Genomic DNA, 57671 nt, shown 5'->3' with positions numbered 1-57671 from the left:
TTTAAGAAATAAATCATCCCTTTCGTTATATCTTAAATTAAATTTTACTAGATTTATATTATTTGGTAATGAAGATAAAAAATCATTCGAAAAAGTGTCATCATCCTTTTCAGTTATTATTATTAGTAAATGATTTTTAGAATAAGTGTTTTTTTTAGTCCATTAACAATCCCATTTATATAAGCAACCCCATAATCGCATGAAATTAATACACTTCCAAATTCAGAATCACGAAAATATGCATCACCAAAAGGACCGGAGAGGAAAATTTCTTTCTTCGCCTTTAGTTTTTCTATTATTTTATATGATGGGGATTGTTTTTCGGTAAAGCTAATTAGAATTGATAATTCAGAGGAATCGTCTCCTTTTGGGGAGTGAGATACTACAGAAAAGAACCTTTCTGGACCATCTTTACAAGACAGTGATATGTATTGTCCAGGGATATGATTTAACGTATTTACAGATATTTTAGCAATACAACAATAAGGGCTAATATCTGTAATTACGGCGTTTGATATTTTATGTTTAACATTACTTATTTTAATAAAGCACACTTCTTAACACCTTAAAAAAATCATGTTAACATTCTAGTTAAAATTGATTTCCAAGTCAATAGCATAAAAATTTTTGGTGATGCATCCAAATACGGAAATTGATATTTGAAGAGCTAAAATTAACCGCTTCTGCAGGAATAGCCCCTGTTAAATTCCTGGCCAAGATCGCCTCAGACATCAATAAACCTGACGGGCAATTTGTAATTGTCCCTGAGCAAGTTGAACAATTTATTTTAAGTAATCAAGAAAAACTAATTGCATATTTATCACCATAACCGCCCAGTAATGTATTAAGTTCTTCTTCTATCGTCTCTTGAGTCTAGGTCATAAATCGTCGCCAGTGATATTTTGATGTGGTTCAATGATTTTGGACATCATTATAGAGGCGATATTCTCACTTCGACAATTCAACAGGTGACATAATGAAAAGAAGTTTCAGCAATTCAAAATGAAATTTAATTTCAATGGGTTTGATGTTGCACGATTGCTAAATATCACTTCAATTCAATTGCAATTTCTCATAATCGAAACACTCAATAATTACTACAGATCAGCAGACTACACATTACAGATTCAGCATGTTCCAACTGAGAATGCGAGTAGCGGTAAAAAACACTCTGAAAATCTGAGAAAAGGTGCCTTAGAAAAAGCGAGGCTGATTTTTGAGTTACAGGCAGATCCCAAAAGCCAGTTCCCTGCCCCACCGGATTTCTATATAAAGTATTTTCAGTTGGTAGCACCGCCACTTGATACATGGTTCGATATCATTCTTTTTGATGAAGCACAGGATGCTAACCTTGTGACTAAAGCGTTGCTGGATAAGTGCCAGTGCAAACGGATTTTTGTTGGTGACACCCATCAGATGATAAACCGTTGGCGTGGTGCTAATGACGCTCTGGATGCGCCTGTATCGGCGTAATAGATGTTCAAAGATTTGCCTGGGATTTACCTCGATGGATATTAGAAAAACTCTATCAACTCCTTAGCAAAAATTGACGAAAGATCACAATATGCTTGCTTTCCACACAATGATTCTGTGGGAGTAGGCTATGATAATACGGTGATATTGTTGAAAATCTGCTTATATGTAGTTTTAAATTCTGGAAAATATCCTCCAGAGAGTCAGATTTATTGAGCTTTTTTGAGGATTCAAATAAGGACTCAAATGTGGAAAAAACTCAACAAAAGAGCCGAAGAGCTTTTCTCAGCCAAACGGGTAAATTCACTACCGCTTGTGCGGCGGTTTCCTTGACCGGGGGGATCGTGCAGGCTATACCATCAACAACCACTGCCGCTAATACATCATTGATGCAGACTACCCTTATTGATAGCCATTACTATCTGAGAGATGTGCTATTGGAGGATGGGTTTGAATATAATGGCGATATTGTGATTGGCACACGTACCGCATTATATACATTGGAAATCAAAGATGGTCGGATCGCTGCAATCCATGCTGCGAGTGTGCTACTAAATACGCATTTGCCATGCTATCAAGCGCAGGGACAGCTGTTGTTGCCTACTTTCCGTGATATGCACATTCATCTAGATAAGACTTACTACGGTGGTCCGTGGCAGGCACCGTTACCCCGCCAGGGTAAAACCATTATAGATATGATCGCTCAGGAACAAACTCTGATCCCCAAACTACTGCCTACTTCACAGCAACGAGCGGAGGGTTTGATCGCTCTGTTGCAATCCAAGGGCAGTACGGTAGCCCGTAGCCATTGTAATATTGATCCGGTTAGTGGTTTGAAGAGTCTGGAGCATTTGCAGTATGCGTTAGATAATCACCGTGATGATTTCAGTTGTGAAATTGTTGCTTTTCCTCAGCACGGTTTGCTGCACTCCAAAGTGGAGGGACTGATGCGTGAGGCGATGCAAATGGGGGTACAGTATGTTGGTGGGTTGGACCCTACTAGCGTGGATGCTGCGATGGAAAAATCACTGGATACTATGTTCCAGATTGCACTCGATAATAACGCTGGTGTGGATATTCATCTGCATGAGGTAAGCCCAGCGGGTGTTGCTGCTATCAACTATATGATTGATACGGTGGAGAAGATATCTGCTTTGCGTGGTAAGGTCACAATCAGCCACGCCTTCGCCCTGACCACATTGGATGAGGAGAAACTAACAGAAACCGCTTCCCGTTTGGCGGAGCAGCAAATCACGATAGCTTCCACCGTGCCTATTGGTAGCTTGATGATGCCGTTGCCGCAACTCATGGCTAAAGGGGTATTTATTATGACGGGTACTGATAGTGTGATTGATCACTGGTCGCCGTTTGGCACGGGTGATATGTTGGAAAAGGCTAATTTTTACGCGCAGTTGTACCGTGGCTCAGATGAATTTCATCTTTCCCGCGCTATGGCTATTGCTACTGGCGGTGTGTTGCCGCTTAATGACCAGGGGCAGCGTATTTGGCCGCGGGTAGGTGATAAGGCGGAATTTGTCTTGGTGGCAGCTAGTTGCTCTGCTGAGGCCGTGGCACGTTTGCCTGCCCGTCAGGCGACGTTCCATCAGGGGCGCTTGGTGGCCGGTGCTGTAATCAGGTCTTGATCCAAAAGAAGTACAATCGGTTAATTATTCCCTTATCAATAGTTGTTTTTGGTCTTCTGCCTATGTTTCGGGAGTTTTCACATGACTGAGCGCAGGCGGAAGTGACTTAACGTTCCATATTCAGCCATTCGACAATAAAATCAGCTACCTGTTCAGGTTGATTGATATTCAATTGTGGCAAAATAGTCTCCAATTTTTCATCACTGGCAACAGCAATCACATGTTGATCAAGAAGATCGCTTAATCGGTGGTTAAGAGTGTTGCGGTATAGAACGATCTTGTTGATTGGCTCATCTTTAAAACCTTCCACTAGAATCAAATCCAGTAAATTTAGATCAAAACGGCTGGCAAGATAGTTCAAATCTACTTTCATCAAATCTGGCGTTTCTGTCATTAACGCCCAGCGTTGCTGGTTGGCAACCAGAGTTTGCTCTGCACCGGCTTTGCGCAGTTCATAACTGTCTTTGCCCGGTTTATCCACATCCACATCGTGATGGGTGTGTTTTATCAGACCAACCCGGATTTGCTGTTGACGTAATAGTGGAATCACTTGTTTGAGCAGTGTGGTTTTTCCTGTTCCGCTATAGGCTGTAATACCTAGTAGCGGAAGCGATTTGGTACTCATTTTTTGATCTCCTGTATATGCTCCCAATGTCGGCAATCTTCCGGTGTATTCAGATTAGTAAAGACGATGGGATTATCATCAAATTGAACGGCTATCGCTCTGATCTTATGCATAAACAGTATTAATTTGCGATCACCGTTAGCCAAATAATTCTCTAATTGAGAAGTCAGACTGCGGTGTAGTAAAGCGATGGTAGGGTGAGTCCGGTAGCCATCATTTACATAGGCTGCCAATGCTTGCTGTTTTCCCTGCCATAAGCGAATGACTAAATCAGTAGGGAGATCTGGTACATCACAAGGAACAAATATAACCCAATCGTAACTAGCTGATTTTAGGACTGTCAGTATGCCTGAAAGGGGGCCAGAGAAGTCTGGTGTTAAATCTGGAACAATTTGATAACCACTTTGTCTGTAAATATCCAGATTGCGGTTCGCGTTGATAATTAATTCATCTACTTGTGGAAATAGCTTATCCGCAATATGTTGGTACAGTGGTTTTTTATTTAAAAAAATTAACCCTTTATCATTGCCGCCCATACGGGTGGCGCGGCCTCCAGCAAGGATTGCGCCGCTTATTTTTGGTTGCATAATGTTCAAGTTATCAACTGAGGTAGTTTATTACCACTAATAATAACTTCTTTTCAGCTTGGTTATTTGGGTTCAACTGAGCATTTTTAAAATAAGCTCACCAGATAATTTGCTGATAAAAGGGTCATCTTTACGCTTATTGACAGAGCAATCCTTTCTCTATGTGGTCATCCCTGTTAATTTGTATAGCCGTTATTACAGATTAATCAAGAGAATAGAATGTGCTAACAAACCAGTCTGCTTTTAATTTCCGGGAATTAACACCGGATTTGATTATGGATGCATTGGTGCAGACCGGGCTGTATGTCGATTCCGGGCTGACAGAGTTAAACAGTTATGAGAACCGTGTTTATCAGTTTATAGACGAAGATCGTAAACGTTATGTTGTGAAATTTTACCGGCCACTACGTTGGGATCTGCAGCAGATTCAGGAAGAGCATGATTTTGCTTTGGCGCTACAACAAGCTGATTTACCTGTTGTGGCACCTTTGGTATTTAATAAGCAAACTTTACTGACTTTTAAAGATTTCTTTTTTGCCGTTTTTCCAAGCATCGGTGGGCGTCAGTATGAATCCGATAATCTCTTTCAATTAGAAGATGTAGGGCGTTTGCTAGGGAGAATTCATCAGATTGGCTGCCGGCAGAAATTCACTTCTCGCCCAACTATCGGGTTAAATGAGTATCTGCATCAACCACGACAGGATTTGGCTGCATGTGAGTTGGTTCCTGCGGGACAGAGAAGGCGATTTTTGGCGGTATTGGATGATTTGATAAATGCCGTAGTATCAAATTGGCGCGATGATTGGCAAATATTAAGGCTTCATGGTGACTGCCATCCGGGTAATATCTTGTGGCGTGACGAAGCTTGGTTTGTTGACCTTGATGATGCGCGTAACGGCCCAGCAATTCAGGATTTATGGATGTTGCTTCATGGCTCTCGTCAGGAACAGCTATTGCAGTTAGATACACTGCTGGAAGCCTATAGTGAATTTGCAGATTTTGATCCGAAGGAATTGCCATTGATAGAACCATTGCGTGCTATGCGAATGATCTACTATTTGGCATGGGTTACCCGACGTTGGCAGGATCCTGCTTTCCCTAAGGCATTTCCTTGGATGACAGATACCGATTTTTGGTTAAAACAGACGTCGCTTTTTTCTGAACAGATTAAGCTGTTACAGGGATCACCTTTGCAGCTTAACCCAATGTATTAATGTTTATCATGGAGATAGTTATGAAGAAGTTTTGGTTAGCTTTAGTCGGAATGGTGATGGCATTTAGCGTATCTGCTGCCAATTTTACCGAAGGAAAACAGTATGTTGAATTGAAATCGCCGGTAGCGGATCAACCGCCGGTGCTAGAATTCTTCTCTTTCTATTGTCCCCATTGTTATCAGTTTGAAGAGACTTTTAAAGTTCCTCAGACGGTGAAGCAGCATTTACCGGAAGGGACAAAACTTGTTCGTTATCATGTGGATTTTTTAGGGCCACTGGGTAAAGAATTGACTACTGCTTGGGCTGCGGCAATGGCAATGGGTGTTGAAGACAAAGTGACCCCGGTACTGTTTGAGGGTATTCAGAAAACACTGGCTATTAAGACTCCGAATGATATTCGCAATGCTTTTATCAAAGCCGGAGTGACGGCTGAGGATTATGATGCTGCCATGAGTAGTTTCGTGGTGAAATCTTTAGTTGTTAAGCAGCAAAAAGCCGCTCAGGATTTGCAACTGCGAGGTGTACCGGCAATGTTTGTTAACGGCAAGTATATGGTGAAAAATGACGGTATTGATGCCACTTCTGCTGATAACTATGCGAAATCCTACTCAGACGTTGTTAACTTCTTGTTAAACCAGAAGTAATACTTTGACATCTAAGAGGGTATCTCCCCCATCTTCGCACTTCGTGACTCGGGAGGGGGGATTCCCCTTAGTGGGCGACAGTCTGATTGCTCAGGTGCTGAATTCCTGCTTTTGCCAGTTTTCGTCACAAAATACAGGCGGAAAATATTCAGTGAAGTGATTTGGAGTCACTCATTAGGTAACATTCGGCTAATGATAGCTTTGAATGTATTCCCCTCCCTATTATCAATCAATTCAATATCTGGGTATGCTTTGATTGCACGTTTAATACCACTTCCCAAGCCTCTATATGGCAATACCTTAGAAGCAAATGAAGCCAAGATTGGGTTGCGAATATTTGAGTTCCCCATCTTGATGTTCTCAATGGTTAAATTATTGGGTAAATGGCCGGGGCTAATAATTTCAATCCGATCTGCAAAAACCAGCACTTTAACGGGGGCTGACACAAAGTAATCGCGATGAATAAGCGCATTGGAAATCAGTTCTTCTAAAACAATCCTCGGGATTTCAGGCTCGCCAAGTGAGTTAAAGCTTTGCTTATTTTGAATATGTCGGATATTTGCCAATACAAACCCCAGCACCTTTTGGAACACATCCGACAGCTTGCCATTGATATCTTGACTATCAATATAGTGCTCATCTTCAATATCCACGCCGGGGAAGGCAACAGCCTTTACGATAAAAACAGGAAGGCGAATCTGAGGCCGCGATGCAAACAACAAAGTACCACAAATATTCAATTGACCATTTTTAGCCAAATTCATATTCTCTAAAAGCTGAGAGCGAGATACACCTTGTTCCTCAACCCTCTCGCCGTATTCCCCCTCAAAAAACGAATCAAAGAACTCTTGATCGATGTCGGCTACTGACGTACCACTTACCGGTGTCTCATCTGCATGAATCAGTGCCGCCTCCTGAAACATTCGCTGCAACTCTTCGCGAGCGGTCACCCTTCGCTTATCAGAACCATTTTTCACCCAAACATAGCCCTGAGTATCCATATAAGGTTTACTGATGCCTTGCTCTATATGTACTGCAATGACTAGGCCATCGGGGAGTTGAATGTTTTCCGTAACAGGATTTATTGGGGGGCAAACATTATTTGTAGCAGCATTCGCTATGACTTGATTAATTCGACCGATATCTTCTCTCGTCAATCCAGATCGAGACCCATCGCCATTGTTAACACCAATGAGAATTAAGCCTCCAGTACCATTGGAAAACGCTACCATTTCGGCACCCAACGAAGATGCATTGTTGACGTCTGCTTTAAATTGATGACGGCTATCTTCATCACGTGCAATTATTGCTAAGAGCTCTTGGGTTTCCATGCTTCATATACCTGTTTACGTTTCTCGAAGGCTTCTGCGCCACCTTCCATAATACCGATTATACGCTGCTGAACATCCGCGCAGTCAATGCTGCCACTGACAATATCAATATGATCATCCTGATATTCACAGGCGATGACCTGCTCAGCATCGCCTAACACTGGAATGTTGGCGTTATGAGTGGCAAAGACGAACTGCGTTTTTGGCTTTAACTCACGAATGAGTTTGATAACATCGTCATAGATAGTCTGGTTATCCAAGTCGTCTTCTGGCTGATCGATGATCACAACATCATTTTCTTGTTGGCTTAGAACAAACAGTATTAATGCAGATGCGCGCTGCCCTAATGAATGATGAGCCAGAGCCTTACCATGGTATTCAATAGTGAAAACATTCGGCACCTGCCAAGTCAGCAAAGCGTCTAGATTATCTTCAAAATACTGCCAAAAGGAATCGAATGAACCACCAACCAGCAATTTCAACTTATCCTTTTCTCGCCATGCCGCACCAAAATCGCTGAACTCATCCACCACTGTTTGCAATGTAGCCTCTCGAATATGGCTGCCGCGGTACAAATCCTGAATATGCTTGAGCATGGCCGCTTTGTTATCTTTAAATTTCGGCACAATTTTTAACGGCGAATCCACTCGATTGATTTTATTCAGCACTTGCTCAATAGCGCAGTATTCTTCAAGCCAAAGGCCATTCAGTTGAACCAACTCCCGCTCAACTCCTTGATTCAACTCCGCATATTGCTGCTCACTCTTGTCCAATACAGACAGCATTTGCTCAGCCTGATCGAGCAGACTTTTAAGCTGCTTAAACTCTTGCGGACTGATTGCTTGTGCACCCGCTTGTTGAAATTCACTGGCTAACTTGCGCTCGATTTCCGCAAATTCTTCTTTCAGCGCTTGTTTTTGTTGTTGAAAGCCCGTCAACTTTTGCTGCAATTGCTGAACTGTCGCTTGGTCACTTCCAGCCACTTGCTTAATTCCATCAAAGCCAGTGAGCAACTGTTGATAGACCGCAAAAAAGTCATCAAAAAAAGGCTGATTCTGTGCTGACTTATACAGAATTTGGTTTTTCAGTTCATCTTCAAAGCTGGCAATAAAGCTATTTAGCTCAGTCAGATAATGCTGCGCCCCTTGGATCACCTGCTGCGCTTTGCGCTCATCTCGATCAAAGTCAATCTGCTTTTGCAGTTTGGCTTCTACGCCGTGTTGCTGGTAAAACCTTAACTTAAATTCAACATCCTGCTTTTTTTGCTGCCACTCTTGTTTCTGCAAGGCAGCACGGGTTAAACGTTTCATCTGACCAATAATATCTACTACGCGCTGACGACCTTGCTCTATCTTTTGGCGAACAGAAATTAAAGCTTCCCCAACCAGCTTTTCAATTAGGTCTTTTTCAAATCCAGCGCCAGTGCTTGACAAGTCTTTTTGACCAAAGTAAATGGGTTGATGTAGGACGGTTTCTCGAATCGACACACCCGGCTGTAATTGCCCGTTAGCATATACATCAGGGCGTTCACCTAATATACGGCGTATCTGGTAAGGCTGGCCTCGCCGGTCAATCGCGTCGATAGTGATCTTCCCGCCACTACATAGTAGGTGCTTTACTAAACCTTCTTTGTATTCAACGTCAGAGGACTTATCGCCAAACGGGATATTCAGGGCATAGCGAATGCCTTCCAATACGGAAGATTTGCCACTGCCACGAATGCCAATCAGAGTATTCAGTTCCGGAGATAGACAGATTTCAGTGCCACCCAAGGTACCCACACCTTCAAAACTGATTTTACGAATAAACGAATGGCGATAGTTAGGTAGCTTAGCTTGTACGCGGGATCTCTTATCCCGCAGGGCAAATTTTACAGCCTCAAAGCTGAACGCACCGAGTTTGAGATAACTGGCTTCATTTCTGGCCGACATATCGGCAAGGTTCTTGGCATCGCAACCTTCCACTTCGGCAGGATATAAGTCACCCAATGCTTGTTGGATTTTAGAGCGCTCATCTCGGGTGCGAACCTTTTGGAATGCCAAAGCTCTGCATCGAACAGAAGTATTGTCGAAAAGTTCTTTTATCCGACCCGGCGATAAACCACCCCATAAACCGTTGGGTGCTTCCACATGAGCAAAAACTAAAAAGTAGTCTTTGTGATAATCATCCAAAATTTGGATGGTTTTAAGAATATCGTGATTCGAACGTGCATTTTCCTGCTCAAAATTAGCTTTCCCGGCAAAGACCATATTGAGAAAGTCCTGAATATAGTTTTTTTGCTCCTTGTTGCTTATCCACTTATCGGAAAACACTACTAGGGTATGCACACCCGCTAGCCCATCTTTTACCGAAAGCTCGATACCGGGCAGCAGACCAATGCCGGATTTTTTGGCCTTTTTGCGCAAACTCTGAAATTCGAGCATATCGAATTTGTTATGGTTGGTAATCATACCAAGGCCAATACCGGCATCTTTTAGCGAATGTACGTATTGATTTACGTAGTCGTTATCTGCACCCGTGTATTTGAACTCTTTATCCGTACGGGTATGGAGGTGAAAATCCGTCTTGAGCCACCGGCTGCCATATTCAAAAGTGTCGTCACTCATTAATACCCCCTTCCAAAAATATTTTGTTAAAGAAGATTCGTGTCAAAACCAGCAGCTTTAAGATGAGGGATCAGATTACGCATTTTACTAAACTCCACGCCGAAGCTTGGGTGAAGACTTACACCTTCACAAAACTCCCTCGCTGTAATGTGTTTTAATTCGTCGGCATGCTTGAGCATTTGCAAATGTAACTCAACCGTAAACTGGTTTCTTGGCGCTTTGTCAAAAGCAAGCTTTATGCGTCTGTAAATCTCGTTTTCATTCATATTTAACACTACTAATGTGCTTATATAAAGGACATAAAAAAGCAAGAATTGACATTGAAATCGAACAACTTCTGGTAAGACATAAAGTAAGTTACATCACAAACGGCCTACCCACCAACTATTACACAAATGAGCATAGAAACTGAAATCATAAGATACTGTCTTTCCAGCCTCAGGTTGAGTCATCAAAACCAGGCCGATTGTAGTGGAATGATCATTCAGGACGTCAGCAGAAACGAAAACGAGAAAGCACACCGGCCATTCTGGCGGGCTTATCACTGTTGCTAAACACATTACAACTGTCGGCGGGAATCCCCCTTCCCTTGGAAGAAAAGATGACACTGAAATAGAATGACATAAGCATGTGCCGGAGTGAGAACCTTTGGCATAATGCGTGTCAGAAAGACTTTTTTGTAAGACAAACTCGGGTTATATCCACAACTCTGTGATCTATAAGGCAATATGACAGTTTAATGACTAAGATTATAAGTCATTGATTTTTTACCTGAGGTTGATAAGTTTTTTTTATCAACGATCGATACCTAAATAAAACTTGTAATATCTATACACAAAGTTATCCACAGAATTTATAGCAGGATGTGAATATCTGAATCGGGTTTCAGCAAAGAAAATTCACATAAAATTCGTTTCCTACTGCTTGCTGTGGCATCCTATTTCCTTATCACACCCGTAACAGATACAGATAATAAAGAAGATTTATGGCTCAGATAGCAGACAATCCCCTGATTTTGGTTGATGGCTCCTCATACCTTTATCGTGCTTATCATGCTTTCCCTCCGCTGACGAATAGCGCAGGAGAGCCGACCGGAGCAATGTATGGTGTATTGAATATGCTACGCAGCTTGATAATGCAGTACAAACCAAGCCATGTAGCGGTGATATTTGATGCTAAAGGCAAAACTTTTCGTGATGAGTTGTTCGCTGAGTATAAGTCTCATCGTCCTCCTATGCCGGATGATCTGCGTACTCAAATAGAACCGCTACATCAGATGGTTGAAGCTATGGGATTACCATTGCTGGTGGTGCCAGGAGTAGAAGCTGATGATGTTATCGGAACTTTGGCGTTACAGGCAGAAAAAGAGGGGCGTACGGTACTTATCAGCACTGGCGATAAAGATATGGCGCAACTGGTCACGCCAAATATCACGCTTATTAATACCATGAATAACACCATCTTGGGGCCGGAAGACGTCGTTGAAAAGTATGGTGTGCCGCCAGATCTGATTATCGATTTTCTGGCATTGATGGGAGACTCTTCTGACAATATTCCTGGCGTACCTGGGGTGGGAGAAAAAACCGCACTGGGATTACTGCAAGGGATTGGTGGCATGGATGATATCTTTGCCAATTTGGATAAAATTGCCGGGCTCAGTTTCCGTGGGGCGAAAACGCTGGCGGATAAGATGGTGCAGCATAAAGATGTCGCTTATCTCTCCTATAAACTGGCAACTATCAAAACAGATGTTGAGTTGGATAAAACCTGTGTTGCTTTGTCAGTCAAAGAGCCTGATACGGAGAAATTGCATCAGTTGTTTTCTCGTTATGAGTTCAAACGCTGGTTAAGTGATGTGGCAAACGGCGATTGGCTGGCAGAGAAAGGCAAAAAACCGGTATCCACTGGTAATGATGAATCATCTCCGACGGAAGATAAATCTGTTGCGGCCACACTCTCTTCTGATAATTATCAGACTATTCTTGATCAGCAAGGCTTTGATGAGTGGATTGAAAAGTTGAAAAAAGCGCCTGTTTTTGCTTTTGATACCGAAACTGACAGCCTTGATACTTTGACTGCTAATTTGGTGGGGGTGTCATTTGCAATTTCTGCCGGCGATGCGGCTTATCTACCTCTAGGCCATGACTATCTGGGGGCGCCTGAACAACTTGACAGAGAAGTTGTGTTGGCTGCATTAAAACCGCTACTTGAAGATAGTAACCTGTTGAAAATTGGTCAGAATATTAAGTTTGATCGTGGCGTATTGGCGCGTTACGGCATTGAACTGCAAGGCATTGCTTACGATACCATGCTGGAATCTTACGTACTAAATAGCGTTGCAGGTATGGGTCGGCATGATATGGATAGTTTGGCTGAGCGTCATCTGAATCATAAGACCACGACTTTTGAAGAGATTGCTGGTAAAGGTAAAAATCAACTCACTTTTAATCAGGTCCCGGTAGAGCAGGCCGCAATGTACGCCGCAGAAGATGCAGATGTCACTTTATTGCTGCATCAGGTTATGTGGCCGCAATTGGAGAAAGCGCCGACGCTAGAAAAGGTATTTCTGAATACAGAAATGCCACTGGTCATGGTGCTTTCCCGTATGGAACGTACAGGTGTGCTAATTGATGCAAATATTTTGGCTGAGCATTCAAAAGAGATCACCGCCCGTCTGGATGAGTTGGAAAAAGAAGCACACGAATTGGCAGGTGAGGTTTTCAATCTGGCTTCGCCAAAACAGTTACAGACGATATTGTTTGAAAAATTGCAATTGCCGGTGGTAAAGAAAACGCCAAATGGTGCGCCATCCACTAATGAAGAAGTATTGGAAGAGTTGGCAGATACCCATGCATTGCCGAAAGTGATCTTAGAGCATCGTGGGCTGGCAAAATTGAAATCCACTTACACCGATAAATTACCACAGATGGTCCATCCGCTGACCAAACGGGTGCATACTTCTTATCACCAAGCGGTAACGGCAACCGGGCGTCTCTCTTCACGTGATCCTAATTTGCAAAATATTCCTGTCCGTAATGAAGAGGGCCGCCGCATTCGTCAGGCATTTGTGGCACCTGAAAGTTACCGGATTATGGCCGCTGACTATTCTCAGATTGAGTTGCGGATTATGGCCCATTTATCTCAAGATCAAGGGTTGTTGAAAGCTTTTGCTGAGGGGCAAGACATTCACCGGGCAACGGCGGCGGAAGTCTTTGGTTTGCCACTGGAACAGGTAACCAGTGAGCAGCGCCGTAGTGCTAAGGCGATTAACTTTGGTTTGATCTATGGTATGAGTGCATTTGGTCTTTCCCGTCAGTTAGGTATTCCTCGCGGTGAAGCTCAACGCTATATGGATCTCTATTTTGAGCGCTATCCGGGGGTATTGGCGTATATGGAGCGTACTCGTAAACAAGCGGAAGAACAGGGTTACGTTGAAACGCTGGATGGCCGTCGTCTTTATCTGTCAGATATCAAATCTCGCAATGCCATGCGCCGTAAGGCAGCAGAACGTGAAGCTATTAATGCGCCAATGCAGGGAACCGCGGCGGATATCATCAAAAAAGCAATGATTGCGGTGGATGATTGGATTGTCAGTGAAGAACCGAAAGTTCGTATGATTATGCAGGTTCACGATGAGCTGGTATTTGAAGTCCATGAATCACAACTTGAATATGCAGAACAGAAAATTCGTGAATTAATGGAGAAGAGTATGGTGTTTGATGTCCCGTTGAAAGTGGATGTAGGTATCGGTGACAATTGGGATCAGGCACACTGATATGCCAGCTTAATAAGCGATGGGCTGAGTTAATACAGTTAAAAACATCAGTAACTGCGTTGGGACATGGGTTCTTCCTGATGCCAACGCAGTATGTTAAGGCTTTCCTCTTTTTGACGACCTAACATGTTAAGTGACTATAAGCCATGTGCAATGATCCATTAGTCATATTCACCATGCGCTACAAAATCTCCTCCTCCCCAGCCTACTCTCTTACCGTTTGCTCGCAAGGCTGAAAAACTACGGGATGTTGACGTCAGGCTGATAACGTCTTTTAAGTTAGCAATTTCAGGTGGAATTTTTCCTCCATTGTATATATCTCCCCAGGCGACGATGCTACGGTCTGCTCGTAGGGCTGCAAAGGCATCACTTGATGAACTTAAGCTGATGACATTCTGTACCTTAGCTGCGTCATATTCAACTCGTTCAATACTCGCTATTACTCCCCAAGTGACCACGCTACGATTTGTTCGCAGGGCTGTGAAAGCTGAGCCTGTTGTGATGAGGTCAGCGATATCGTTTAATGCAGCAATTTCTGGTGGGATTGGTGTGTCTCCCCAAGCGACAATACTACGGTTTGCTCGTAGAGCTATAAATGTGCCGGCTGAAGCAGTCAAGCGAATAATATCCTGTAGTTGGGCAATGGCAGGCGGAACCGTGCCGCTCCTGCTTGCATCTCCCCAGGCAACGACGCTGCGGTTTGCCCGTATGGCTGCGAATGCAGTACCTGTTTGACTCAGGCTAACGATATCTTGTAATTGAGCAATGGCTGGTGGAACTTGACCGCCAAACAGTGAGTATCCCCAAGCAACCACACTGCGGTTTGCCCGTAAGGCCGCGAAGGTTGAGTACATGTCGTTTTTGCCAAGCACACTGACGATGTCCTGTAGTTGGGTAATCTCGGGTGGGAGTACTCCAGCTAAACGCCCCCAAGCAACTATGCTGCGGTTTGCCCGCAGAGCCAAGAAAGCATTACCTGATGCAGTTATACTGACAATGTCCTGTAATTGGGCAACTTCTGGTGTAACTTGGCCACCATAGCGATTATCTCCCCAAGCAACTACGCTACCATTTGCTCGCAGAGCTGAGAAGGCGTTAGCCGTTGAACTCAGGCTAACAATATCCTTTAGTTGAGCAATGTCGGGAGGAAGTTGTCCACCGTTAACTGAATTTCCCCAGGCAACCACGCTGCGATCTGCTCGTAAAGCCGCGAATGCATATTGTGTTGAACTCAGGCTAACGATATCTCGTAATATAGCAATGTCAGGTGGAACTTGACCGCCAAGATGTGGAAGTCCCCAGGTAATTACACTGCCATTCTGCAATAACATAGCGGTTGCTCCAATGGTGGATACGAGGGCTATATTATTGCTGCAATAGACATTTTCTTCCCATTCTAATAGAGAGTTACTATTGTTACTTATACCTAATGAAGCATTATCATGCTGGTTCATTATTATTCTCCTGGTTAAGGTCGTATCGGATTTATTCTTATTCATAAGGCGCTTATACGAAAAACCATGCCCATTGAGAGGGAGTGTAACAGTTATTTTACTCTTACTAAGTAATATTATTAGTTAAATAAATTTTTTGTATTCACTTGTACCGATTTGTTGTTCATGTAATGCATATTAGATCCAGATCGCATAAATATGTAATTAAACTACATTTAATGTTGTCAAAATGAGCAAAACTCTTGGCTGAATCGAGATAATTTCTGAAAATAAATTACAAAAAGGCTTTTTCTAATAAATAAAATAGGGTAGAGTTATTGGCGTAGGGTACAGAGGTAAGATGTTCTATCTTTCAGACCTTTTACTTCACGTAATCGGATTTAGCTGAATATTAGCTGCCCCAGTCAATTTTGACTGGGGCATTTTTTTCATCTGAATTTAATTGGTGGGAATGAAAAAGACTGTATTAACTATGGTTTTCAACTTGAACGGCTTTCTGGCTGAACCATATATCCAGTTTTTGTTGTAGTTTATCGATACCGATTTTTTTCGGGGCTGAGAAATATTCCACTTGAATATCCCCATTCAGCGCGAGTAAGGTGTCACGAACCTTATTCAGTTGACTTTTACGGGCACCAGATGCCAGTTTGTCGGCTTTAGTCAATAACACCATAACCGGTACTTGCATTGCGACTGCCCATTGGATCATCTGCTGATCAAGATCTTTCAATGGGTGACGGATATCCATCAGTACGACCAGCCCGATCAGGCATTCACGTTTTTGTAGATATTCACCCAATGCTTTTTGCCATTTGCGTTTCATCTCTTCTGGTACTTCGGCATAGCCATAACCCGGTAAGTCAACCAGGCTAATACCTTCTTCTACTTCGAATAAATTGATGAGTTGAGTTCGGCCAGGCGTTTTACTGGTACGGGCGAGGCTTTTCTGTTTCGTCAGAGCATTCAGAGCGCTAGATTTACCTGCATTTGAGCGACCGGCAAACGCGACTTCAATGCCCATATCTTGAGGCAGATGGCGAATATCAGGTGCGCTCGTGATAAAACGGGTCATATGATAGTTGTGGTTTTTGATGGTCAAAATGATTATCTCCCTGAGAAATGCGCCGAATATATGGCAAAGAAGATTATACCGATAGCCACTGTTGGTTGACAGGATTAAAAATAATGACATATTTCTGATGGGTTGAACTAAGCTTGCTATTTTGTTACTGATGACGCTCGGTTTATGAAATAAAATCTAACCTGTTATTGAAAGGATACATTTTTCTTCAAAGCACCAGTCGATTGATAGCGTAAATGTAGGTAAATATTAAGCACGATGTTGAAGAGATTATTAGAATTAATTCAGTTTGTGTTGTTGACCTTAATAATATAGGAACCCAGAATGTTTAAACGTATTTTAGTAGCACTTGTAACTGCATGCTCTCTGAGCGCAATGGCGCCTCTGGCTTTGGCGGTGGGAGAAATCCACGTGAAGCTGACAACAACGGAGGGTAATATTGAACTGGAATTAAATAATCAGAAAGCTCCAATTACAACGAAAAACTTTATTGAATACGTCAATGAGGGTTATTACAACAATACAATCTTCCATCGGGTAATCCCTGGATTTATGGTGCAGGGTGGTGGTTTTACCAAAGATTTGCAGCAAAAAGCGACTAAAGCTGCTATTAAAAATGAGGCAGATAATGGACTGCGTAATTTACGCGGAACTATCTCTATGGCACGTACCGCTGATAAAGACAGCGCCACCAGCCAATTTTTTATTAATGTAGCGGATAATGCTTTCCTTGATCACGGTCAGCGTGACTTTGGCTATGCAGTATTTGGTAAAGTCGTAAAAGGTATGGATGTTGTAGATAAAATTTCTCAAGTCAAAACGGAAAATGTTGGTCCATATCAGAATGTACCGGTTAAACCTGTTGCCATTCTGTCTGCGGAGATTATTCTTTAATTTTTTCTATTACTTTGGCTGTGGCAGTTTCCGGTCTTCCGGTTAACTCTCATCAGATTAACAAACTGGCCTGCATTAAATGGAGGCCAGTTTCACTGTCATTCATACATCTTTTGGGTAAATTCTTTATTTACTTCGGTTCGTGGATAATATCTGTCTTTGTAACATTTCCTCTCTTTACTCTCACAATGTATGCCGTTACTTAAAGTGTAAGATGAAAAGTCGATATCTTTTCCATCACCAAACTCTTTTTTCAGGTGTTTTGCCGCTCTTTTCCCTAAATACCTTTCGGTTAATTTTAGCGATAGCCCTTTTTGATCAGAGCAATATTTTCCTTTTTTATCACAAACCATCCCTTTTTCCGGGAAGAAAATGTTAGCAGTTTTAGTAACAGCCAGCGTGGAGAAGGACAGTAAAAAAAGAGATGCTATAATCAGTTTTGTCTTCATAACAATTACCTTTACTTATTGAATATCAAAATAGAGCATATGTTTTGTAGGGTATGAGAGTAAGTTGATTAAGGAAAAAACAGCCATTGATTTTGTTGTACTATGCTACAAATATTGATGTGCTATGATAGCCGCCCCGTTGTCGCGAGGCCGTTTTATCTGGAGCCAGTTGTGCAGGATAAACAAATTGCAGGAGTGGCAGGGCAACAAATACAGCGATAAAAATGAGTAGGATAGACTCCTATGTTACTAATAATAGATAACTATGATTCTTTTACATATAACTTATATCAATATTTTTGTGAATTGGGTACAGATGTTTTAGTTAAGCGTAATGATGAACTGCAACTTGAAGATATTGAGAGATTGATGCCTACTCATCTGGTGATTTCCCCTGGCCCTTGTACCCCAAATGAAGCAGGAATTTCTCTGGCTGCGATTTCTCATTTTTCGGATAAGTTGCCGATTCTTGGTGTTTGTCTTGGACATCAGGCAATTGGGCAGGCGTTTGGTGCCAGCGTGGTAAAAGCCAGGGAAGTGATGCATGGAAAAACTTCTGCTATTCACCATAATCAGCAAGGTGTGTTCAAAGGGCTTAACCGGCCATTAACCGCGACTCGTTACCATTCATTGGTGATTGCCGCAGAGACATTACCAGCCTCATTTGAAGTCACCGCATGGAGCCAGCATAACGGCAATGTCGATGAAATTATGGGCATTCGTCATCGCACTCTACCGCTGGAAGGGGTGCAGTTCCACCCTGAAAGTATTCTCAGTGAGCAAGGTCACCAGTTGCTGAGCAACTTTCTGAGATATTAACCAGATACCGATAATTTCTTCATTTATCCATCTTTTTCATTTGCCCATCTTTGATTTTTTATGCATATTCAGTGATTATAATTTCATTTTTGAATGGCGTGTATATAGAAAACGGGTGGGAAAATGAAGGAGCATACCGCAGTAGATAGAAACGCATACGATCAAGTTATGTTGCCAATTTATTCACCAGCGCAGTTTATTCCGGTGACAGGGCAAGGTAGTCGTGTATGGGATCAGCAAGGGAAAGAGTATATTGATTTTGCGGGAGGGATTGCTGTTGTAGCTTTGGGCCATTGTCATCCTGCGTTAGTGGATGTTTTGAAGCAGCAGGGGGAGAAACTTTGGCATATCAGTAACATTTTTACCAATGAACCGGCTTTGATTTTGGCGCAGAAACTGATTGATGCGACTTTTGCTGAGCGGGTATTTTTTGCCAACTCAGGAGCAGAAGCGAATGAAGCGGCATTTAAACTGGCTCGCCACTATGCCATTACGCGTCACAGTCCCTATAAAACCAAAATTATCGCATTTCATCAGGGTTTTCATGGTCGCACCTTATTTACTGTCTCCGTGGGTGGTCAGCCAAAATATGCTGATGGTTTTGGGCCAAAACCCGCGGATATTATTCATGTGCCTTTTAATGACTTAGATGCAGTGAAGGCTGTCATAGATGACCATACTTGTGCTGTTGTATTGGAGCCTGTACAGGGAGAAGGGGGAGTCACGCCGGCAGCACCGGCATTTATTCGTGGGTTGCGTGAGCTTTGCGATAAGCATCAGGTGCTGTTGGTGTTTGATGAAGTGCAAAGTGGGATGGGACGTACCGGTAAGCTATTTTTTTATATGTATTATGATGTTACGCCGGACATCATTACCACAGCAAAAGCATTGGGAAATGGCTTCCCTATTAGCGCTATGCTGACGACAGAGAATATTGCTTCAGCGATGACGCCGGGAACTCACGGTACAACTTACGGCGGTAATCCGTTGGCTTGTGCAGTTGCAAATGCTGCTTTTGATATTATTAATACACCAACAGTTCTGGAGGGAGTTGAGAAACGTCATAATTTGATGATGAATTTTCTGAATGATATCAATCAGAAACATTCGATATTTGGTGAAATCCGAGGAAAGGGTTTGCTGATTGGTGCAGAACTCAAAGCACCATATCAAGGAAAAGCCAAAGATATTCTGCAACTGGCGGCTGAAAATGGCTTAATGTTGTTGAGTGCGGGTGGTGATGTATTGCGTTTCACGCCTTCGTTGATTATTAGTGAAGAAGAGATTGCTCAAGGAATGGAGCGGTTAGAGCAGGCAATTAACCGTTGGTGTAATTAAATATAAGAGAAATCAGCGCAGGATTATGCGCTGATTAATCAGGCGTTAACGTGTACCGTAAACAACAATAGTTTTACCGTGTGCGGAGATCAAGTTTTGATCTTCTAGCATTTTCAGAATGCGACCAACCGTTTCGCGGGAACAGCCAACAATCTGGCCAATTTCCTGACGCGTGATTTTGATTTGCATTCCGTCCGGGTGGGTCATTGCATCTGGTTGTTTCGCCAGATTCAATAAAGTTTGGGCAATCCGGCCGGTAACATCCAGGAAAGCCAGATTACCGACTTTCTCAGAAGTTGTTTGCAAACGGTTTGCCATTTGGGCAGATAAACGCATCAAAATATCCGGGTTTACCTGAATCAGTTGACGGAATTTTTTATAGGAGATTTCAGCTACTTCACAGGCGCTTTTGGCCCGTACCCAGGCTGTACGCTCTTGCCCCTCTTCAAATAATCCAAGTTCACCAATGAAATCCCCCTGATTTAAATAGGAGAGGATCATCTCTTTGCCTTCTTCATCTTTAATCAAAACCGCAACAGAGCCTTTTACGATGTAGTAAAGCGTCTCTGCTTTTTCGCCTTGATGAATAAGCGTACTTTTAGATGGATATTTATGAATATGGCAGTGTGACAAAAACCATTCAAGAGTGGGGTCTGTTTGTGGCTTGCCGAGAACCATTCGTTTCATCCTCTGTTGTTATCGCTGCCTAAATAACACGAGAATCTAAAAGTTTCTCGTCAGGCTGGCTTATAAAGACACTAGCTTAACATTAGTTTGTTGAAAAACCGACAGGTAAGGGTTTTATATAGGTTATCTGAAATTTGAACCCTAGGGTATTGATCTTAACCTATATATACCTAGCCCACTTCTGTTTTTAACACAGGAAAAGGTTTCTGTCTTGTCTTGTATTGTTTCAGCATAATAAACCGCTCATTAGATTGCTAGCTTAATACTGAAAGAGTAGGCTTGGATGCAAAGAACGACTTAAGAGGTATTTATGCAAGCGCGGGTAAAATGGGTTGAAGGATTGTCTCTTTTGGGGGAGTCATCTTCCGGTCATCAGATCATGATGGATGGTAATGCCGGCGATAAGGCACCGAGTCCAATGGAAATGGTATTAATAGCAGCCGGTGGTTGCAGTACGGTTGATGTAGTTTCTATTTTGCAGAAAGGCAGGTATGACATCAGAGATTGTGAAGTAAAATTAACTTCCCGCCGTCGTGAAGAGGTGCCACGCTTGTTTACTCATATTAATCTGCATTTTATTGTTACGGGTAAGGATTTAATAGATAAAGCGGTTGAACGTGCAGTCATGCTTTCCGCGGAAAAATATTGCTCTGTTTCGTTGATGTTGGGGAAATCAGTTGAAATTACCCACAGTTTTGAAATTAAAGAGATAGATTGAGAAATTATTTTTGATTAAAAAATAACAACAGGTAACTAATTATCTCAGTTACCTGTTTTTTTAACTGAATAATATAAGATGCAAATTTTAAGTACTGGATTTGTTAAATTGACCTCAGGCGCTGATTAACAAATCTTTTCCCCTTCCAGTAATCGCTGTACCAATGGCGTCATAATTAATTCCATTGCTAATCCCATTTTTCCACCGGGGACCACGATGGTATTAATGCTTGAAACGAATGAGCCTTGTAACATTGCTAACAAGTATGGGAAATCAATTTGAGTCAGATCACGGAAGCGGATGACAATAAAACTTTCATCCAGTGATGGAATGGCTTTGGCTGAGAATGGATTGGATGTATCAACGGTAGGGACACGTTGGAAGTTGATATGTGTTCGCGAGAATTGTGGCGTAATGTAGTTAATATAATCATCCATAGAACGCACGACGGAATCCATCACAGCTTCCTGCGAGTGTCCTCGTTCTCCGGTATCGCGGACAAGTTTCTGTATCCATTCAAGGTTGACAATCGGCACGACGCCCACGAGCAGATCAACATGACTGGCAACATTATGTTGTGGTGTGACAACGCCGCCGTGCAGACCTTCATAAAACAGCACATCAGTCTGCTTGGGTAAGGATTCCCACGGCGTAAAGGTACCGGGGAGCTGGTTGTAAGGGACGGCATCGTCATAGGTATGAAGATATTTCCGACGGCGGCCTTCACCGATTTCACCATAATCGATCATGGTTTTTTCCAGCATGCCAAAATCATTGGCTTCTGGCCCAAAATAACTGATATGCCTGCCTTGCTCTTTGGCTTTACGGATTGCGGCATCCATTTCAGGGCGGGTGTAACGGTGGAAACTATCTCCTTCTATCTGCGCGGCACTGATGTTAAGTTGCTGGAAAATCTTACGGAAAGCTAAACTGGTTGTTGTTGTTCCGGCACCGCTGGAGCCGGTAATTGCAATAATCGGATGTTTGACAGACATTCAGTAAACTCCATAATGTTAAGAATGGAACATTTCTTTTGGCACAATATTGATGCTCTCATGCAGTTCAGACCACACCAGCATAACATCTCCCCGTTTCAACTGACGGCGAATGTCAGCGACCTTCTGCTCCAGCGATTTTTCATCTTCTCCATAATCAGTGCCTTCCCGCAAGATAAAACTCTCTATCAAATTTAGCAGAGTTTCTGGTTCCAGTTGTTGCCACGGAATAATCATTGTGGTTGCTCCAGATAAGATGACAGCCAATTTGGGATGCGTTGTTCCAGCCACATTTGTGGTTTCTTCAACGAACCACTGACAAAGCCGACATGTCCACCATATTCTGTCATTTGATATTCAATATTTTTGGGTAACATTTTGAGATCAGGGACAACTTCCGGCGCCATAAAAGGATCGTCTTTAGCATGAATAATCAGCAGTGGCACAGTAATATCAGGCAGACGCGGCAGAGCACTGCACTGGCGGTAGTAGTCCGCTGCATTTTTAAAGCCGTGGATTTTTGCGGTTACAATTTCATCAAATTCTCGAATATGTTTCAATCTTTTTACCTGAGACAGATTAATGGGGAGTGAACCGGGGTAGCGTAACAATTTACGGGTGGCATTACGTTTCAGGCTATTAAGTAAATAGCGTTCATAAACCTGAGAAAATCCTTTTTCTATCCGCAGGGAACAGGCTGCCAGCATCAGAGGAGCAGAAACAATAACGGCAGCATTGATCTGAGCATCTGTTTTTTCTTCTGCCAGATAGCAGGCCAGCATATTACCGCCGACTGAATAACCTACGGCTGATGTGGGGGCATCACCGTAGGTCTGTTTTAACCAGCTTAGAAAATAACGGGCATCGCTTGTTTCGCCAGAATGATAGAGGCGTTTTTGGCGGTTTGGTTCACCACTGCATCCGCGGAAATGCATGACAACACCAAGCCAGCCTTTTTTCTGGCAGACATGAAGTAAACCGTGGGCATAAGGGCTGTGAAAACTGCCTTCCAGACCATGAAACAGGATCAGTCGTGGCTTATGTGCTGCGGTGGCGGGATCTTCACTCCACGCCAGATCAACAAAATCGTTATCCGGTAAATTAAGTCGTTGCCAATAGGGTTGCAGTTCAGGATACCGCCGCACCAGACGCGGGAGTAGTGTCTGCAAATGCGGATTACTGGCTCCGGTGAGAGGACGAAAGATATCAGTCATAATGGTTTCGAGTTAAATTGATTAGTTATCTTGTATGGTGAATAACATACTGATATTTTCTGTGAAAGGGAAACGCCATTATTCAGGATGAAAGGTAACTCTTCATGACAGCAAGCCTAATTTTTTCATTAACAGCTTTTTTGTTTATTTCTTCCATTACGCCGGGGCCAAACAACATGTTGCTGACGTCATCAGGCGCTAACTTCGGCTTTATCCGCTCTTTGGGATTGCTCTTTGGCGTTGTTCTGGGCATGCAGACGATTTTATATCTGGCTGCTTTCGGAATAGCGGCATTGCTATTGATCTATCCTGCTATTCACACGGTTATGAAAATTGCAGGTAGCCTCTATTTGCTGTGGTTGGCATGGAAAACAGCAACAGCCAGTTACCGACGTCTGGATACCAAAGATAGCGCTGTTATTAAGCCAGTGCGGTGGTATCAAGGTTGGTTATTGCAGTTTTTGAATCCGAAGGCCTGGCTGATGGGGTTGGGTGCGGTTGGCAGCTACAGTATTGCTGGTGATCATTACCTCTATTCCATCATCGTGATCAGTGTCGTGGTGATGTTTATTAATTTCTTGTGCGGCCTGGTGTGGGCGGGTTTTGGTTCGCTGATAGGGACGTTACTCCGTAGTCGCAATGCTTGGTTTCTGTTCAATATCATGATGGGCGTATTAACGGCAACTTGTGTGCCATTAATCTGGATTGGGTAATTTAACCTCAGCTTCGTTTAAAAATAGCGATATCACAATCCCGTAAATTCAAGCTCGGTTTTTTAGGTTGGAATGTATAAACAATTAAGCCAGCGACGATTTCCAATAAAAAACCGAGCTGACTGCGGTGTCTTGAATGCGCTATCTGAGAAATATTTTTGAGCTGATCCACGACCGTTTCTATCAAAAATCGCCTTCTTAACATCAGCTTATCCCAGAGAGATAACGCTTTTGCCTTCATGTTACTACGGACATGAGTGATTAACGTTATTCCTTCTGCTTCCAGTTCATCGCACAAGGCCTGTGACAAATACCCTTTATCGCCACAAACACCCTGTTAACCTTTGTACCCGCGCTTTGACGGGATGACGATCATCTTTATTTCCTGAGGTCAACTTAACCGCCAAAAGTTCACCACAATCATTAATAACCAGATGAAGTTTAAAGCCATAAAACCAGCCGGTACGGGTTTTCCCTCGCTGTGCGACGCCCTGAAATACGCGATGACGGAGAATACGGAGGTTGTGACAAACGGCAATTTTAGTTGAATCAATAAAAGCGCTCCTCTGGGTTTCAGCCTTGCGTGACGAAAGAAAAGCACAGAGAGGAATGAACTCCCTTTGCTTTAAGGTTAACATCCGGGTGTAGCTGACCAACCGGGGAAAATCGGCCTGAAGATAGTGTTTAATATGCTGAATATAAAACGTTTTAAAATCACGATAACGGCTCATGTGGAATAAAATGAGGAGCGTCATCACTTCACTGAGAGAAAGGGAAGCTTCGCGGCGACGTTTGAACAAACCATTTTCAATTAACTGTTGATGCCAGAGAGGAATAAATTTTTGGCAAAAGTCATCGACACAGCAGTAAAGTTCTTCTAAATTAAACATGCCTGAGGATCTCCACGATTTTGTTTTCTATACAAAAACTTTGATCGTGCCTCAGGCTCTTAGTTCCTTTTTTCTTTCCTTTCTTAAGCAGAGTTCAGGTTAATTAATGCTCATCAGGGGGCAGCTTTCGGATTGACTGGACTGGATGTACCTAATACTTAGGAGGGCAAGTTATGTATAGTAAGATCTGTCTATGTGATAAATGTGGTAAAACGTTGGGTTTCGGCACTTATCCTCCTGATGATGGTTCTGCATTTATTTGCGTATATACCGAGGGCAGTAACCAGCTAAACATATCTATCTGCAAAGTATGCTTTGTTCATAAACAGGATCTTTAGCGCCAACCGGTTATTTTAGCTAGAAAAAAGGCTTTATTTATGATCTGATAATTGTCGCCAAACAAAATACCGAGATCAGAGAATAAAGCCGATGACAATTATCCCCACAAAACTTCAGTTAATGCAATTCTTCAGTGACGTTTTTCTTGAAAAAACCGCCCGCCGATGTGGCTTTATGGAACGACTCAGAAATATTGGGCCACAGTCTCTGGTTCTCAGTCTGATTGCCGCACTGAGTAAAGGAAACTGCACCTCCATCGCTGACCTGCACCGGCAATTTAACGGCATGTGTCTGAGTGAAAAACACACTGTCGCCTATAAACCCTTCCATAATCAGTTGCGTAAAAGCGCCTTCGCCGATTTTATGAAGACACTGGTAACGTTCGCCATGGCTCAGTTGACTGAAAAAGCTCTGCCCCCCTTACCCAAAAAATTCGGCCAGTTTGACGATATCCTCTTGCAGGATGGCAGCTCATTCAACGTTCATCCCGAGTTAGCCGGGGTTTTTCCCTGTCGTTTCAGTCCCCTGAAGGCGGCGGTTGAGTGCCATATGACCCTGTCTTTGTTCAGCCCATCGCCATGACGGTGACCGCAGACACGGCATCCGAGCGGGCTTATCTGCCTGCCCCTCACACCTTACGCAATAAATTGCTGCTGGCGGATGCCGGTTACGTGGATTTCGGGTATTTCGAACAACTTTCCCTGTCCGGGGGGGCATTTATCGTGCGGGGAAGCCAATCGCTTAATCCCCTGATTGTCAGCGCCCGAAATGGACAGGGACGACAATTACCGACACTGGCGGGCAAAAAACTCCGGGAGATTAGTCGCAAAAACAACCGTGCTGAAGTGCTGGATTTCACCTGTCGGCGTGGCCGATTCGAATTTCGGGTCATCCGGCGTTGGTTTGCGGAGGAAAAACGCTTTTGTTTTTGGCTCACCAATCTGCCGCCCTCCCACTTTACCGCCGATGACATCATGGCGGTCTATCGCTGTCGCTGGCAGGTCGAACTGCTGTTTAAGGAACTAAAATCCCACACCAACTGGACAGGTTTTGCGACCGGCCAGAAAGCGATAGCGGAAGGGCTCATCTGGGCAAGTCTGCTGGCGTTGATAGTCCGGCGCAGTCTGGCGAGGCGGTTTTTGCCTTCAGTTTCCTTTCTCAAGGCCGCCAAAAATGTTGATGTCTGGTTATTGCCGATATTGGGCGCGATTATTCATCATGCCGGGTCGGAAATAGAATCCCATCTGGATTGGGCCCTGAAATATCTCGCCAAAAATGCGTTGAAGTTGCCCCAAGGAAAATCCAATAAAAATAATGGGTTGGAGGGTATTTTCGAGAGGCTTAATACTTAAGGTTCAGTGTATGATGCTTTGTTAGCGTAATTACGTTAACTCCAACATTGAAATGTTTTCACCAAAGCAAGATACCCAGTTTCACCATGTGATATTCAAAAGAAAAAGATAATGAACGTATATAATAAAATAGTACCAAACGAATTTGATGTGCCATTATTGGTATATGGCAATGGCTTTATTTTACGGCCATTAAGCCCGAAATACGCCAATATCGACTATGAAGCCGTAATGAAGAGCCGACCGATTTTAAAAGATATCTTTTCTGACGACTGGCAGATGATATCAAAAGTTGGGAAGATAACTTGCGTTATATCGAAGAAGATTATAGCGATTTCCAACAACGAATTGGCTTCTCTTATATTATTCTTGATCCTTCGGAATCTCATTGCCTTGGGTGTGTATATATATTCCCCTCACTTTTTGAGGGATATGATGTAGCTATTTACTACTGGTTACATATTAATATCCTGAATTCAGCACTTGCTTATGAAATAGAAACTTTCATTCGTAAGTGGGTGCAAGAACATTGGTGCATACCACACCCTGCTTATCCTGGGCGAGACATACCTTGGCCTGAGTGGCTGCAACGAGAAAGGAAGACTTTTGCTGGCACTATTGCAAATAGCACAGATGTCAGCAAATAGTTATATTTAACCCCATCATCTTGGGGTTTCTTGGAAAAACGAGCAATGCTGTATGCTAGCGAAACCGATATCAACTAAACAATCACCTACTTAAAGTAGCAACTTTCTTTAATATCCTGATTTCAAAGGATTCGCATGTCTGACGTATTAACTCACGTACTCAGCTTGCGACTTCTCCTGTCAGCACCTTGCATCTGTATTTCGTTACCCACACCAAATAGTATTCAATCTGAAATAACGTGTGGCTGTCATATCTATAATCCATGTTGCACCTCCGGCACAACATAGTACATCATCAGGTTAAATCGACATTTTTACTGCCAAATAGCAAAGTCATTACAAAACCACTGATATAAGCAACCACTAGCCCGGCGGTGTACACTGTCATTCCGACAAAAATACCGCTGTTCGAGGTCATCAGTGGCAGTGCTACCAATCCAGATGGACCAAAAACCGTATTCAACCCAACAGGTAATCCCAAATAGGCGACCAAACCGATAAAGAAACCGCCGGCGGCACCGCCCAAACAGGCGGTAATAAAGGGCTTGATTCGCGGCAATGTTACCCCATAAATCAAAGGTTCACCAATACCGAGCAGACCTGGAATAATGGCGCCTTTTATTTGCGTACGCAGCAGAGAGTCTTTTTTCGCTTTGACATACAGTGCCAGCGCTGCACCAACCTGTCCGCCGCCCGCCATTGCAAGAATTGGGAACAGAGAATTAAAGCCTTGTGCCTCCATTAGTGCGAAATAGACGGGAACAAACCCTTGGTGAATACCAAACATAACAGCGAGTAAAAATAGCCCAGCCAATATCGCCGTGCCAAAAGGATTGCCGTTAAGGTTAAGGAATAACCATGACATGCCGCTGAACAGATAACTCCCCAGCGGCATGATAAAGATAAAGGCAATGGCTCCCATGATTAGCAGAGTAATAGCCGAAGTGAGGATCATATCGAGGTTATCCGGGATAATCTTACGAACTTGCCGTTCTACCCATGCTCCCAAAATAGCGGCGATAAGAACGCCGATAATATTGCCGCGCGGATCGATGCTATAACCAAAGAAAGTAGCAATACCGGAATAAAAACCGCTGGTGGCATCCGGGTTATAACTGAGTACAAACAGCGAAGCAATAATGGCGCCATTTATTCCTGAGCCGCCAAATGCTTTTTGCGCGTTATAACCGATTAGAATACTCAGAAAGCTGAACATGCCTTTACTGAAAACTTTCATATAGCCGATGATTTCAACCAAAATGGTATTAGGGTGTTCAACACCCTGAATAGCTATCTGTTCAAGTAAAGTAGCAAAGCCGAGAAGCAGACCAACGGCAATAAAACCGGGGATCAATGGCGTAAAAATGGTAGCGAATTTGGTCAGGAATTTGTGTACAGCACTCACCTGTTTCTCTTTAAGTTGCTTTTTATTGGCAGAAGCAATATCGGTTAAATCAGTGCCGCTTGGTTTTGATTGTTCTGTATGGGGAGAAGAAGTTAGCAATTCATTCATTATTTCAGCCGCAGCTAGAGTCTTTCCCGGTCCAAGCACAATCTGCAACTGATCGTCGCTTTCGACAATACCTAACACATTGGGGATCTGTTTTAACCTGGTTTTATCCACTTGCGTATAATCATGCAATGTCAATCGCAGACGGGTCATACAGTTGCCGCATTGCGCTACATTATCTGCATTGCCGATAGCTTTAAGGATCTGGGCAATGACTGTCTGATTAATTTTAGCCATCTTCTTACTCCTTCTCAGCAGAGGAAGTGGTTACCGAACGGCTGAGATCGTCGGTCGAATAAAACCGTGATGTTTTTCCAGTAAAGCCTTTGCTTGTTGAGCATTGACGCCCGCCAGAATCATCACAATGGCGGTTTTACAATGTCCATCACATTCAGCCAGTGCCTGCTCCGCTCGTTCACGGTTACATTCTGCGGCGGCCATAACAATATTTTTCTGCCTTTCAACCAGTTTGGCATTCGTCGCTTCTACGTCCACCATCAGGTTGCCATAAACTTTACCTGTACGGATCATGGCGCCGGTGGTCAGCATATTCAGAATTAGCTTTTGGGCTGTACCGGCTTTCATTCGTGATGAACCTGTGACGATTTCTGGCCCAACTATCGGTGTAATGGCGATATCGGCTGCTTGTGTCATCGGGCTTTCCGGGTTGCAACTAATGCAGACAACGGTGGCGCCAACGGATTTCGCATACGCCATTGCACCCAAAACATAAGGTGTACGGCCGCTGGCGGCAATGCCAACCAATACATCTTTTGAGTTAAAGTTTAGCGCTTGAAGATCATTTGCGCCCAGTTGTTGGTTATCTTCTGCATTCTCAACCGCATGTAGAATGGCCTGATGTCCTCCGGCAATCAATCCAACCACTTGTTCTGGTTTGGCGCCATAAGTGGGTGGGCACTCACTGGCATCCAAAATCCCTAACCGGCCCGATGTACCGGCCCCGATATAAATTAAACGGCCTCCCTGACGAAATGCTTCGACAATTTTGTCTACCGTTTCAGCGATTTTCGGCAAAGTTTGCTCTACAGCCAGTGCGACTTTTTTGTCTTCATCGTTAATCAGTTTTAGCATTTCAAGGGTTGGCAGAGTATCAATGTTGGCACTAGCTGAATTGCGACTTTCGGTAACTATATTGTTGAGATTGATTTTCATATTGTTTTTCTGATGGAATATTCTTGAAATGATAAATAGTTATTTACTCTTCTTTGTCATAAAGAGCAAATTTGGTCAGTGTTTCGATAAAAGCGATAGCTTTGTGAATGCATTTTATAGGTTGTAGAGCAAAAAGGGTTATAAATCGGGAAAGATGGTATATACCCGTCATCTTTCAAGTTGCCTCTTTGTTGGCTGCGCTTACTCACCCCGGTCACATAGTTATCTATGCTCCCGGGGATTCGCTCCCTTGCCGCCGCGATGCATCTTGAAATCTATAGGGTATAGTTTCTGAATTTATTGAAATAATGAATTAGGATATTAATATGAATGAAAAAAGAAGGGTTTTTAGTAAGGCATGGTTCAAGGATCTTTTTTTATATGGATTAAAGATCTTTTGTCGGACACAATTCCCTTTATGGTGATTATAGCTTGGTCGGCTATGGCCGCAGGTTGTTTTCCAGATATGTGGGGTCGATTGACATTATTGGGTATTTTTGTTGTTACCATTTTTGTTTTTTGGCGTATTAGTAAGAGTTAAGCATATATATTTGTATATATCCGTCATCTTTCAAGTTGCCTCTTTGTTGGCTGCACTTACTCACCCCGGTCACATAGTTATCTATGCTCCCGGGGACTCGCTCCCTTGCCGTCGCGATGCATCTTGAAATCTATAGGGTATATGCTTAACTCGGTTTATTTTCAATAAACTCTATCATCCCATATACTATAAGCAGATGTGCCGGCGGTTATATGATTCCAGGATATAGATCTATATTTGAGAAAGACTTTTTCGTATGGCATCATTTCATTATTGTTTATTGAATTCGGGTAGACGCAAGAAATGTCAACAATACTCGCTTCTATTAATTTGACCTCATAGAAAAGTTCTAACTGTCCAGCGAGATTTGTTCTGTAAAAGAAGAAAATCGCATTCAGTAGTTCGTTTGAAGATATTGCGGCTGCTAACAGCGGGGATGATTTATCTATTGGCTTGATAAATTGTATCGGGTGATGAGCGACATTTTTTTCGCGAGTTATCGTGTGATTTAAATTCAATACCTGTATTTGATCTTCGTGCCCCTTTTGGTATCGGTTTCCTATAGAGTCTAGCATTGAACAACCGGCAGAAATTAAACCTTGTTTCTTACCCTCTAAAGATAAATAAATTATATGTGACATAAGTAATTACCATGCAAATTCTTTAATTGAATTACCTAAGACTGTATGTTTAGGCGGTGAAAGTACGACCTTAACACTAAAATATAAAGAAATTAATAGTTCAATGTTGAATTTTTTTCTTTAAGGATAGCAATAGTGATATAAAAAAATAGTGATATAAAAAAAACGGGCTTGAAATTTTTTGCTATTATATAGTCGACATGGCTATTTTTTATGTAATATAGTGCTACATCCGAGCTTTTAATTGTTAATAGGGTTAGCCGTATGAACGATAGAGATAGAGAACAGTTATTACAACAACTCACGGACGTATTAATGAATAGTCCGTTAATCCCAGAAGAAAAATTGGCAATGATGATGATGCAGTGTTTTAACCTATTGCTGTCAACGCAAGCCTGTGCGATCGACATGAAGATTTCAGATGGCCGGGTTCTTTCACTCAAATTGGAAACTCCGGCGGTTAAACACTAATGCGATGATTTTAAGAATATGGAAAGGGCTTCACAATGACATATAAAAAGTACAACCCCTCTTGGGAGGGCTGTATGGGGGATTTCCTGAGAGGTCATGTTGGGACTAACCAATTAAAACCTCAGCATGAATTCTTTGATGCTATTGGTCTCGAAAAGCAGCTAAGGGAGAATACAACCTATATTGCGCTACTCTCGTTAGATGAAGCGAAAGATGTTCTGGAAGATATTGATTCGCCAAAACCCAAAAGTCCATTTATAAAGAAAATATTTGAGATTACCGATCCCATATCGCCATATGCAGGTAACATACATGATTCTTTTGATCTTTTTAATGTTATAGGAGAATTTAAGAAATTAGGGATTAAAGCGACAGAGTATGTTGGTAAAGACGGGAATAGATATATCAAAATATCAGGTTATGCGGGAGTTAGGAAAATCATCACTGCTTCAAGATATAAAGCTTCTAACATGAAGGTGATATCTATGGGGATTGGGCAGCAAGGACTGAATAGTGGCATAGTTAAGGGAATGAAATTCAGTATATTCTTTTCCGCAGCTTATCGAACGGTTGAGCTTATATTTAAGGATGAATACACTCTGGTTGATTTCTTAGGTAATATTGCGGTAGATTTGGCTAAGACAGTAATAATAGCTTTTGTTTCTTGGGTTATTGGGTCTTTGATAGTAACTACGTTTTTGGCTGGTGCTAGCATAATTGCAGTGGCTGGTATTGTGTTTGGTATAGGTTTTGGAATGACATATGCACTTGATTCTTTGGATAAAAAGTTTAAAATTAGCGAAACTGTTATTAATTTAATTAGAAAAGAAATGGAGAGAAAACCAAGAGCTCCAGAAGCTGATCTTAACCAAATTTTTCATAATTGGGGGAGATATGGTAAATAATAAAATAATACGTATTATTTGCGCAATTTTTTCATTGGCTTTAATGTCGTTTTGTATGTTTATAGTAAGTGAAGATTTATTTTCGTTAATTTTAATGGATGAGAAAATAACATTTTCAGGTGGTGTTTCCATTTTCTTTTTTTCTTTTCCTTTAATTTCATATTATATTATTTTGGTTATCTTTATTAATATAACTGGTCGTTATCCAAAGAGTTACGATATTTTTAATAAATATTTTGGTTCGATAGCCATTATTTCATTTTTTTTAAGTTTTCCTACATCTTTATATGTGAATTATAAGTTAAAAAGTGATGGTTATTTAGTATGTTCAAGAATATCCTGGATGTCGCCGAATACCTATGTAAAAGATATTAAGCTATGTGACTGATATTTTTATTTAATTTATTCATGATTGGGGGCATTATGAGAAAAAAGGCTATACATATCATCTGTGCTCTTTTTATTTTCATTCTAACGTCATTCACTTTATTTTTAACAGGAGAAAATTTAATTTTTTTAATTAAAATGGATGAAAAAATAATATTCTCAGGTGGTGTTTTTATGATATTTTTTTCTTCTCCTTTGGTTTTTTATTATGTTATTTTTGTTGTTTTTGTTAATATAACTGGTCGTTATCCTAAGCATCATGATGGTTTTAACAAATATTTGGGGACGATAGCTATTGTTTCATTTTTTTTAGGTTTCCCTACATCTTTATATGTGAATTATAAGTTAAAAAGTGATGGTTATTTAATATGTCCAAGAATATCCTGGATGTCTCCAAATACCTATGTAAAAGATATTAAACTATGTGATTGATATCTTTAATTTAATTTATTCATGATTGGAGGTGTTATGGAAAACAAGAGAAAGATTATACATATTATCGGTGCTCTTGCTATTTTTATTTTAGCTTTATCCACTTTCTTCTTGACAGTGGGAAATATAATTTCTTTAATTGAAATGGATGATAAAATAACATTTTCAGGTGGTGTTGTTATAATATTATTTTCTTCTCCTTTGGTTTTATATTATATGGTTGCAGTTATTTTTGTCAGTATAACTGGTCGTTCTCCAAAGCATCATGATGGTTTTGTTAACTGTTTTGGGTCGATAGCCATTATTTCATTTTTTTTAAGTTTTCTTACATCTTTATATGTGAATTATAAGTTAAAAAGCGATGGTTATTTGGTGTGTCCAAGAATATCTTGGATGTCGCCGAATACTTATGTGAAAGATATTAAACTATGTGATTGATATGCTAAATATAGTCGTGGATAAAAAAAGAAAAATAATTCATATTATTTTGGCGATTTTTGTATTGTCCTTGGTATCTTTAGGTATGTTTGCTTCTGTTGATAGTCTACTTTCATTGATTACAATGGCTGAGATAATCTCTTTTTCCAATGGGATAATAATTGCGTTTTTTTCTTCCCGTTGGTTTTTTATTTCTTGATTTGTTCTATTTATTTAAATTTAACAGAGCGTGTCCCAAGGTATCATGATGCTTATGTTAAATATCTTGGTGTGATAGCTATTGTTGCGTTTTTTGTGAGTTTTCCTATATCTTTTTATGTGAATTATAAACTGAGAAGTGAGAATTACTTGATATGCCAAAAGATATCTTGGATGTCACCGAATAAATATGTAAAAGATATTAAGTTATGTGATTGATATTAGTCTTATTGGTAGGGTGAGGCGAAAAATGAATCTAATATAGTCGTCCTAATTTTTATTTAAAAATGAGGGTTAATAGTTATATTTTAAAAATGATGTTTTCCAGATATATTTCGCTATCCTATATAGTAGCAAATACATGCCGCAGAATGCATAGGAGTTACTATAGGGAAAACACCTAAAAATCGGGAAATTTATTATCTTCTAACGCATTTAATTTAAATGAATTATTTAATCACTTATCTTAGAGAGCAGAAAGGAATTATGGTAAAAATAAATTATATCAACATTTTTATAATAAATTAATTGATCATCTTATAATTGTTGTTTAATCTCTATTTAATTAATTTCAGTTAAGTCTAAATGATTTAGTTTATTATTGAAATAATAACGTAAGAAAGTATGAAAGATAAACCTGAATGGTGGAGATATGGATATACGTAATCTCAAAGCTTTTATCGTGTTAGCTGAAACACTTAATTATCATAAGGCTTCTCAAATACTACATATTTCTCAACCTGCACTGACTAAGAAAGTTAATGCACTGGAAGCGGAATTTGGGGCTCTTTTGTTTTCCAGAGGACCAGGTGGTACTCGGTTGACTGATTTTGGACAAAAAACTTTTGAGAATGCTCAGAAATTACTGGGTCATTTTGAGCAATTTCAGATTCAGGTTAATCATGATTTGCAAGATGATGCGCCACATTACCTTTATGTTAGCTCTTGTTTTCCTATTTATGATTCTGGAAAAATGGAAGAGCGGATTTTTCTAGGTAGGAAGGAAAAAGCCGTGCTTGTGCTAATTACTGGTTTGACATTTGAGCAGCAAATGAATCTATTAAACTCTGGTTTATTACATATCGCCATTGTTCCTCTACCATTAACTTCATCACTTATGCCTAGAAAGATTTTTACTGAAAAACTCGTTTACCTTTTTAAAAAAGGCAGTGATTGGTTTCGGCATTTTACAGCATTAAGCGCTGAAATGGCATCGTTGTATCAGCTTATTGACATGGATGAGAATGATATACCAATTGATTTTACTGATGGCATTAACGCATTTTCTATTTATGATAATAGTATGAATTTAATGTTAAAAACGAATGATATTATGGTAATGATTGAGCTGATAATTAAACGCAATGGTTTTTCTTTAGTGCCGGAAAAAGTTATCCGCTCAATTCCATCACAATATTTGGATTTATTAGAAGTGTTAAAAACCGATATGGAGATTGATTTTGGTATCTTATGGAGTCCAGTTATCGATTATGAATTGATAAATGAAGCGGAGTTATTATCTTCTCTGATTGATAATGTATGAATGAGGGATCATAGCTTGGTATTTTTAATGTAAAATAAACCATTGCTAATTTAATGTTATTATATAGACGGGAGGAATAAATCAGATATCATAGTTGGTTATTTAAATATTACTATTAATAGTAAGTATTTTATAGGTTATAATCAATAATATTTTATCAATTCTCCAATGGTATAATTGGTTTGAAAGAATTAGAAGTTATTAATAGGGATTATCTCCTAGTATATGTAAAAATATCGCAATGTAGAAGGGGGGAATGTTGTTATTGATTATCTAACCTCTGGTTAAATAAGAATAATTTTGTTATGTCTGATAAATCTATCATTATTATGGGGGGATAAATCAGGTGAATATGAAATTGATGATGCCATGGGTAAATCCAAGATATAAGGATGTCAAAATAGTTTATTTTTACTGAGGTTTAATCCCCTTGAGGTGATAGACCAAGACCGTAAACGGGGTTACTCCTTTCGGCATCGGCAAGTTGCCATACACGACCTTAGCTAAAGCGTAGGCATCAACTTCTGCCTCTTCACCCAACAATGGAAGCGCCTCACGCACTACGGCTGGTATATCATCGTCAGCGGTAAGTGTCAGTGTCGGAATAGTGCTTAAAGTGGCGCCATCAACAATCTGCTCAGACAAAGCCAGCGAAACCGGTGCATCCTGATCCTTAATAGGGTGACCTTTCTTGACCACAAAGTACACCAAGCCATTGACTTTCTTTGCTGGCTTGCGTCCGGCAGTTTTCTTCGCAATCAGAGCTTCTCCCATCTTAACCTTGGCATTTACCTGTTTTTGTAATTGCTCCGCAAAGGTCAGGTAATATTTATCCATATCACTGCGTTTAAGCTGCATGCGATTGCGTAATCCATCAGTTAATCCGGCAGTCACTCGAACAGGATCTAGAGACAACCCACTGTCTGCATAACTGACCAGTGTCTCTTTTAGCCCCGAAGCCATCGCTTGGCCCACTACATAGTCACGCTTACGGTTATCGCTATCGAGCGGTACACGCACGGATTTACTGGCTTTTACCGCTCGATCATTAGCTTGCACTAGTTGATAACGAGTAGAAACCAATGCCGTCTCTAACTGCATTCGGGCAATGTTAGCTTCTCTGAACTGTTTACGCACGGCCTCTAACTGCGTTTGTGCTTCTTTGAACTGATGCTGCGTAGCCGTCAGCAGGGTCTGGTGGTCACTTAACTGTTTTTGTAACGTATCCTTCTGCTTCTGCACTTCTACCCTGACTGATTGGTGGTCAGATAGCTGCTTACGGCTCTTCTCTAGTTCAGTCTGGGAAGACTTCAACTCTGCGATACTATCGGTAAGTTGTCTCTTAAGTGAGGTAACCTGCTGAGCTTGGCGCAAAGCATCCTCAGTGGCACGGTTAGCGTCAGTCTGAGATTGAGCGGCTAACTTTGCTGTCAACGTCGTAAGCTTAAGGTTCAGCTTTTCCATCTGAGCCTTAAGCTTACGATTCTCTGCACGCAATACTTTACGGGCTGCTGCTTCGCTACCACCGGACGAGGCCCCCATACCAACAAGAATGGATGTTCCAACTGTATGTTTTGATGCACTTCTGTTTGAAGATGTCTCACCCGATTTGGACTGTTGCGCCATTAGTGTACTCAGACCATAATCAGAATTACTGGCGCTTTCCATCAAGCTATCCACCGAGAACGCGTCGCCAGGAGGGGTATAGTTTCCACTTTCTGCCGCACTCACAATATCAATCGTTCCCAAAAAACCAATTAACAACCAAGTACAGCGACGAAGATGCATTCGTATACAATTCATTGTGCCTCTACCTGATTAATTAGTGCCAATGATAAGTCGTTCTTTATACGATAACACAAACTGGTAAGGGCATACTGATACTTAGGACGTACTAAGTCATTGATATCCTGACTGATCCCGTTAGCTACCGCCAAATATTGACTACCCGTACGGGCAATGCGATCAAACTCGGCTTTGTAGCGTGTGTATTTAGCGCCGCTGAACTGCTTCAATGCCTCCAACTCGCGAGTACATTGTGCCAGTTTGCCGGAATTGCTGTCAGCAGAGGGCTGCATAGTTCCGGCAAAACGACAATCACCGCTTCCAGATTCAGGGGGTAATGAAGAATGAACCAATGTCTTAGCGATTGACGATACTTTTATTTTACTTGATGTCGGAACTCTCTTTGGTGTGAGCTCTTGAGCACATCCTGTTAAAAGGAATGCGGCTGCTAATAGTAGGTAGAAATAACAACCATAAGATACAATGCAGTGCCTTGTTATTTTCCGAACCTGCAACATCACACATATATGTTTAAGAACAAACACGTTATTCACCTTATTACTCCCCAGCATCATTATCATCAAAACTAATTAAAAGCCATAATCACAATAACATCTCCCGAATAGGCACCTGCATCAACTTTACCCAATGATTGAAGTTTGGATGAAAAAGAAAATGAATAGAGATTATTTCCACTTACCGTTATTGGAACACCATTCCAAGCATTTGAGCCATTGATATCCACATCGGAGTAAAGTGTTTTTTCAGGATTTAAATAAATAAACTTTTCACCTGTTGAGGATTTTGTATATAAAGTCAGGTTAGCTGGCAATGTGCACTGCACATTTCCTGTTATTGTTTTCTTATTCCCGTTGAGATTTTCTTGCCCCAAATCACCATGATCAATAACAGATGGCAAATAAAGACTGCAAGATTGCTTGACTGACGGCACCTTGCCACAAACACTACCAGGCCACTGCTGTGCATCTGAACGATGTGGATCAGGTTGGTGTAGAATATAAAACAATCCTATACAATCTGCCTCAGGGGATCGCAAAAGGAACTCTGCTCGATATGGCAACGGAAATGCTTTTTTGTACTCCCTGGCTACCTCCTTCCTAGTCTTAAATTGAGAGATTCTAAGACAATGATTATCCAGTACACAGCTACCATACATCCCCGGGTTTACAGGGGCAATGCGATATTTCACATCTGGACCAACATAACAAAACACAGATTCGTAACATGGGTTTCGGTCGGTATCATTTTCCGTCCAGTCAACTACTTGTAGAACTACACGAGTGTCTGAACCGCTTTGGTACATATCAATAGGCGTAACAAAGGCTCCTGCATTTACCTCTATAAATGGAACACCAGCCAATGTCATGAAAAAAACAAGATAGAAAAAGCCCCTCATATTCCCTCCATTTCACTCATAGTCCAACATAAACGTCGAAATAGCCGAGAACTTACCAAATACTATTGAGTGATTTTTGATAGCAGAAGGTTCCCCTTGCACATAGGCTTTAAAGTCCAGCGTGGCATTGCCATTATTTAAACTGTATTTTTTAACAGTCTTGTTTATCGAAATAGGTTCTCCAGCCAGAGATTCTATTCCAACCGCTGCCCCTGATGCTTGACTTCCCGGTTGAAAAGCCAAAAACCCAGGAAGCTCATTATTTTCCTTACCTAGAAATTTTATATTCACCTCCCGAGCTCTTGTCACATCACAGTTTATGAGGTGAATTGAAAACGTTTTACTATGACTACGTTCATTTTGATAAAGGTGTTTTCCGAACACTGTATCGAAGTCCACGGTAATTGCATCATCTCCAGGCTGGATACCGCAAGCTTCTCTAAGTACATTAACTTTTATACGAACAATGGATTCAAATTTATCCTTCGCATCACACTCTGAGCTTATCGAAAGCAAGAACAACAACGCTATAAGAACATGTAATCGGTTACACCGACACAAGGACGGTATCAGTCCATCTCGATCTGGCTTTAGGATGGTGTTCATACATGTCTCCTTTACTAAGTTATCCCAATTTCAGCAAACATCTCAACCGGCTTTACTACTTTTCACGGTACAAGTGCCACCACTACAACCAAACACTAATTTTGGCCGACCACCGAAATCATTGATGAAAATCAGTACAGGACTGTTACCCATTGCTGACGCACTGCCACCCAACACAGCACTGCCTTTTGGTGGGATCATCATCGGATTAAAACCGGATACCGCTGCCCCGTTTAGGCTGGATGACGCTGATGCAATGGTCACGTAGTACGGCGTCGGATTGTTAACCACATAGTGATCCCCTTGTCGAGTCATCGTCAATTTCTCCTGATAAGGATTTTCGTGGTCTGTTCGGCCAGCAGTAATAGCCTTTGGCCGATAAAACAGTTTGATACGTGTTTGCAGCGCAATCTGCAATGTGTTGGGTTTGTTGGACTTCGGCGGAATTTCCCGGAGGTTGAAATAGAACAGCGTCTCTTTATCCTGAGACAACATGTTGATGCCCTGAGTGACTTGCAACTTCACTTGGCTTTTGGCTCCTGGCTCTACTCTCTGAAGTGGCGGTAGCGCAGTCAGTGGATTGTTAATCTTGTTGCCATGTTCGTCCTCAATCCAAGCCTGTGCAAGATAGGGCAACTCTTTATTCTGGTTACTGATACTAAGGCTCATTGATCTATCTTCCCCATTAAACACCGCGCGGGTGCGATCGAGGGCAATAGCTGCATTAGCCTGCTGAATAGCCAGAATACCTGCTAACATGACAGCAGAAGCTGCTATGTTTTTTTTCATTGTCATACTCATGCGGTTGTACTTATCTTTAGGCAACATTTCCACTGATTCACTCCACACTTTTATTAATCTTCTGGAAAGAACCACCAATCCCTTTAACATGCCGACAAGGTAACAACAGATTATTCATCAAGTTGGCGAGAAGAGATTTCGGCAATGTGATGAGACACTGTATGCGACCATTCCAATGCACACTCATGTTCTCGCCAGGATTAATGCCGGTTAACCACACACTTCCTTCATCATTCACGATGCCAGTTTGCACTTCACGTTCGTTCATCACGACAGCGCCAAATGGAGGAACCGTACCGTCTGTCAACTTAATAATGGCCATTGCCTTCTCGCCGGCGATCATCCCAAACTTGCGATAACCAATAGCGCCTTCCGTTAGCGTGCCTTGTACCACCGAGCGAGTGGCATCCACGTTATCCGCCAGTTGGTTCACGTCCACATTAACGCTGCTGCGGTAGTAACTGTTGATATCACTCACCACCGCTTTACCAAAAACGTTGGTATGGGTCACACTGCCATAACCGCGTATTGGTACACCACCAATCCCATCAGCATCGATCATCATGCGTGTTCCCCCTATCATGTTGATACGGTGTAGCGCTGCCCCATCCACCGTCGCCGTTATTCCCCCCTGAAGTGACAGCCCCATAGCGCTATATTCACTTCCACGGAAATTGGCATTCGCTGTCAACTTAGCTATATCCCCCTCATGGGTGAAATAACCACTACCAATACTACGTCCGCCTTGACCGTTACCAACATTAATCCGATATGCATTGTTGTCATCGATACGGTCATAGTAACCCACAGTATTACTGCTATTACGGCTAAGCTGACCGTCATAGGTTATTGTGCTATTTTCACCCCACGGTACAGCCATACTCAGATACAAACCGTCATCATTAGTGTCGTTGTATTGAGTCCGATATGCCGTTAGGCTCAGGCTAATGTTTTTAAAACGTCCGATGTCGAAATAACGCGATAGTGACAGGTTATAAGTATCGTTGTTCGGACGGTCCCAGTAGGTCTGATGGCCGTAGTTCAGATAAACACTAAGCCCCATTTCCTTAAACTGTTTGTTAAACGTAATGGTATAGAACTCTTTACCTCTTCCATTATTGACACCGTAATAACGCGCCTCTAAATACTGCGACATGCTCATGAAGTTACGTTCTGAGAAACGGTAACCTGCAAATGTTATCTGGCTATCGTATTCATCAAAGCGTTTAGAATAGCTAACCCGATACGAGCCTCCTTGTTTGGTGTCATCATGCAGAAACTGAGCTCGCGACTGCGTCACATCAAATGACAATGCACCAAACGCGAGCAAGTCACGGCCGATACCGATAGCCAGAGCGTTATAGCCCCTGGCCAGCAAAGCTCCTCCGTACAGCGACCAACCGTTGTTCACCCCCCAAGAGAATTCTCCAGTTGCAAAGCCCGGCCCCTTACTGCGATGCTTAATGTCTGATGGTTTACCGGCGGCAATCTTGTAACGAACCATACCTGGACGTGTCAGATAGGGTACATTAGCGGTATTCACCTGGAAGGTCTGTACGCTGCCATCCTGCTCCTGTACCTTCACATCCAGCTTGCCATTCACCGCAGTATTCAGATCCTGAATACTGAAAGGACCTGCTGCTGCCTGAGTTTCATAAATCACACGCCCTTGCTGACTGATGGTCACCTTGGCATTGGTTTTCGCCACTCCAGTCACTTCCGGCGCATAACCACGCAGGTTCGGTGGCAGCATGTTGTCGTCCGATATCAGACTGGCTCCGATGTAACGAAAACTGTCAAACATCCCAGAGTTGAGGTAGTCTTCCGCCAACGTCAGTTTGGCACGCAGAGCGGCTATCACACGGTAGGCATAGTAGCGGCCCCACTCCCAGCTTTGCTGGGCGCTTCCTACCTGCCCCGTCGTATGGCTGTACTGCACCTGCCAATCGGCCCGCAGACGCCAAGGTCCCAAGTTGGCCCCAACTGTTCCGTTACCGCTCAAAGATTGCGCTTGGCTGCCTGCACCTGACTGATTTGTCACTTGTGCATTGACGCTGTAGTCAAATAACATACCGGAGATCCCATTGTCCCAACGTGACGGCGGATCCCAGTTTTCCACGGTATATTCTAAGTAAGCCTGCGGCATGCTGATGTATAGTGCCCCAGCGCCCAAGTCACCTCGAACTTCCATACCTTTCAGAGAAGCTATTTCTAGGCACTGGCCGTTATGCCACCAAGTAAGCTGACGGACTGCATCCGCTTTAAGTCCCAGTTGATCAACCATCTTTAGCGTCAGGCACGCTTCACTGCCTTTCGGATCATGATCAGGAGCAATGAACTGTACCGTCTGCTCGGGCAATTCGTTTTTATTCAAGCGTAATACCATCTGGTAGCTACCTTGCATAATGTAGCCAGCCTGGGAAAACTGACTTAAGTCAATACGCGCCCGATCCTTGACATCAAGAACATCCGTGTTGAATTCCACCCTATCGGCAGCCTTGACCACCTGCATGCCACAAAGAGCCAACAAGATACACAGTGCCACCGAGCTATCCCTCGCTCCACAAAGTAGCGATGGCATGGCGGGTCCTTTCATCAGAAATAATCCAGTTTGAAACGTATCATGGTGTGGAGGGCCTCGGCGCGTAACACTTGGTGAGCTGTTACTAGACGTAAAGTATAATCCAGCCGCATTGAGCTTATTTGCAGATCCTCTACAGGCATTGGTTTGCCCGGCACGACTACCGCTCCTGTACTGTCCGATATCTGTAATCCCACACCACTCGCTTCACCATTCATGCTAAACAAGTCGTTACGAGCAGCCGTACCATCAAAAGTCACTCGAAAGTGTGACCTGCTCAGGCGATTCAGTAATACGGGAGTCAACAGACAATTAATCAACTGTATACTTAAAAGCCGTACCGGCTCGTGACCACCGCGGATAATTTGTCCGACCAAAATAGATGATATGTCGATGGTCTGATCTTGATTGCCCAAAGCAATTGTACACGGTGTATCAATGATGGAGCCTTGCATGTTGACGCGGCCATGCTCTTGGCTGATAGCCATTGTCATAAATGACAATATCAGACTGGCTAGCACTAACAACGTCAGCAGGGAAGGCAACATCTTAGAACAGGTTGGATGGCTAAGAAGAGTCATCTCGCTCCCCAAAATTCGGTTTACCGGCAAATTCATTTCCCTAATCTTGTAGGGACCCCTCTTTCCCGCTGTTTCCCCTGTCAGCCTGAAGGCTAGGCCACAGCGGGAAAGAGAAACAGATAGACTTTCCAACGCACAGAAAGGCTTCTTTCACCACCTTTATTGGTAAGCCAGAGTGAAGTTAGCCACAGCGGTGAAATCACCAGGAACAATAGTCGCAGAAGCCCCGTCACCTTGTAAGAAAGCAGCGAAGTGCATGGTCGAATCGGAACCATCGGTGATGATTGTGGGTGAACTCTGTTGTCCCAGTTTGATAAGTTTGGCGTTATCGTTGGTGATACCAATAGCCGCACCAGAGGCCGAACCAACAATTGCCAATAGGTCCTTATTCACAGAAGATGGTGTCCCAGAGAAAGTCGCCGTTACAATCTTCTTTTCCAAGCCGTTAGCATCACAGTCTAGTAAACGGATATTAAAAGGAACCGGCGTGGACTTACCACCTCCTGCCAGTGCTTTGTTGGAAATCTGCCCAAGCTTCACAGTCTGATCGTCATCACCGGGGTGGATGGAACAAGGCGCATCAATAATAGAACCTTCAAAAGTCACTTTTCCTTGGCCTTGGTTAGTATTTTTAGTACTGGCGGGCGGCTTGGTCTGCGCATTGACAGAACCTGCTGTTAGGGTTACACCCAATCCGAGAGCCATAACTAATGTATTCAATTTCATGTGAATTAATTCCTTAACTTAAGGATAAAACCATACAAAAGTAGCAGTGTGGAACTTCAGCTCCTACACCAGATATCCAATGCAAAAAGGGTCTTAAAATCTCATATCAACATTTTTTGTTGTAAAATAGTTTCTTAATTTTTAATAAAAATTCTACATCCTGATATTTTCTGTCAAAAAATCACTGTTCAATGATATATATGATTTTATATTTATATATAAAAAAATTTATTTCTTTCTTATGATAAATAAATGAAATTTTAGAGTAGTAATTCCATAAAATCTCTATTAATTGATATAGTTCTTTGGATTAATATTCTCTATCAGTAACTATATGCCCAAATCTCACAGGAACTATTTTCATGAAGAAGCGTAAGTTCTTAACCAGATATGAAATTGATGCGATTTTAGAAAAAGCACGTCAGGGGCGTCATGCTGAGCGGGATTATTGCATGTTACTCATGTGTTTTATTCATGGGTTTAGAGTCAGTGAGCTATGTCATCTGACACTATCCGATCTTGATCTTAGTTCGGGAATTATTCACGTAAGGCGATTAAAAGGGGGACTATCAACAACACATCCATTGGTGCCAGAAGAACTTAATGCGTTAAATCAATGGATTAATATCCGTAAGAGCTGGAGAGAATCAGACACATCGTGGGTTTTTTTATCACAAAAATCAGGTGCGATTTCACGCTATCAGGTTTATAGTTTGTTAAAACGTTATGGTAGACAAGCATTAGTCGATATTTCACCTCATCCACATATGTTAAGACATGCCTGCGGCTATGCTCTTGCTGATTTGGGAAGAGATACACGCCTTATTCAGGATTATCTCGGTCACCGCAATATATCTCATACTGTTATTTACACAGCAAGCAATGTAAAACGGTTCTCCAATATATGGGAAATTCCTTCAAAAGGACTCAGTTAGTACCTTCTTTCTATAAAATGTGTTGTGATATGAGAAATTATTTCTTTTACAACAAAAAAATATCATCTGATGATAATGATGAATATCATAGGATACTGATTTTTTTTATTTATTATAATTGCTTTTTAATTTATTTAGTTATCGAAAAATAAAGCGGATTATTTCTTTCCGCTTTATTTTTTTATTGAATGATAATTTGTAAAATCATTTACCCTTCAAATTGTTGCGTTATTTTTTCAAGTTGTTCCTGAATTTCCATCCATGATAATTCAATTTCTTCCAGTTTTGATTTGGTCTGATTTTGTTTTTGCAGATGTTCAGTTAATTCGACTTTACGGCTGCTATCATAGATAGCGCTGTCTAAAAGTTGATTTTCTAGTACAACCAATTCGCCACCCAGTTTCTCCATCTGGTTTTCAAGATTAGTCAGTTGTTTACGCAATGGCTGCGTTTGGTTACGGAAGTCAGCTTGACGCCGTTTTTGATCTTTTCTTTCCTGAGCACTTTGGCTGGATGTCTCTTTTTCCTTATCGTTGTTTTCACGTATTTGCTGATTTTGTTGACGTTGTTGATCTATCAGCCATTGTTGATAATCTTCCAAATCGCCATTGAACGATTCTACCCGGCCATCATGAACCAGATACAACTCATCTGTTGTTGAACGTAATAGATGTCGGTCGTGAGAAACCACAACCAATGCACCGTCAAAGTCGATCAAAGCTTCTGTCAGTGCCTGACGCATATCCAGGTCGAGGTGGTTCGTTGGTTCATCAAGTAACAGGAGGTTAGGGCGTTGCCAGACCATTAATGCCAAAACTAAACGTGCTTTTTCTCCCCCGGAAAAACGCCCACTTGGGTCAGTCACTTGATCGCCTTTGAAACCAAAGCCGCCCAGATAATCTCTAAGTTGTTGTTCTGTTTCTTGTGGCGCAATGCGGACTAAATGCTGTAATGGTGATTCATCAGCACGTAAATATTCCAGTTGATGTTGGGCGAAATACCCCAGTTTGATCCCTTTAGCTAATTCTACGGTTCCACTCTGAGATTGCAGTTCGCCAGCCAATAGTTTAATCAACGTGGATTTACCCGCGCCATTACGGCCAAGCAGGCCAATGCGGGAGCCGGGAACCAGATTCAGTTTGATGGAATTTAAAACGGTCCGTTCGCCGTAACCTGCGCTTACTTTTTCCATTTTCAGGAGTGGGTTTGGCAGACTTTCCGGTTTACGGAAACTGAAATGAAATGGGTTATCAACATGGGCAGGAGCGATTAATTCCATCCGCTCCAGCATCTTGATACGGCTCTGAGCTTGTTTGGCTTTGCTGGCCTTGGCACGGAAACGGTCAATATAACTTTGCAGATGGGCAACTTTCTCTTGCTGACTTTTATAAAGGGCCTGTTGTTGCGCCAGTTTGGTAGCGCGCTGGCGCTCGAAAGATGAGTAGTTGCCGCTGTACTCAAACAGAGATTGTTGTTCTATATGGAGGATCTTATCGGCAATCGGGTCGAGAAAATCCCGATCATGGGAGATAAGGATTAATGTTCCAGGGTAGCTTTTCAGCCATTTTTCCAACCAGATAACCGCATCCAGATCAAGATGGTTAGTGGGTTCATCAAGCAACAGCAAATCAGAACGGCAGAGTAGTGCCTGAGCCAGATTGAGGCGCATGCGCCATCCACCGGAAAATGCACGTACAGGTTGATCAAGTTGCTCTTGAGAGAAACCTAAACCGTGCAGTAGACTTGATGCTCTTGAACGGATCGTCCAGGCTTGAATCGTGTCTAATTGACCATGCAGATGAGCAATCAGATTACCGTCATTTTTTTCATTGGCTATCCGTAGTTGTTGTTCCAGTTGACGGAATTCACGATCACCATCAATGACATATTCCAGAGCGGGTATTTCCAGTGCCGGCGTTTCCTGATTCACCCAGGAAAGTGCCCAGTTACTGGGAAAAGTGAATGTGCCTGTTTCAGCCTGAAGCTCATTTTTTAATAGTGCAAGTAGGGTAGATTTACCACAGCCATTTTTCCCTACCAGACCAACTTTCTGCCCGGGATTGATAGTGGCGCTGGCATTGTCCAGCAGAACACGAGTTCCGCGACGAATTTGTAATGAAGAGAAAACAATCATAAGTATCGTTTGTATAGAATATGTTAAATTAGTAATAACAGATAGTAAGCGTCTTATTTTATAACTTTCGTATGCATGGTAACGGAAAATACGTGTCCTGACACGTTCTTGAGGAGGGAACGATGTTACAGCCGCCTAAAGTCCTGCTGCTGTATGCCCATCCTGAGCCACAGGATTCAGTAGCAAATCGTGTTTTGTTACAACCTGTGCAGGGTTTAGAGCATGTTACGGTCCACGACTTATATGGAGCTTATCCAGACTTTTTTATTGATGTTCATCATGAGCAACAGCTACTTCGAGAGCATCAGGTGATTGTCTTTCAACACCCACTGTATACCTACAGTTGTCCAGCTTTATTAAAGGAGTGGATGGATCGTGTGCTGACTCGGGGGTTTGCCAGTGGTATTACCGGGTTGGCATTACAGGGAAAATATTGGCGTTCAGTGATTACTACTGGGGAGCCGGAAGGCACTTTCCAGGCTGATGGGTATAATCTCTATTCAATGGAAGAGATCCTTCGTCCTTTTGAACTCACCGCGGCGATGTGCCGTATGCATTGGTTATCACCCATTATTATTTATTGGGCACGCCGTCGAAAACCTGAGCTTCTTGCCATCCATGCTAATGCTTATCGTGAGTGGCTCAAATCGCCATTATCATTAGGAGGGCTATAAGTTATGGAGCATTCAGCGCAATTGAGCGCCGGTGTATTGTTTTTATTTGCTGCCGTTGTAGCAGTGCCACTCGCACAGAAATGCAAGATTGGGGCAGTATTAGGTTATTTGTTGGCAGGGATTGTCTTGGGTCCGTGGGGGTTGAGTTTTATCAGGGATGTTGATGATATTCTTCATTTCTCGGAGTTAGGGATTGTTTTTCTGATGTTTATCATCGGCCTTGAACTTAACCCCGCTAAACTCTGGCAACTCAGACGATCTATTTTTGGTGTCGGTGCGGCTCAGGTTATTTTCACGGCGAGTGTGCTGGCTGTGTTGTTATATCTGACCGATTTTTCATGGCAAGCGGCGGTTATTGGTGGTATCGGTATGGCGATGTCCTCAACGGCAATGGCCCTGCAACTCATGAAAGAGAAGGGCATGAACCGCAATGAAGGCGGGCAGCTTGGTTTCTCGGTTTTGCTATTTCAAGATATGGCGGTGATCCCGGCTTTGGCATTGATTCCGTTGTTGGCAGGTGGAACAGCCTCCGGTGACTGGTATCGAATAGCGTTAAAAATTGCTGCTTTTGCTGGCATGTTGCTCGGTGGCCGTTATCTGTTACGTCCGTTGTTTCGTTTGGTCGTCAGAGCTGGAGTACGTGAGTTATTTACTGCGGCGGCGTTACTGGTGGTACTCAGCTCAGCGCTATTTATGGAAGCGCTCGGTTTTTCTATGGCGCTCGGAACCTTTATCGCCGGAGTATTACTGGCAGATAGTGAATACCGCCATGAACTGGAAATCTCCATAGAACCGTTCAAAGGATTGCTGTTGGGGTTGTTTTTTATTTCGGTCGGTATGTCTCTGAATCTAGGGGTATTACTGATACATATGTCCGAAGTACTACTTGGTGTGCTGGCTTTGGTGATTGTGAAAGGCATTGTTTTGTATCTTATCGCAATGAGTGCTGGCTTACGGGGTGCATCCTGCTTGCAATTTTCTGGCGTACTCAGCCAGGGGGGAGAATTCGCCTTTGTTCTGTTTTCTGCTGCACTGAGCCGGAATGTGCTCAATAGTGGGCAGATGGCTTTGTTGCTGGTCGTGGTGACGATATCGATGATGACAACGCCGCTTGTCATGCAATTGATAGATGCTATTCTGGCACGCCGTTATAATGCCAAAGATGAGACAGATGAACAGCCCTTTGTAGAAAATGATGATCCGCAGGTGATTTTAGTGGGTTTTGGCCGGTTCGGACAGGTAATCGGTCGTCTTCTAATGGTGAATAAAATCCGTATAACGGTGTTAGAACGCGATGTCAGTGCTGTGAGTACTATGCGGCGTTATGGCTATAAAGTTTATTATGGCGATGCGGCTGAATTGGAGCTGCTACGTTCGGCAGGCGCGGAGAAAGCCAAAGCGATAGTCATCACCTGTAATGAGCCGGAAGATACCATGATGATCGTTCATTTATGCCAGAAACATTTCCCTAATCTGCATATTATGGCGCGAGCCAGAGGACGCCTGGAAGCGCATGAACTGCTACAAAATGGAATAGAAAATTTCACCCGTGAAACTTTCTCCAGTGCCTTGGATCTGGGGCGTAAAACCTTAGTCGAATTGGGAATGCATCCGCATAAAGCTAATCGAGCAAAACAACATTTCCAGCGGTTAGATATGCGGATGCTAAGAGAACTTATGCCGCAGCTACAGGGTGATGTGGCTCACATATCTCGTATAAAAGAGGCGCGACGGGAACTGGAAGAGCTATTCGAACGGGAAATGCTGAATGAACGTCGCCAACCGGATGGTTGGAATGAGCATGAATACATGAATAATAGCGGAGCAAATCATGTCAGTAAGCCGTAAGAGATTTATTGCCGGTGCTGTCTGCCCAGAATGTCACTCTCAGGACACGCTGGCAATGTGGCAAGAAGATCAGGTGGATGTGGTGGAATGTGTCCATTGTGGTCACCAACAACGCCAGACTGATGAGAAAGTGACCTCTCATGTCAGAAAGCAGGAGCAGGTTATTGGTATTTTTACCCCACAATAATTATGTGAATATTAGCGCGAGTGAGTACAGAGACTGAAAATTCCGCTACAATCGGTAAAAATTTTTAGACCCACGGGTAGGAGATGTCATGAAAGTAGCAAAAGATTTGGTAGTCAGCTTGGCTTATCAAGTAAGAACAGAAGATGGTGTTTTAGTTGATGAGTCACCGGCGAGTGCGCCGTTGGACTATCTGCATGGCCGTGGTTCATTGATTAGCGGTTTGGAAAAGGCGCTAGAAGGCCGTGAGGTGGGTGAGAGTTTTGATGTCAGCGTACAGGCTGATGATGCCTATGGTCAGTATGATGACAATCTGGTTCAGCGTGTGCCAAAAGATGTCTTTGTTGGTGTTGATGAACTGGAAGTTGGCATGCGTTTCCTGGCTGATACCGATATGGGGCCAGTACCCGTAGAAATTACAGCAGTTGAAGATGAGCATGTTGTGGTTGATGGTAACCATATGCTGGCTGGTCAGAATCTAAAATTTAATGTTGAAGTTATTGCCATCCGTGAAGCGACTGAAGAAGAACTGGCTCATGGTCATGTTCATGGTGCTCATGGTCACGAACATGGTGAGGGGTGCTGCGGTGGTCACGGCGATGACGACGGTCATCATCATAATGAAGGACACGGATGCTGCGGTGGCGGCGGTTGCCACTGATAAGCTAAAGCGGATAGTGGACTTTTAATATTTAAAAAAAGCGGGGCAAGTTTGGGATAGTTGGTTTCAGCGCTTGCCCTAATTTATTGTAGTTTAATGCCTTTCCTAGTAATGAGGAGGAGGTGTTTCCTCAGATTGTGAAGCGATCATTGAGGGTTGAGTGGCTTTCAATCGTTCTGTCATCAACCGCAAATGATCTCTTAATTTAGTGATCTCCATTTGCTGTTCAGTCACTACCTGATTTAATTCTTCGATAGTTCTTTCTTGAAAGACAATTCGACTTTCCAAACGCTCAAGCCGTTGCTCAAATTCTGACAGATCCATGATTTTCTCCCGTTTCAGGTCCTGTATTGCCCGTGTTAGATGCCTCATATTAATTAAGAGTAGCCTACTATGCCCAGAATATTCTGTGAAATGCGGTTGTTATGAAACCTCTTGTCATTCATGTTGTCCTAATAAGCTTGGGGCACTAAAAAACGGCAAATATTGTATTGTGCTCCTGTAGACGGTTATAGTGACTTGGTTGCATAACTTTTGCTGACGGTAAAATCCCCCAAAGCTATTGGAGAAACAGATGAAATCATTGTTTAAAATTACCCTGCTTGCTACCACATTAGCGATGGCTTTCAGTGCCCCTCAGGTGCTGGCGGCTAAAGCAGATAGTCAGAGTAGCACAGAATTGAACAGCGCATTTAAAACAGAAGATCAGCAAAATGCTTATGCTCTGGGCGCATCTTTAGGGCGTTATATGCAAAACACCCTGAAAGAACAGAAATCTCTGGGTATCCCATTGGATAAAGATCAATTGTTATCGGGTGTGCAGGATGCTTTTAATAACAAGAGCAAACTGACTGACAGCGAAATTGAAAATACGCTGCGTGCATTTGAAGGTAAAGTGAAATCTGCCGCTGAAGCTAAGATGGAAAAAGAAGCCAAAGAGAATGAAGCTAAAGGCGTTAAATATCGTGAAGAATTTGCTAAGGAAAAGGGGGTCATTAAGAGTAAAACCGGCCTTTTATATAAAATAGAGAAGGAAGGCAGCGGTAAGAAGCCTGTGGCAAGCGACACGGTAGTTGTGAACTACCGGGGGACATTGATTGACGGTAAAGAGTTCGATAGCTCCTATAAACGTAATGAACCCCTTTCTATTCGCCTGGATAGCGTTATCCCAGGTTGGACAGAAGGTTTACAGAATGTGAAAAAAGGTGGAAAAATTAAACTGGTTATTCCACCAGAGCTGGCCTATGGTAAAGCGGACCTGCCAGGTATTCCTGCAAATTCGACACTAGTATTTGATATTGAGTTGCTGGATGTTAAAGCGGAGACCAAAGCTAAGTAAGCTATACCCTATAGATTTCAAGATGCATCGCGACGGCAAAGGAGAGAATCCCCGGGAGCATAGCTAACTATGTGATCGGGGTGAGCGGGTGCAGCCAACAAAGAGGCAACTTGAAAGATAACGGGTATATTCGCTAAATATCTTTGATGAATACGGATAAAACCGTTGGTAGAGATTCTGTCAACGGTTTTTTGTTACTGAAAGCTGTGATAGAGACCAAATGTCTGAGTAGCAATGGCTTGACGATGATGTCATGTGGTTTTAACGTCAATATTTCATGTGAATGCAAAGATCTTTGATTAGGATCTCTGTTAAGCTGCAATAATTGAATTTTCACAAGAAATCTTTATAGGTTTATCACGTTGTGTTTTTAGCAAGACGTTGTCTGCGATTGAAGGATGGTGTATTTAATGTCTAACCCGTTATTATCTGGTGATATCAGTGATGTCGATTTACTGGAAAACCAACCGTTTACTGAAACGGACCACGAAATTTTAAAGTCTTATGAAGCCGCAGTTGATGGCTTGGCTATGCTAATTGGTGGGCATTGTGAGATTGTCCTTCATTCATTGGAAGATCTGAAATGTTCAGCCGTCAGAATAGCCAACGGAGAACATACAGGTCGTAAAATAGGTTCACCTATCACTGATCTTGCGCTGCGTATGTTACATGACATTACAGACGAAGATTGTAGTGCATCCAAAGCCTATTTTACCCGAGCGAAAAGCGGTTCATTGATGAAGTCAGTCACGATTGCGATCCGCAACCGGAATCGCCGAGTGATCGGCCTTTTGTGCATTAATATGAATCTTGATGTCCCTTTCTCTGAAATTATTCAGACATTTATTCCAGAGGAAACACATGATGTCGCACCAAATGTAAATTTTGCCTCATCCGTGGATGATTTGGTTGCGCAAACGCTGGAGTATACTATCGAAGAAGTTAATATTGATCGCAGTGTATCCAATAATGCCAAGAACAGACAGGTGGTTCTGAATCTCTATGAGAAAGGTATTTTTGATATTAAAGATGCAATCAATCAGGTTGCTGAGCGTTTAAATATTTCTAAACATACTGTTTATCTCTATATTCGTCAGTTTAAAAATGGTGAATGTTTAGGGCCTGAGCGGTAATGTCTTCGCTGTCTTATTGTCTGCTGGTTACGGGGCCTGCATATGGCACCCAACAAGCCAGCAGTGCTTACCAATTCGCCCAAGCTTTGATTTCGATGGGGCATAAACTTAATACTGTATTTTTTTATCGGGAAGGGGTTTATAACGGCAATCAGTTGACTGCACCAGCCAGTGATGAGTTTAACTTGGTTAGCGCATGGCAGATGATGGCAACGGAGCACCGGTTTAGCATGCACATTTGTATTGCCGCTGCCCTTCGCCGTGGTGTTCTTGATGTTCAGCAGGCAAGTGAGTTGAACTTACCGGTAGCAAACTTGGCTGAAGGGTTTGAATTAAGCGGATTGGGAACACTGGCTGAAGCTATGCTAACTTGCGACCGTGTGGTGCAATTCTGAGAGGCAAAAATGAAAAAAATCGCTTTTGTCTTCACTAAAGCGCCTCATGGTGATGCAGGGGGTAGAGAAGGTCTAGATGCATTGCTGGCAACTTCGGCATTAACAGAAAAGATAGGTGTATTTTTTATTTCTGACGGTGTGTTTCAACTATTACCAGATCAGCAGCCTGACAGAATTCTCTCCAGAAACTATATCGCTACTTTTAAGGTGTTGCCTTTGTACGATATTGAAGAATGTTATTTGTGCCAGGAAGACCTTGTTATGCGTGGATTAAGCTCAGTCAATCATTTTGTTCTGGATGCGAAAGTGATACCCGCAGAAACGATCCGTGAGAAACTGGTTGACTATGATGTTGTGCTGACATTCTGAGCTATTGGAAGGACAATGAGATGCTATATACTGTTGGCCGATCGCCATATCAATGTGATTTCAATGTGATATCCAAGCTGCTTGCCAGTGGTGATGACATCTTATTTATTCAGGATGGTGTACTGGCAGGTATTGAGGGTAATTGCTATCTGCCGGCGTTGATCAGTCGTGGTGCTACATTGTATGCGCTAAAAGAAGATATTGAGGCGCGGGGATTGGACGATCAGGTTTCAGACAAAGTGCAAGTGATCGACTATACTGACTTTGTTAACCTGACGGTAAAACACCATCAACAATTCGCCTGGTAGTTGAGAAAAAGCTGTATATTTCTTGACACTTTGGCGAGTCAGCCATAAAATTCCGCGTCCTCGTGTTTTGCCGTTAGGGCAGACAAGAGATTTAATCCGTGTTTACGAAGCAAAAAAACCAGGAGTTTTTTTAATAATGGCAACTATTAACCAGCTGGTGCGCAAACCCCGTAGCATGAAGGTTGCAAAAAGCAACGTTCCTGCTCTGGAAGCTTGCCCGCAGAAGCGCGGCGTATGTACTCGCGTATATACCACCACCCCTAAAAAACCAAACTCTGCACTGCGTAAAGTATGTCGTGTGCGTTTGACTAACGGTTACGAAGTTTCTTCTTACATCGGTGGTGAAGGCCACAACTTGCAGGAACACTCCGTAATTCTGATCCGTGGCGGTCGTGTTAAAGACTTGCCAGGTGTGCGTTACCACACTGTTCGCGGCGCACTGGACTGTTCCGGTGTTAAAGACCGTAAACAAGGTCGCTCTAAGTACGGTGTGAAGAAGCCAAAAGCTTAATGGTACTCCGTTAAGTAAGGCCAAACATTATTTACCTTAATGTCAAAATAAACTCATAGAGTTTTGGACAACCCTGAATTCGAAACGGAGTATTTCCATGCCACGTCGTCGTGTAATTGGTCAGCGTAAAATTCTGCCAGATCCAAAGTTTGGATCTGAATTACTGGCCAAATTCGTCAATATCCTGATGGTAGATGGTAAAAAATCTACTGCGGAAGCAATTGTATATAGTGCGCTTGAGACCCTGGCTCAGCGCTCTGGTAAAGAGCACCTGGAAGCGTTTGAACTTGCATTGGATAATGTGCGTCCAACCGTGGAAGTTAAGTCCCGCCGTGTTGGTGGTTCTACTTATCAGGTTCCAGTTGAAGTTCGTCCGGTTCGTCGCAATGCGTTAGCAATGCGTTGGATCGTTGAAGCTGCTCGTAAACGCGGTGATAAATCTATGGCCCTACGCCTGGCGAACGAATTATCTGATGCAGCCGAGAATAAAGGCACTGCTGTTAAGAAACGTGAAGACGTTCACCGTATGGCAGAAGCTAACAAGGCGTTCGCACACTACCGTTGGTAATCTCATCGTAGTGATGATGCCCTGGGTGGCTGTTCTGCCACCCAGATTTACATTGAACGTCCTAGGAATAGAGGAATCAAATGGCTCGTACAACACCCATTGCACGCTACCGTAACATCGGTATCAGTGCACACATCGACGCCGGTAAGACCACCACTACCGAACGTATTCTGTTCTACACTGGTGTAAACCATAAGATCGGTGAAGTTCATGATGGCGCTGCTACTATGGACTGGATGGAACAGGAGCAGGAGCGTGGTATTACCATCACCTCCGCAGCAACAACTGCTTTCTGGTCAGGTATGGCTAAGCAGTTTGATGCGCACCGTATCAACATCATCGACACTCCAGGGCACGTTGACTTCACCATCGAAGTAGAACGTTCCATGCGTGTTCTTGACGGTGCGGTCATGGTTTATTGTGCGGTTGGTGGTGTTCAGCCACAGTCCGAAACCGTATGGCGTCAGGCAAATAAATATAGAGTTCCACGTATCGCGTTCGTTAACAAAATGGACCGTATGGGAGCGAATTTCTTACGCGTTGTTGAGCAGCTCAAAACTCGCTTGGCGGCAAACCCAGTACCTCTGCAATTAGCCATTGGTGCAGAAGATGTGTTCACCGGTGTTGTTGACTTGGTGAAAATGAAAGCCATCAACTGGAACGATGAAGATCAGGGAACCACCTTCACTTACGAAGATATCCCAGCTGATATGCAGGATCTGGCGGAAGAATGGCGTAGCAATTTGATTGAAGCCGCTGCGGAAGCATCAGAAGAGCTGATGGAAAAATACCTTGGCGGTGAAGAACTGACTGAAGAAGAGATCAAAGCTGGTCTGCGTCATCGTGTTCTGACTAACGAAATCATCCTGGTTACTTGTGGTTCTGCATTTAAGAACAAAGGTGTTCAGGCAATGCTGGATGCAGTTATTGAGTACCTGCCAGCACCAACGGATGTTGAATCCATTAAAGGTATTCTGCCAGACGGTAAAGATACGTCGGCAGAGCGTCACTCTGACGACAACGAACCATTTTCGGCACTGGCGTTTAAAATCGCTACTGACCCGTTCGTTGGTAACTTGACCTTCTTCCGTGTCTACTCTGGTGTGGTTAATTCCGGTGATACCGTTCTTAACCCAGTGAAAGACAGAAAAGAGCGTTTTGGCCGTATCGTTCAGATGCATGCTAATAAACGTGAAGAAATTAAAGAAGTTCGTGCAGGTGACATCGCTGCTGCGATTGGCCTGAAAGATGTGACTACCGGTGATACGCTGTGTGATATCAACGCCCCAATTATCCTGGAGCGTATGGAATTCCCAGAGCCAGTCATTTCTGTTGCTATTGAGCCAAAAACTAAAGCTGACCAGGAAAAAATGGGTATCGCTTTAGGCCGTCTGGCTCAAGAAGACCCATCATTCCGCGTGTCTACCGATGAAGAATCTGGTCAGACTATTATCGCCGGTATGGGTGAGCTTCACTTGGATGTTCTGGTTGACCGTATGCGTCGTGAGTTCAAAGTTGAAGCGAACGTCGGTAAACCTCAGGTTGCTTACCGTGAAACCATCCGTTCTACTGTTGAGCAAGAAGGTAAATTTGTTCGTCAGTCTGGTGGTCGTGGTCAGTTTGGCCACGTATGGCTGCGTATTGAACCAATGGAACCCGGTGGCGTAGGCTATGAATTCGCCAATGAAATCGTTGGTGGTGTTGTTCCTAAAGAATATATCCCGGCAGTAGATAAGGGTATTCAGGAACAAATGAAAAATGGTGTTCTGGCCGGTTACCCGATTGTTGACGTTAAAGTGGCACTATTCGATGGCTCTTACCACGAAGTGGACTCTTCTGAAATGGCGTTCAAAATCGCAGGTTCTATGGGCTTCAAAGAAGGCTTTATGAAGGCGAAACCAGCTCTGCTGGAGCCTATCATGAAAGTTGAAGTTGAAACACCAGAAGATTACATGGGTGACGTTATCGGTGACCTAAACCGCCGCCGTGGTATGATTGACGGTATGGAAGATATGACTACCGGTAAAATCGTACGTGCTCAGGTACCATTATCTGAAATGTTTGGTTATGCTACTGACCTGCGTTCTCAGACCCAAGGTCGTGCTTCTTACTCTATGGAGTTCCTGAAGTACAATGAAGCGCCGAGCAACGTCGCTCAGGCTATTATCGAATCTCGTAAAGCTAAATAAGTTTTTCGGGTTTAATATCTAGATTCAGCTCCCTCTCCAATATGATGAGGGTGCGATATTAAGGAATAGAGTCGTGTCTAAAGAAAAATTTGAACGTACAAAACCGCACGTTAACGTTGGTACTATCGGCCACGTTGACCACGGTAAAACTACCCTGACTGCTGCTATCACTACTGTATTGGCTAAAACCTACGGTGGT

At 42.7% G+C, this 57671-nt stretch carries 59 protein-coding genes and 4 pseudogenes; 35 read left to right on the top strand and 28 right to left on the bottom strand.

Annotated features, from left to right (window positions below):
* Positions 1-122: 122 nt before the first annotated feature.
* On the bottom strand, positions 123-554 hold the full coding sequence (locus ACGF5R_RS14885; protein WP_387691460.1) for a hypothetical protein: 432 nt from the start codon (positions 552-554) through the stop codon (positions 123-125).
* An 86-nt stretch (positions 555-640) separates the two neighbouring features.
* Here ACGF5R_RS14885 and ACGF5R_RS14880 point away from each other — a divergent pair.
* From ACGF5R_RS14880 to ACGF5R_RS14870, 3 genes and pseudogenes are all read left to right on the top strand, one after another.
* Positions 641-790: pseudogene (locus ACGF5R_RS14880) on the top strand (DNA polymerase IV); the annotation flags it as partial.
* Positions 791-1002: 212 nt separating this feature from the next.
* On the top strand, positions 1003-1473 hold the full coding sequence (locus ACGF5R_RS14875; RefSeq protein WP_387691458.1) for a UvrD-helicase domain-containing protein: 471 nt from the start codon (positions 1003-1005) through the stop codon (positions 1471-1473).
* 248 nt (positions 1474-1721) lie between these two features.
* Positions 1722-3116 (top strand): amidohydrolase family protein, encoded by a 1395-nt coding sequence (locus ACGF5R_RS14870; protein WP_387691456.1) that lies wholly within the window; start codon positions 1722-1724, stop codon positions 3114-3116.
* A gap of 106 nt (positions 3117-3222) precedes the next feature.
* On the opposite strand, the gene mobB is transcribed toward ACGF5R_RS14870, so the two are convergent.
* Together mobB and mobA are read right to left on the bottom strand one after the other, a co-directional pair.
* Positions 3223-3741, bottom strand: a complete 519-nt coding sequence (mobB, locus tag ACGF5R_RS14865; protein WP_387691454.1) for a molybdopterin-guanine dinucleotide biosynthesis protein MobB — start codon at positions 3739-3741, stop codon at positions 3223-3225.
* Positions 3738-4328 carry a molybdenum cofactor guanylyltransferase MobA gene (gene mobA, locus ACGF5R_RS14860; protein ID WP_387691453.1) on the bottom strand — a complete coding sequence of 197 codons (591 nt, stop codon included), beginning with the start codon at positions 4326-4328 and terminating at the stop codon, positions 3738-3740. The genes mobB and mobA overlap by 4 nt, the downstream gene beginning before the upstream one ends.
* A gap of 221 nt (positions 4329-4549) precedes the next feature.
* Here mobA and ACGF5R_RS14855 point away from each other — a divergent pair, with 221 nt between their 5' ends.
* Positions 4550-5542 (top strand): serine/threonine protein kinase, encoded by a 993-nt coding sequence (locus tag ACGF5R_RS14855; RefSeq protein WP_387691451.1) that lies wholly within the window; start codon positions 4550-4552, stop codon positions 5540-5542.
* Between the two features lie 20 nt (positions 5543-5562).
* The gene (dsbA, locus tag ACGF5R_RS14850) at positions 5563-6186 is read left to right on the top strand and encodes a thiol:disulfide interchange protein DsbA (RefSeq protein ID WP_387691449.1); all 624 of its coding nucleotides are present in this window, start codon (positions 5563-5565) and stop codon (positions 6184-6186) included.
* Positions 6187-6353: 167 nt separating this feature from the next.
* Here dsbA and ACGF5R_RS14845 read toward each other — a convergent pair whose 3' ends face one another.
* The 3 genes from ACGF5R_RS14845 to ACGF5R_RS14835 are packed head-to-tail and all read right to left on the bottom strand — an operon-like array spanning position 6354 to position 10389.
* On the bottom strand, positions 6354-7517 hold the full coding sequence (locus tag ACGF5R_RS14845) for an RNA-binding domain-containing protein (RefSeq protein WP_387691447.1): 1164 nt from the start codon (positions 7515-7517) through the stop codon (positions 6354-6356).
* The gene (locus tag ACGF5R_RS14840; protein WP_387691446.1) at positions 7496-10123 is read right to left on the bottom strand and encodes a TrlF family AAA-like ATPase; all 2628 of its coding nucleotides are present in this window, start codon (positions 10121-10123) and stop codon (positions 7496-7498) included. The genes ACGF5R_RS14845 and ACGF5R_RS14840 overlap by 22 nt, the downstream gene beginning before the upstream one ends.
* Positions 10124-10149: 26 nt before the next feature.
* Positions 10150-10389, bottom strand: coding sequence for a transcription factor (locus ACGF5R_RS14835; protein WP_387691444.1), 240 nt, complete (start codon positions 10387-10389; stop codon positions 10150-10152).
* A 719-nt stretch (positions 10390-11108) separates the two neighbouring features.
* Between ACGF5R_RS14835 and polA the strand changes: the two genes are divergently transcribed.
* The gene (polA, locus tag ACGF5R_RS14830) at positions 11109-13898 is read left to right on the top strand and encodes a DNA polymerase I (RefSeq protein WP_262981555.1); all 2790 of its coding nucleotides are present in this window, start codon (positions 11109-11111) and stop codon (positions 13896-13898) included.
* Between the two features lie 161 nt (positions 13899-14059).
* On the opposite strand, the gene ACGF5R_RS14825 is transcribed toward polA, so the two are convergent.
* Together ACGF5R_RS14825 and yihA are read right to left on the bottom strand one after the other, a co-directional pair.
* Positions 14060-15352, bottom strand: a complete 1293-nt coding sequence (locus ACGF5R_RS14825) for an RCC1 domain-containing protein (RefSeq protein WP_387691442.1) — start codon at positions 15350-15352, stop codon at positions 14060-14062.
* 466 nt (positions 15353-15818) lie between these two features.
* Complete coding sequence (yihA, locus tag ACGF5R_RS14820) at positions 15819-16451, bottom strand: ribosome biogenesis GTP-binding protein YihA/YsxC (protein ID WP_112878135.1); 633 nt, start codon at positions 16449-16451, stop codon at positions 15819-15821.
* A 306-nt stretch (positions 16452-16757) separates the two neighbouring features.
* Between yihA and ppiA the strand changes: the two genes are divergently transcribed.
* A complete protein-coding gene (gene ppiA, locus ACGF5R_RS14815; RefSeq protein WP_112878134.1) occupies positions 16758-17327 on the top strand; it encodes a peptidylprolyl isomerase A in 570 nt (189 codons plus the stop codon).
* Between the two features lie 98 nt (positions 17328-17425).
* Here the strand turns inward: ppiA and ACGF5R_RS14810 are convergent, their stop codons facing one another.
* Positions 17426-17776: a YcgJ family protein gene (locus ACGF5R_RS14810; RefSeq protein ID WP_387691441.1), complete on the bottom strand. Its 351-nt coding sequence runs from the start codon at positions 17774-17776 to the stop codon at positions 17426-17428.
* 243 nt (positions 17777-18019) lie between these two features.
* Between ACGF5R_RS14810 and ACGF5R_RS14805 the strand changes: the two genes are divergently transcribed.
* Entirely contained in the window at positions 18020-18595 is a 576-nt protein-coding gene (locus ACGF5R_RS14805) for an aminodeoxychorismate synthase component II (protein WP_040149023.1), read from the top strand.
* Positions 18596-18718: 123 nt separating this feature from the next.
* On the top strand, positions 18719-19933 hold the full coding sequence (locus ACGF5R_RS14800; RefSeq protein WP_387691438.1) for an aspartate aminotransferase family protein: 1215 nt from the start codon (positions 18719-18721) through the stop codon (positions 19931-19933).
* 45 nt (positions 19934-19978) lie between these two features.
* On the opposite strand, the gene crp is transcribed toward ACGF5R_RS14800, so the two are convergent.
* Entirely contained in the window at positions 19979-20611 is a 633-nt protein-coding gene (crp, locus tag ACGF5R_RS14795) for a cAMP-activated global transcriptional regulator CRP (protein WP_010848517.1), read from the bottom strand.
* A gap of 319 nt (positions 20612-20930) precedes the next feature.
* Here crp and ACGF5R_RS14790 point away from each other — a divergent pair, with 319 nt between their 5' ends.
* Positions 20931-21338 (top strand): OsmC family protein, encoded by a 408-nt coding sequence (locus ACGF5R_RS14790; protein WP_112878130.1) that lies wholly within the window; start codon positions 20931-20933, stop codon positions 21336-21338.
* A gap of 125 nt (positions 21339-21463) precedes the next feature.
* On the opposite strand, the gene ACGF5R_RS14785 is transcribed toward ACGF5R_RS14790, so the two are convergent.
* Genes ACGF5R_RS14785 through ACGF5R_RS14775 form a run of 3 tightly spaced genes read right to left on the bottom strand, consistent with a single transcriptional unit; the run spans position 21464 to position 23547 of the window.
* On the bottom strand, positions 21464-22333 hold the full coding sequence (locus ACGF5R_RS14785; protein WP_112878129.1) for a phosphoribulokinase: 870 nt from the start codon (positions 22331-22333) through the stop codon (positions 21464-21466).
* Between the two features lie 18 nt (positions 22334-22351).
* A complete protein-coding gene (locus tag ACGF5R_RS14780) occupies positions 22352-22570 on the bottom strand; it encodes a YheU family protein (RefSeq protein ID WP_112878128.1) in 219 nt (72 codons plus the stop codon).
* Complete coding sequence (locus ACGF5R_RS14775) at positions 22567-23547, bottom strand: hydrolase (RefSeq protein ID WP_112878127.1); 981 nt, start codon at positions 23545-23547, stop codon at positions 22567-22569. The genes ACGF5R_RS14780 and ACGF5R_RS14775 overlap by 4 nt, the downstream gene beginning before the upstream one ends.
* A 104-nt stretch (positions 23548-23651) precedes the next feature.
* Here ACGF5R_RS14775 and ACGF5R_RS14770 point away from each other — a divergent pair, with 104 nt between their 5' ends.
* Positions 23652-24260 (top strand): LysE family translocator, encoded by a 609-nt coding sequence (locus ACGF5R_RS14770; RefSeq protein WP_387691436.1) that lies wholly within the window; start codon positions 23652-23654, stop codon positions 24258-24260.
* A gap of 7 nt (positions 24261-24267) precedes the next feature.
* Here ACGF5R_RS14770 and ACGF5R_RS14765 read toward each other — a convergent pair.
* A pseudogene (locus tag ACGF5R_RS14765) lies at positions 24268-25150 on the bottom strand (IS982 family transposase).
* A 173-nt stretch (positions 25151-25323) separates the two neighbouring features.
* On the opposite strand from ACGF5R_RS14765, the gene ACGF5R_RS14760 reads away from it, so the two are divergent.
* The 3 genes and pseudogenes from ACGF5R_RS14760 to ACGF5R_RS14750 all read left to right on the top strand — a co-directional run bounded on the left by ACGF5R_RS14760 (position 25324) and on the right by ACGF5R_RS14750 (position 27488).
* Positions 25324-25488 carry a hypothetical protein gene (locus ACGF5R_RS14760; RefSeq protein WP_387691434.1) on the top strand — a complete coding sequence of 55 codons (165 nt, stop codon included), beginning with the start codon at positions 25324-25326 and terminating at the stop codon, positions 25486-25488.
* A gap of 91 nt (positions 25489-25579) precedes the next feature.
* Positions 25580-26841, top strand: a pseudogene (locus tag ACGF5R_RS14755) (IS4 family transposase).
* A gap of 305 nt (positions 26842-27146) precedes the next feature.
* Positions 27147-27488: a hypothetical protein gene (locus ACGF5R_RS14750; protein WP_240000867.1), complete on the top strand. Its 342-nt coding sequence runs from the start codon at positions 27147-27149 to the stop codon at positions 27486-27488.
* A 94-nt stretch (positions 27489-27582) separates the two neighbouring features.
* On the opposite strand, the pseudogene ACGF5R_RS14745 reads toward ACGF5R_RS14750, so the two are convergent.
* From ACGF5R_RS14745 to ACGF5R_RS14730, 4 genes and pseudogenes are all read right to left on the bottom strand, one after another.
* A pseudogene (locus ACGF5R_RS14745) lies at positions 27583-27753 on the bottom strand (transposase); the annotation flags it as partial.
* A gap of 30 nt (positions 27754-27783) precedes the next feature.
* On the bottom strand, positions 27784-29235 hold the full coding sequence (murP, locus tag ACGF5R_RS14740) for a PTS N-acetylmuramic acid transporter subunit IIBC (RefSeq protein ID WP_262981364.1): 1452 nt from the start codon (positions 29233-29235) through the stop codon (positions 27784-27786).
* A 30-nt stretch (positions 29236-29265) separates the two neighbouring features.
* Positions 29266-30171, bottom strand: coding sequence for an N-acetylmuramic acid 6-phosphate etherase (gene murQ, locus ACGF5R_RS14735; protein WP_112879336.1), 906 nt, complete (start codon positions 30169-30171; stop codon positions 29266-29268).
* Positions 30172-30873: 702 nt separating this feature from the next.
* Positions 30874-31353: an Hcp family type VI secretion system effector gene (locus ACGF5R_RS14730; protein ID WP_112879337.1), complete on the bottom strand. Its 480-nt coding sequence runs from the start codon at positions 31351-31353 to the stop codon at positions 30874-30876.
* A gap of 264 nt (positions 31354-31617) precedes the next feature.
* Between ACGF5R_RS14730 and ACGF5R_RS14725 the strand changes: the two genes are divergently transcribed.
* The 7 genes from ACGF5R_RS14725 (at position 31618) to ACGF5R_RS14695 (ending at position 35727) form a co-directional block, all read left to right on the top strand.
* Complete coding sequence (locus tag ACGF5R_RS14725; protein WP_088373465.1) at positions 31618-31824, top strand: hypothetical protein; 207 nt, start codon at positions 31618-31620, stop codon at positions 31822-31824.
* 35 nt (positions 31825-31859) lie between these two features.
* A complete protein-coding gene (locus ACGF5R_RS14720; RefSeq protein WP_192881053.1) occupies positions 31860-32729 on the top strand; it encodes a hypothetical protein in 870 nt (289 codons plus the stop codon).
* Positions 32719-33117 carry a DUF1240 domain-containing protein gene (locus ACGF5R_RS14715; protein WP_112879338.1) on the top strand — a complete coding sequence of 133 codons (399 nt, stop codon included), beginning with the start codon at positions 32719-32721 and terminating at the stop codon, positions 33115-33117. Before ACGF5R_RS14720 ends, ACGF5R_RS14715 begins: the two co-directional genes overlap by 11 nt.
* 35 nt (positions 33118-33152) lie before the next feature.
* Complete coding sequence (locus ACGF5R_RS14710; protein WP_112879339.1) at positions 33153-33548, top strand: DUF1240 domain-containing protein; 396 nt, start codon at positions 33153-33155, stop codon at positions 33546-33548.
* A 36-nt stretch (positions 33549-33584) separates the two neighbouring features.
* Complete coding sequence (locus tag ACGF5R_RS14705; protein ID WP_262981363.1) at positions 33585-33986, top strand: DUF1240 domain-containing protein; 402 nt, start codon at positions 33585-33587, stop codon at positions 33984-33986.
* A gap of 180 nt (positions 33987-34166) precedes the next feature.
* The gene (locus tag ACGF5R_RS14700) at positions 34167-34403 is read left to right on the top strand and encodes a DUF1240 domain-containing protein (protein ID WP_315903395.1); all 237 of its coding nucleotides are present in this window, start codon (positions 34167-34169) and stop codon (positions 34401-34403) included.
* Between the two features lie 433 nt (positions 34404-34836).
* Positions 34837-35727 carry a LysR family transcriptional regulator gene (locus ACGF5R_RS14695; protein ID WP_112879340.1) on the top strand — a complete coding sequence of 297 codons (891 nt, stop codon included), beginning with the start codon at positions 34837-34839 and terminating at the stop codon, positions 35725-35727.
* A 411-nt stretch (positions 35728-36138) separates the two neighbouring features.
* Here the strand turns inward: ACGF5R_RS14695 and ACGF5R_RS14690 are convergent, their stop codons facing one another.
* The 8 genes from ACGF5R_RS14690 to ACGF5R_RS14655 all read right to left on the bottom strand — a co-directional run bounded on the left by ACGF5R_RS14690 (position 36139) and on the right by ACGF5R_RS14655 (position 44224).
* Positions 36139-37530, bottom strand: coding sequence for an FKBP-type peptidyl-prolyl cis-trans isomerase N-terminal domain-containing protein (locus ACGF5R_RS14690; protein ID WP_262981362.1), 1392 nt, complete (start codon positions 37528-37530; stop codon positions 36139-36141).
* Positions 37527-38066: a hypothetical protein gene (locus ACGF5R_RS14685; protein WP_387691431.1), complete on the bottom strand. Its 540-nt coding sequence runs from the start codon at positions 38064-38066 to the stop codon at positions 37527-37529. The genes ACGF5R_RS14690 and ACGF5R_RS14685 overlap by 4 nt, the downstream gene beginning before the upstream one ends.
* 32 nt (positions 38067-38098) lie before the next feature.
* A complete protein-coding gene (locus ACGF5R_RS14680) occupies positions 38099-38929 on the bottom strand; it encodes a hypothetical protein (protein ID WP_387691429.1) in 831 nt (276 codons plus the stop codon).
* A 12-nt stretch (positions 38930-38941) separates the two neighbouring features.
* Positions 38942-39535: a fimbrial protein gene (locus tag ACGF5R_RS14675; RefSeq protein WP_387691427.1), complete on the bottom strand. Its 594-nt coding sequence runs from the start codon at positions 39533-39535 to the stop codon at positions 38942-38944.
* A 42-nt stretch (positions 39536-39577) separates the two neighbouring features.
* A complete protein-coding gene (locus ACGF5R_RS14670) occupies positions 39578-40330 on the bottom strand; it encodes a fimbria/pilus periplasmic chaperone (RefSeq protein WP_387691478.1) in 753 nt (250 codons plus the stop codon).
* Between the two features lie 43 nt (positions 40331-40373).
* Positions 40374-42932 (bottom strand): outer membrane usher protein, encoded by a 2559-nt coding sequence (locus tag ACGF5R_RS14665; RefSeq protein ID WP_387691425.1) that lies wholly within the window; start codon positions 42930-42932, stop codon positions 40374-40376.
* A complete protein-coding gene (locus tag ACGF5R_RS14660) occupies positions 42932-43498 on the bottom strand; it encodes a fimbrial protein (protein ID WP_387691423.1) in 567 nt (188 codons plus the stop codon). The genes ACGF5R_RS14665 and ACGF5R_RS14660 overlap by 1 nt, the downstream gene beginning before the upstream one ends.
* A 159-nt stretch (positions 43499-43657) precedes the next feature.
* Entirely contained in the window at positions 43658-44224 is a 567-nt protein-coding gene (locus ACGF5R_RS14655; protein ID WP_112879346.1) for a fimbrial protein, read from the bottom strand.
* 362 nt (positions 44225-44586) lie between these two features.
* Between ACGF5R_RS14655 and ACGF5R_RS14650 the strand changes: the two genes are divergently transcribed.
* Positions 44587-45159 (top strand): tyrosine-type DNA invertase, encoded by a 573-nt coding sequence (locus tag ACGF5R_RS14650; RefSeq protein WP_112879347.1) that lies wholly within the window; start codon positions 44587-44589, stop codon positions 45157-45159.
* A gap of 208 nt (positions 45160-45367) precedes the next feature.
* Here ACGF5R_RS14650 and ACGF5R_RS14645 read toward each other — a convergent pair whose 3' ends face one another.
* Positions 45368-47293 carry an ABC transporter ATP-binding protein gene (locus tag ACGF5R_RS14645; RefSeq protein ID WP_262981359.1) on the bottom strand — a complete coding sequence of 642 codons (1926 nt, stop codon included), beginning with the start codon at positions 47291-47293 and terminating at the stop codon, positions 45368-45370.
* Between the two features lie 122 nt (positions 47294-47415).
* Here ACGF5R_RS14645 and kefG point away from each other — a divergent pair, with 122 nt between their 5' ends.
* The 4 genes from kefG to slyD all read left to right on the top strand — a co-directional run bounded on the left by kefG (position 47416) and on the right by slyD (position 50660).
* Positions 47416-47967: a glutathione-regulated potassium-efflux system ancillary protein KefG gene (gene kefG / locus ACGF5R_RS14640; RefSeq protein ID WP_112879349.1), complete on the top strand. Its 552-nt coding sequence runs from the start codon at positions 47416-47418 to the stop codon at positions 47965-47967.
* A 3-nt stretch (positions 47968-47970) separates the two neighbouring features.
* The gene (gene kefB / locus ACGF5R_RS14635; protein ID WP_112879350.1) at positions 47971-49815 is read left to right on the top strand and encodes a glutathione-regulated potassium-efflux system protein KefB; all 1845 of its coding nucleotides are present in this window, start codon (positions 47971-47973) and stop codon (positions 49813-49815) included.
* Complete coding sequence (locus tag ACGF5R_RS14630) at positions 49799-50002, top strand: YheV family putative zinc ribbon protein (RefSeq protein ID WP_036813523.1); 204 nt, start codon at positions 49799-49801, stop codon at positions 50000-50002. The genes kefB and ACGF5R_RS14630 overlap by 17 nt, the downstream gene beginning before the upstream one ends.
* An 88-nt stretch (positions 50003-50090) precedes the next feature.
* The gene (gene slyD, locus ACGF5R_RS14625; protein WP_387691421.1) at positions 50091-50660 is read left to right on the top strand and encodes a peptidylprolyl isomerase; all 570 of its coding nucleotides are present in this window, start codon (positions 50091-50093) and stop codon (positions 50658-50660) included.
* Positions 50661-50765: 105 nt separating this feature from the next.
* On the opposite strand, the gene ACGF5R_RS14620 is transcribed toward slyD, so the two are convergent.
* Positions 50766-50984, bottom strand: coding sequence for a protein SlyX (locus ACGF5R_RS14620; RefSeq protein ID WP_112879352.1), 219 nt, complete (start codon positions 50982-50984; stop codon positions 50766-50768).
* 250 nt (positions 50985-51234) lie between these two features.
* On the opposite strand from ACGF5R_RS14620, the gene fkpA reads away from it, so the two are divergent.
* The 9 genes from fkpA to ACGF5R_RS14575 form a co-directional block, all read left to right on the top strand.
* On the top strand, positions 51235-51999 hold the full coding sequence (gene fkpA, locus ACGF5R_RS14615) for an FKBP-type peptidyl-prolyl cis-trans isomerase (protein ID WP_387691419.1): 765 nt from the start codon (positions 51235-51237) through the stop codon (positions 51997-51999).
* Positions 52000-52409: 410 nt separating this feature from the next.
* Positions 52410-53132: a transcriptional regulator gene (locus tag ACGF5R_RS14610; RefSeq protein WP_036779966.1), complete on the top strand. Its 723-nt coding sequence runs from the start codon at positions 52410-52412 to the stop codon at positions 53130-53132.
* Positions 53132-53527, top strand: coding sequence for a sulfurtransferase complex subunit TusD (tusD, locus tag ACGF5R_RS14605; protein WP_112879355.1), 396 nt, complete (start codon positions 53132-53134; stop codon positions 53525-53527). The genes ACGF5R_RS14610 and tusD overlap by 1 nt, the downstream gene beginning before the upstream one ends.
* 9 nt (positions 53528-53536) lie before the next feature.
* Positions 53537-53896 carry a sulfurtransferase complex subunit TusC gene (tusC, locus tag ACGF5R_RS14600; RefSeq protein WP_112879356.1) on the top strand — a complete coding sequence of 120 codons (360 nt, stop codon included), beginning with the start codon at positions 53537-53539 and terminating at the stop codon, positions 53894-53896.
* A gap of 20 nt (positions 53897-53916) precedes the next feature.
* Positions 53917-54204, top strand: coding sequence for a sulfurtransferase complex subunit TusB (gene tusB / locus ACGF5R_RS14595; protein ID WP_112879357.1), 288 nt, complete (start codon positions 53917-53919; stop codon positions 54202-54204).
* 136 nt (positions 54205-54340) lie between these two features.
* Positions 54341-54715, top strand: a complete 375-nt coding sequence (gene rpsL / locus ACGF5R_RS14590; protein ID WP_011144815.1) for a 30S ribosomal protein S12 — start codon at positions 54341-54343, stop codon at positions 54713-54715.
* A 97-nt stretch (positions 54716-54812) separates the two neighbouring features.
* Entirely contained in the window at positions 54813-55283 is a 471-nt protein-coding gene (gene rpsG, locus ACGF5R_RS14585) for a 30S ribosomal protein S7 (protein ID WP_011144816.1), read from the top strand.
* A gap of 80 nt (positions 55284-55363) precedes the next feature.
* On the top strand, positions 55364-57472 hold the full coding sequence (fusA, locus tag ACGF5R_RS14580) for an elongation factor G (RefSeq protein WP_387691417.1): 2109 nt from the start codon (positions 55364-55366) through the stop codon (positions 57470-57472).
* 73 nt (positions 57473-57545) lie between these two features.
* Positions 57546-57671, top strand: a 126-nt coding sequence (locus tag ACGF5R_RS14575; RefSeq protein ID WP_000031650.1) for a GTP-binding protein, incomplete at its 3' end; no start/stop codon positions are given.

This window comes from Photorhabdus sp. RM71S, assembly GCF_042879355.1.
GTDB lineage: Bacteria > Pseudomonadota > Gammaproteobacteria > Enterobacterales > Enterobacteriaceae > Photorhabdus > Photorhabdus kayaii.
Note: the sequence above shows the minus strand (reverse complement) of the source record. Positions and strands in the feature narration are given on the sequence as shown.

Coding starts and splice junctions, on each gene's coding strand:
- ACGF5R_RS14655 (WP_112879346.1), bottom strand. CDS start 44,224: ATGAAATTGAATACATTAGTTATGGCTCTCGGATTGGGTGTAACCCTA.
- ACGF5R_RS14770 (WP_387691436.1), top strand. CDS start 23,652: ATGACAGCAAGCCTAATTTTTTCATTAACAGCTTTTTTGTTTATTTCT.
- ACGF5R_RS14695 (WP_112879340.1), top strand. CDS start 34,837: ATGGATATACGTAATCTCAAAGCTTTTATCGTGTTAGCTGAAACACTT.
- ACGF5R_RS14650 (WP_112879347.1), top strand. CDS start 44,587: ATGAAGAAGCGTAAGTTCTTAACCAGATATGAAATTGATGCGATTTTA.
- ACGF5R_RS14785 (WP_112878129.1), bottom strand. CDS start 22,333: ATGTCTGTCAAACATCCGATTATTGCAATTACCGGCTCCAGCGGTGCC.
- crp (WP_010848517.1), bottom strand. CDS start 20,611: ATGGTTCTCGGCAAGCCACAAACAGACCCCACTCTTGAATGGTTTTTG.
- dsbA (WP_387691449.1), top strand. CDS start 5,563: ATGAAGAAGTTTTGGTTAGCTTTAGTCGGAATGGTGATGGCATTTAGC.
- polA (WP_262981555.1), top strand. CDS start 11,109: ATGGCTCAGATAGCAGACAATCCCCTGATTTTGGTTGATGGCTCCTCA.
- ACGF5R_RS14610 (WP_036779966.1), top strand. CDS start 52,410: ATGTCTAACCCGTTATTATCTGGTGATATCAGTGATGTCGATTTACTG.
- ACGF5R_RS14690 (WP_262981362.1), bottom strand. CDS start 37,530: ATGAATTGTATACGAATGCATCTTCGTCGCTGTACTTGGTTGTTAATT.
- fkpA (WP_387691419.1), top strand. CDS start 51,235: ATGAAATCATTGTTTAAAATTACCCTGCTTGCTACCACATTAGCGATG.
- ACGF5R_RS14810 (WP_387691441.1), bottom strand. CDS start 17,776: ATGAAGACAAAACTGATTATAGCATCTCTTTTTTTACTGTCCTTCTCC.
- tusB (WP_112879357.1), top strand. CDS start 53,917: ATGCTATATACTGTTGGCCGATCGCCATATCAATGTGATTTCAATGTG.
- mobA (WP_387691453.1), bottom strand. CDS start 4,328: ATGCAACCAAAAATAAGCGGCGCAATCCTTGCTGGAGGCCGCGCCACC.
- tusC (WP_112879356.1), top strand. CDS start 53,537: ATGAAAAAAATCGCTTTTGTCTTCACTAAAGCGCCTCATGGTGATGCA.
- slyD (WP_387691421.1), top strand. CDS start 50,091: ATGAAAGTAGCAAAAGATTTGGTAGTCAGCTTGGCTTATCAAGTAAGA.
- ACGF5R_RS14665 (WP_387691425.1), bottom strand. CDS start 42,932: ATGAAAGGACCCGCCATGCCATCGCTACTTTGTGGAGCGAGGGATAGC.
- ACGF5R_RS14675 (WP_387691427.1), bottom strand. CDS start 39,535: ATGAACACCATCCTAAAGCCAGATCGAGATGGACTGATACCGTCCTTG.
- ACGF5R_RS14720 (WP_192881053.1), top strand. CDS start 31,860: ATGACATATAAAAAGTACAACCCCTCTTGGGAGGGCTGTATGGGGGAT.
- rpsL (WP_011144815.1), top strand. CDS start 54,341: ATGGCAACTATTAACCAGCTGGTGCGCAAACCCCGTAGCATGAAGGTT.
- fusA (WP_387691417.1), top strand. CDS start 55,364: ATGGCTCGTACAACACCCATTGCACGCTACCGTAACATCGGTATCAGT.
- ACGF5R_RS14730 (WP_112879337.1), bottom strand. CDS start 31,353: ATGTCACATATAATTTATTTATCTTTAGAGGGTAAGAAACAAGGTTTA.
- ACGF5R_RS14805 (WP_040149023.1), top strand. CDS start 18,020: ATGTTACTAATAATAGATAACTATGATTCTTTTACATATAACTTATAT.
- ACGF5R_RS14845 (WP_387691447.1), bottom strand. CDS start 7,517: ATGGAAACCCAAGAGCTCTTAGCAATAATTGCACGTGATGAAGATAGC.
- ACGF5R_RS14670 (WP_387691478.1), bottom strand. CDS start 40,330: ATGACAATGAAAAAAAACATAGCAGCTTCTGCTGTCATGTTAGCAGGT.
- ACGF5R_RS14620 (WP_112879352.1), bottom strand. CDS start 50,984: ATGGATCTGTCAGAATTTGAGCAACGGCTTGAGCGTTTGGAAAGTCGA.
- ACGF5R_RS14800 (WP_387691438.1), top strand. CDS start 18,719: ATGAAGGAGCATACCGCAGTAGATAGAAACGCATACGATCAAGTTATG.
- kefB (WP_112879350.1), top strand. CDS start 47,971: ATGGAGCATTCAGCGCAATTGAGCGCCGGTGTATTGTTTTTATTTGCT.
- murQ (WP_112879336.1), bottom strand. CDS start 30,171: ATGAAAATCAATCTCAACAATATAGTTACCGAAAGTCGCAATTCAGCT.
- ACGF5R_RS14680 (WP_387691429.1), bottom strand. CDS start 38,929: ATGAGGGGCTTTTTCTATCTTGTTTTTTTCATGACATTGGCTGGTGTT.
- ACGF5R_RS14760 (WP_387691434.1), top strand. CDS start 25,324: ATGTATAGTAAGATCTGTCTATGTGATAAATGTGGTAAAACGTTGGGT.
- ACGF5R_RS14710 (WP_112879339.1), top strand. CDS start 33,153: ATGAGAAAAAAGGCTATACATATCATCTGTGCTCTTTTTATTTTCATT.
- ACGF5R_RS14725 (WP_088373465.1), top strand. CDS start 31,618: ATGAACGATAGAGATAGAGAACAGTTATTACAACAACTCACGGACGTA.
- kefG (WP_112879349.1), top strand. CDS start 47,416: ATGTTACAGCCGCCTAAAGTCCTGCTGCTGTATGCCCATCCTGAGCCA.
- mobB (WP_387691454.1), bottom strand. CDS start 3,741: ATGAGTACCAAATCGCTTCCGCTACTAGGTATTACAGCCTATAGCGGA.
- murP (WP_262981364.1), bottom strand. CDS start 29,235: ATGGCTAAAATTAATCAGACAGTCATTGCCCAGATCCTTAAAGCTATC.
- ACGF5R_RS14660 (WP_387691423.1), bottom strand. CDS start 43,498: ATGACTCTTCTTAGCCATCCAACCTGTTCTAAGATGTTGCCTTCCCTG.
- ACGF5R_RS14825 (WP_387691442.1), bottom strand. CDS start 15,352: ATGAACCAGCATGATAATGCTTCATTAGGTATAAGTAACAATAGTAAC.
- ACGF5R_RS14775 (WP_112878127.1), bottom strand. CDS start 23,547: ATGACTGATATCTTTCGTCCTCTCACCGGAGCCAGTAATCCGCATTTG.
- tusD (WP_112879355.1), top strand. CDS start 53,132: ATGTCTTCGCTGTCTTATTGTCTGCTGGTTACGGGGCCTGCATATGGC.
- ACGF5R_RS14705 (WP_262981363.1), top strand. CDS start 33,585: ATGGAAAACAAGAGAAAGATTATACATATTATCGGTGCTCTTGCTATT.
- ACGF5R_RS14645 (WP_262981359.1), bottom strand. CDS start 47,293: ATGATTGTTTTCTCTTCATTACAAATTCGTCGCGGAACTCGTGTTCTG.
- ACGF5R_RS14630 (WP_036813523.1), top strand. CDS start 49,799: ATGTCAGTAAGCCGTAAGAGATTTATTGCCGGTGCTGTCTGCCCAGAA.
- ACGF5R_RS14790 (WP_112878130.1), top strand. CDS start 20,931: ATGCAAGCGCGGGTAAAATGGGTTGAAGGATTGTCTCTTTTGGGGGAG.
- ACGF5R_RS14715 (WP_112879338.1), top strand. CDS start 32,719: ATGGTAAATAATAAAATAATACGTATTATTTGCGCAATTTTTTCATTG.
- ACGF5R_RS14835 (WP_387691444.1), bottom strand. CDS start 10,389: ATGAATGAAAACGAGATTTACAGACGCATAAAGCTTGCTTTTGACAAA.
- ACGF5R_RS14840 (WP_387691446.1), bottom strand. CDS start 10,123: ATGAGTGACGACACTTTTGAATATGGCAGCCGGTGGCTCAAGACGGAT.
- ppiA (WP_112878134.1), top strand. CDS start 16,758: ATGTTTAAACGTATTTTAGTAGCACTTGTAACTGCATGCTCTCTGAGC.
- ACGF5R_RS14875 (WP_387691458.1), top strand. CDS start 1,003: ATGAAATTTAATTTCAATGGGTTTGATGTTGCACGATTGCTAAATATC.
- ACGF5R_RS14780 (WP_112878128.1), bottom strand. CDS start 22,570: ATGATTATTCCGTGGCAACAACTGGAACCAGAAACTCTGCTAAATTTG.
- rpsG (WP_011144816.1), top strand. CDS start 54,813: ATGCCACGTCGTCGTGTAATTGGTCAGCGTAAAATTCTGCCAGATCCA.